This is a genomic window from Acinetobacter parvus DSM 16617 = CIP 108168, assembly GCF_000368025.1.
Taxonomy (GTDB): Bacteria; Pseudomonadota; Gammaproteobacteria; order Pseudomonadales; family Moraxellaceae; genus Acinetobacter; species Acinetobacter parvus.
Genome location: NZ_KB849212.1, coordinates 1,023,053 through 1,064,362, shown reverse-complemented (window position 1 = coordinate 1,064,362; position 41,310 = coordinate 1,023,053). Strand labels below are relative to the sequence as shown.

Genomic DNA, 41,310 nt, shown 5'->3' with positions numbered 1-41,310 from the left:
AGAGGTGGTCCCACTTGTTTGAACAACTAAAAGCGTATTTATAAGTGATATTCCGCTCTAGTTAAGCCACCTTGTTTTGTTGGGGTAGCTGATCATAGTAAAACTCATTTGGTGTCATTTTGTCTAGACTCGAATGAGGTCGTTTCAAATTATAAAACTCAAAATATGCACTTAATTGCTTTTTCGCATCTGTGACACTGCTATAAGCTTTGAGATACACCTCTTCATATTTAACGCTCCGCCATAATCGTTCAACCATCACATTATCTACCCATCGACCTTTACCATCCATACTGATTTGAATGCCATTTGATTTCAATACATCAATAAATGCATCACTGGTGAACTGACTGCCTTGGTCTGTATTCAATATTTCAGGTGATCCATATTTTTCAATCGCTTCATTTAAAACCGAAATACAAAAATCCACCTCCATACTAATCGATACCCTATGCGCAAGTACCTTGCGGCTATGCCAATCAATCACAGCACATAAATAAACAAAGCCTTTTGCCATAGGGATATACGTTATATCCGTAGACCACACTTGATTACTGCGCTGAATAGCCAACCCTTTGAGCAGATATGGATATTTACGGTGAGCTTGATTAGCCTGGCTTAAATTTGGTTTGCAATATAACGCCTGAATACCCATTTTCTTCATTAAAGTACGTGTATGACGTCGTCCTATATGATGCCCTTGACGATTCAACAAATCACGCATCATACGACTGCCTGCAAAAGGATATTGCATATGTAATTCATCAATACATCGCATCAGCTTCAGATCTGATGAGCTAACAGGTTTTGGGCGATAATAATAACAACCACGGGAGACTTTCAGCAGCTTAGCTTGCTTAGATACTGAAATCTGAAGTGAGTCGTCGATTAACTTTTGTGGTTGAAGCGGCCCAGTTTCTTCAACACACCTTCTAAAAAATCAATTTCTAATGCCTGCTCACCGATTTTTGCATGTAACTTTTTAAGATCAATGGGGGGTTCTGATGGAGCTTTTGATTGATCGAAAGCTTGCGAGGAAGCTGAGATCAATTGATTTTTCCAGTCAATAATTTGGTTTTGATGAACATCAAATTCAGCACTCAATTCAGCAAGTGTTTTTTCTGCTTTAATCGCAGCAAGTGCTACCTTAGCTTTAAAATCATTTGAATGATTTCTTCTTGGTCTACGTGCCATAAAATACTCCATATATTGATGTTTATAACATCATTTGAGGAGCAGAATATCACTTATAGGAGTTGTTCAAATTTACGGATCCATCTCTAAATTGAGCTTTAATGTGATTTTATTCACATAAATATTGAAAATATAATGCTGCTTTTGATTGTAAATAAATGTAAATATATTTCTTGTTAAACTGTATTAAAACATATTTTATGAAATTTAAATTTATTATAAGTGTATGATAAAGAAAGTTTTTAAACTTTCTTTATCAATTATTATTTAATTAATGTGCAAGTAATTGACTGTAAGAATAATACATGAATAGTAAAATGACCAATGCAATGACTGGGGAAAGTAGATAGGACCAGGCTGGAACATCTGGCTGTTCAACCTCAATTTCTTCAGTGTGATGGATGCTAGGTTGTGCCTGATGAACCATTTGATTGAACTCCTGCATGGTGGTTTCCAGTGAAATATCTTGCTGCTCAACAGGTTTGGAGCCTTTCAGTTCGGTGAGCTGGTTAGTTGACCAAACCCAGTCTTCTGCCTGTCCAGACAAGTGCTCGATTTGTCCAAGCAAAAGCTCTGTGAGTCCTGTTTGTCCAAAGCTTCCTGTCTGGTCAAGTTGATTGAGTTCAGTAAACTGTAGACTCAATACCTCTGAGATACTGGGCTCTAGCTCGGCTGGGCTAAGTGCAGATTTATTATGTTTGGAGGTAGTGAGGTGTCGGGCAATTTCCTGAATATAAAGCGGGTCGGCAGCCTTGATTTCATGATAAAGTTTTTTTGGGTCTTGTCTCCAAATGCTAATCAGTTGTCCTAGTGTCAGCACATTGACTTCATGAATATAAAATTGCTTTTCTTTGGGAGAATACTGGCTAAAAAGCTGTGGTTTTTGAAGCTTAATTTGTTCGGAAAAGTATTGAACTAAGTCGAATGCCATCGTCTATTTCCTCGTTTAATCTAAAATTCTAAGAGAAGGTTTCTTTTTACTTGGTTCTGCTTCTTTTTTTGTTTCACTCGCCTGGGCAACATGTGTATCTTCAATGTCCGCATATTCAGCTGGGTCGAAAAATAAACCCTGTCCATTTTCTTTGGCGTAAATTCCCAGCATCGCCCGAACAGGCACATAAATTTCTTTTGCTACTCCACCAAAACGTGCCGAGAACGTAATGGCTTCGTTACTCATGTGCAGAGCATGGATTGCATGTGGGGCAAGGTTCAGAACAATTTGTCCATCTTTTACGAACTGTACTGGAACATCGGTATGAGGTTGTGTGGCATCAACCAATAAGTAGGGGGTCAACTGGTTGTCACAAATCCATTCATAAATGGCGCGGGCAAGATAGGGACGTGTTGGGGTAATGGTTATTTGCTCAGACATAATTAAAAAACTTATTAAATCGTAGAAATGAAGTCATTGTAGCTGTTTTTTTCTTGGGCTGTCATTGATTTAATAAAAGATGATCGGCTAAAGATGCGCTGGCAATACAGGAAAATTGGACGGCAGTGTTGTGGAGGAAGTTCTATCCCCATGCTTTTTAAACGCAGGAAAATGGGTGCAAGCATACAATCCAGAATAGAGAAATTTTCAGACATGAAAAATGGAAAATGTTGAAATAATGGGGTCAGCGAGATCAGGGTATCTCTCAATTCTTTCTGTGCCTTTTGTTTTTGTGTGGGATTGAGTGTGTCTGCGTGACGGAGCATGTGGTCAGCCAGTTGAAACCAGTCCTGTTCAAAACGCCAGATATATTGGCGCTGCTCAGCCCGCGCCATTGGTGCATCGGCATAGAGCTTGTTCTGGCGATAACGGTCATCAAGATATTCTGCAATCACGTTTGCCGAGAAGAGTTTTAGATTTTGCTCAATGAGCATTGGCAACTGGTTGTATGGATTCAGGTCGGCTAAGTCTTCATCTTCATGGTCGGTAATGATGAGCTGATACTTGATCTGTTTTTCAGCAAGTAAAAAACGAATCCAGTGTGAACGGAAATCATCTGCATGACTATAAAGCGTAATACCTTGAACAGGCGTATTTTCAACCGATGACATATCACAAAGCTAGAGATATAAACGGATTAGCATACTAAAAAAATGCTGGAAAAGCATCTTTGTGACACTAAAGTGCCCAGAAATAAAAAACCTCGGAAAAATCCGAGGTTTTTTGTCCAACTCAATAAATGATTAACGTTTAGAGAATTGAGGACGTTTACGTGCTTTACGTAAACCAAGTTTCTTACGTTCAACTTCACGAGCATCACGAGTAACGAAACCAGCTTGACGAAGAGCAGGTTTTAAAGTTTCGTCAGCAGCGATCAACGCACGGGTAATACCGTGACGGATTGCGCCAGCTTGACCACCGATACCACCACCCTTAACAGTGATGTAAAGGTCATATTTTTCAGTTGCTTCCAAAAGCTCTAAAGGCTGACGCACAACCATACGAGCAGTTTCACGACCGAAATATTGCTCTAAAGTACGATTGTTGATTACGAGTTTGCCTGTACCAGCAGATAAGAAAACACGTGCAGTTGCGGTCTTACGGCGACCTGTACCATAATTAGTAGCCATGTGCTGTATCCCTTAGATGTCCAAAACTTGTGGCTGTTGAGCAGTATGAGGATGCTCGCTACCAGCGTACACTTTCATCTTCTTGATCATCGCGTAACCAAGAGGACCTTTTGGCAACATACCTTTTACAGCACGTTGGAAGATTTCTTCTGGTTTGTGTGCAACTAATTTTTCAAAATTAGTTTCACGAATACCCCCAGGGAAACCAGTGTGGCGATAGTATTTCTTATCAAGTGATTTGTTACCAGTCACCTGAACTTGTTCAGCATTGATTACGACGATGTAATCGCCAGTGTCAACGTGAGGGGTATAAGAAGTTTTGTGTTTACCGCGTAAACGACGGGCGATTTCAGTCGCAAGACGACCTAAAGTTTTGCCAGAAGCATCAACAACGTACCAGTCGTGTTGAACTTCAGCTGGCTTAGCGCTGAGAGTTTTCATTAACCACTACCTATTATAGTTGGTTTGGGCAAGGAATCACCCAAACAAAAGGAGACCGAATTCTATATGAATTTGAAAAAGTGTACAAGAACAATTCGATGAGGATGCCATATTTTGCTGTAAAGTGACTGATTTTGTAACTATGGCGTCATGAATTTCAGACTACATTATTTCCCTTGTGACAGTATGGGATTTACCCTATCATTTTTATATCAATTAATTGAAATAAATAGAAGTATCTAGCTCTCTTGGGAACCTTTTATGAAACTGTCGTTTGCCACAAAAATTGCTGTAGTCAGCCTGCTAATTGGCGTTTGCTCTACACAAGCAAACGCACGGCGACTATATAAGTGGGTGGACCAGAGCAGTGTGACCAATTATTCTGAATTTAAACCTAAAGAAGGGACAGAACGCAAGCTGGAAGTTTTGGAAAGCCGTGGTAATGATCATGTTGATCCAGCGATGGCGGTAACCGCAGAAATGAAACCGATTGAGATTCCTGTGGATATGGTCAATCCAGCCAGTTCACCTGTGGCAACCAATCCCAATTCGCAAACGATTTATAAACAGGGAGTCATTACTGAGCCTTATACGCGCCCAGCAAGTGCTGTGGTGCCAACCCAGCCAATCATTGAGAAAAAAGAACCTGTCACCACACAACATCAGTTAATTAACCCTGAAAAACAGGGAAGGACTGCAATTGCAGAAAGAGCAGCGAGTACAGTTGTGGCAACTGTAGAAAAAGCGAAAAAGGAAGAGCCAGTTGTGGCGGCTGTACAACCAGAGAAAAAAGTACAAATCAAGGTCAATCCGTGGACACGTACGGTGGATGCTGTTCCATCAAATTTGGTGCCTGAAAACCTACCTAGAACATTAAGTGGTAATCCTGAGAAGTAATCGCCATACTGAGTGTGATAAAGCTTGGAAACTCGGATGATTATGCTTCCTTTATATGTCACATCAGGTGAACCTGCGGGGATTGGTCCTGATATTTGCTTAAGTTTGGCTGGGCGAGTGGATAAGCGTCCAGTTGTTGTGCTGGCAGATATGCAGATGCTGCAACAGCGTGCAAAACAACTGGGCAATCCTGTTGAATTGGTTGCATATCAGGGACAGGAGCAGTCAAGCCTGTCAGGGCAGCTTTTTGTGGAGCATATCCCTTTAGTTGAACCTGTTGAACTAGGACAATTAAATCCCGCCAATGCGGCTTATGTGATTGAGCAGTTACGACGTTCAGCGGAGTATGCGATGTCTGGACGTAGCGTGGGTGTTGCAACGGCAGCTGTGCAAAAATCCGTGATCAATGATGCAGGCATTACCTTTAGTGGGCACACAGAATATTATCAGGGGTTTGCGGGTGTTGAGCGTGTGGTGATGATGTTGGCCACCAAAACATTAAGGGTTGCGCTGGCGACAACACATTTACCCCTGCGTGATGTACCTGATGCGATTACCAAACAACGTTTACATCAAGTGATTGACATCCTGATTCATGATTTAAAAACAAAATTTAAAATAGCTACGCCCCGTATTTTGGTCTGTGGCCTAAATCCACATGCAGGTGAGGATGGTTATCTGGGGCGAGAAGAAATTGATGTTATCAATCCCGTGCTGGAAATCTATCGGGCGCAAGGCATTGATATGACTTTAAGCTTGCCTGCGGATACCCTGTTTACCCCTGAAAACCTGAAAGATGCCGATGCGGTTTTGGCGATGTATCACGATCAGGGCTTACCTGTGTTAAAATCACAGGGCTTTGGTGAGGCGGTAAACATTACATTAGGCCTGCCATTTATTCGAACTTCGGTCGATCATGGTACGGCACTTTCTCTTGCAGGCACTGGACAGGCAAAATCGTCAAGTTTGCATGTTGCGGTTGATTTAGCACTTGATTTAGCCCGTCAGTGATTGAGGGATAAATTATTCATGTTGGAATTATTATGTATCAAATTAATGCCCTAAACCCTAAAGATGAAGGGCATCAGGCTCGAAAACGTTTTGGTCAGAACTTTTTGCATGACCAGCGTGTGATTGCCAAAATTGTACGCTCAGTGAATCCACGTGCGGGCGATAATATTGTCGAAATCGGCCCGGGTTTGGCTGCACTGACATCGCCCCTGATTGGTGAGTGCGATGCGCTTACAGTGGTTGAACTGGACCGTGATCTGGCAGCAGGTTTGCCTGCTCGCGTGCCACATCCTGAACGTTTGATCATTGTTGAGGCAGATGCCTTAAAATATGATTTCACCCAGTTGTTTCAGGCAGGCCGTCCACTACGTGTCGTAGGAAATCTGCCCTATAACATTTCAACGCCACTGTTGTTCCATCTGTTAGAGTTTGGTGACAAAGTCAAAGACATGCATTTCATGTTGCAGAAAGAAGTAGTTGATCGTATTACCGCCGTGCCAAATACCAAAGAATACGGGCGTTTATCGGTGATGATTCAGTATTTCTGTAAACCAACTTTCTTGTTTGAAGTACCACCAGGTTCATTTAATCCACCACCGAAAGTGACTTCTGCGGTATTTCGTTTGGAACCTTATGAAACTAAGCCCATTATCGCCAAAAATGAAAAAGCTTTGGCGCGTTTGGTTGGCCATGTGTTTACCCAGCGCCGTAAAACCTTGCGTAACAGCTTAAAAGGCATGTTGGTTGAAGAGGGTTTTGAGAAAGCAGGTGTGGACCCGATGGCACGTCCAGAAACCTTGAGTCTGGCTGATTTTGTGGCCTTGTCTGATCAAATGGTGCCTTAAAATGTCCAAGCGCTATAATTATGTCATCGGTGATGTGCAGGGCTGTTTTGAAGCCCTGAAAGCGTTATTAAAAGAAATTCGCTTTGATCCAGATCAGGACTTTTTATGGTTTGCAGGTGATTTGGTTGCGCGTGGTGAAAACTCGGTGGGTGCCTTGCGCTTTGTTAAAAAGCTGGCTGACCGAGGCGCTGCTGCAACCGTTTTAGGCAACCATGATTTAACCCTGATCGCCTGCGCGCGTGGCTTGAAAAAAATCAAGGACAAAGACCGTACACAAGAGATTATTGACGCAATTGATGGTGATGAATTGATTGATTGGCTGCGTAAACAGCCTCTAAGTTTATGTCCGAATGATCATACCTTGATTACCCATGCGGGTGTGCCTTGTATTTGGTCGGCAGAACAAACTGTGCAGTTGGCAAGCGAAGTGCAACAGGTGGTTGGGCATGACGATCTTACGGTATTGGATGCTTTCCTTGCAGAAATGTATGGTGAGCAACCTGATCTTTGGTCAGATGATTTGACTGGGCAGGCTCGCTTGCGTTGTATTACCAATTATTTAACCCGTATGCGCTTAACCAATGCAGAGGGTAGGCTGGAGTTTGAGTTTAAGGATGCACTGGATGCACCGATGCCAACAGGCTTTCAGCCGTGGTTTGAGTTTGAGAGTCAGGCGGCCAAAACCCACCAATTAATTTTTGGACATTGGGCGGCGTTGCAGGGTAAAACCATTAGCTCTCAAATTCAAAATGTTGATGGTGGCTGTGTCTGGGGGCAGCAACTGGTTGCCTTGCGTTTAGAGGATCAACAGTTGTTTAAGGTGGATAATCCGTTGGCTTAGTAAAACTCTGAATTATTTTTTATTGCTCCGCTTGATGTTTAAGTGCAGCATTTTCGTTTTTTAAAGCTGTCAATAAACTGTCATACACTGATCATTAAAGTGTCAAAAAATATTTATAAGCTAAACGCATGAAAATAACGACACAAATGGATGGCGATATGCAGAGTACATACGCGACATCTCTATTAAAGCAAGATCAGTTTCCTGAAAATTTTAAATTCTATTTTAAAAGGAAGCAGCAAAAAGATCAGTCTTATGAACGATCCGAACTGCGGGATTTGGTTCGTCCACGTCTTAGAATCGCAATTGTAACTGAAACATGGCCACCAGAAATCAATGGTGTGGCTTTATCCATGATGCAGTTATGTCAGGGCTTGCAACGTCTTGGGCATAAAATCCTGTTGGTTCGTCCAGTTCAGAAAGAAACCTGTGCGGAATTTCATCCTGAACAGGAGTGTCTGGTGCTGTCCCAACCGATTCCAAAATATCCAAGCCTGCAATTTGGCTGGCCGCAATATCTAAAGGTCACCAAAGCTTTTGAAAAGTTTTCACCTGATGTGGTGCATATTGTGACTGAAGGGCCTTTAGGACTCACTGCATTACAGGCAGCCAAAGCAAAGAAGATTGCGGTGTCTAGTGGCTTTCATTCGCCTTTTCAGGATTTTAGCCGCTTCTTTGACCTAGCCTTTCTGGTTAAGCCCATCCAGCGTTACTTAACCTGGTTTCATAACAGTACCGATGTGACCTGTGTACCGAGCCAGTATACCGAACAGGCACTGCGTGGTTTTGGCGTGACTTGTCCATTGGTTGTGGTTGGCCGTGGTGTCGATACGGTACGGTTCTCCCCCAAACATCGTTCCCAGCGACTGCGCCAACAATGGTGTGTCGATGCTGATACCCGTGTGATGCTGTATGTCGGGCGCTTATCACCCGAAAAAGAAGTTGATGTGCTGATTAAAAGCTTCCATGCCTTGCAGGTCCAGCAGGGTGTCAATATCAAGTTTGTGATTGTGGGTGATGGGCCTGACCGTATCCGACTCAGCAAGATGACCACATCCAAAGACGTAATCTTTATGGGAAGTCTTGGTGGGCATGAGTTGGCAACAGCCTACGCAAGCGCAGATGTTTTTACCTTTGCCAGTCAGGCGGATACCTTTGGTAACGTGGTGCTGGAGGCAATCGCCAGTGGTTTGCCCGTGATTGCCTATGACTACGTCTGTGCACACCAGCACGTCAAACACAATATCACAGGATGGTTGAGTCCTTTGGGTCATACAACCGACTTGATCCAGTCCATTTGCCGTTTACCCGCGCTTCCTCAATTGCGGCAAATGGGTTTGCTGGCCAGTGAAAGCGTACAGCACAGCAGTTGGCAGTTTCCTGTACAGCAACTTGAACAAGCACTTTATCAGGTGCTGAAGGAGTCTCCCATGACCTCTACCTAAACTATTCTCAACAAGAGGAGAAAAAGTATGAAATTTCAAAATGCAAAAATAAAAATGCTCGATCTCGATTTAAAAGGCTGCGTATATCTCAATCATCTCTCCCAGACGCAAGCAGTTGCCCTGTTTTTTAAAACCATCAGTCGTTTGGGAGATGGACCTTTTTGGTATGTGATGCTGCTGTCCGTATGGATCATGCAGGGGTTGGCATACGGTCTACAAATTCTGTACCTGATTGTGGCAGGTTCAGCAGGCACCTTAATTTATAAATTCCTCAAACACAAAACCACACGTCCAAGACCTTACCAGGTCCATCAAGTCATTGTTTTAGGTGAACGGCCACTGGACCATTTTAGCTTTCCATCAGGCCATACCCTGCATGCGGTGATGGTTACGATGACCTTGGGCTATATTCAACCCATCTTATTATTGTTGATGTTGCCATTTACGATTCTGGTTGCATTGTCACGAATGATTCTTGGGCTACATTATCCAAGTGATGTGATTGTGGGGGCGATCATTGGGGCATCGGTTGCAAGTACAATCATCGTGCTGGCACCGAGCTTTAATATTCTTTTATAAATATAACAGTAAATTTTGGGTGAATTTACCGAAACAGCACTATCCCTTAAATCTGCTGATTTGTTAAAGTAGGCTAAATCACATTCATTACACTCAGGTTGTCACATGGGCTTACGTTGGACAGATACGATTGATATTGCGATTGAACTCACCGAAGCGCATCCAGATGTTGATCCACAATGGATTCGTTTTACCGATTTACACGCATGGGTCTGTGCCTTGCCTGACTTTAGTGATGACCCAAACAAGTCAACAGAGGGCTTGCTGGAAGCCATCCAAATGGCATGGCTGGATGAGGTTCGATAAAAATTCATCAGAAATTAGCGAACTTTTACAGATTCAAGCTGATTATTGGTGCTGACATCGGTATAATGCGGCAAATTTTTTTAATGTTTAGACCTAGATTAGGGAGCCAATCATGGCAATTGAACGTACTTTATCAATCGTAAAACCAGATGCAGTTGCAAAAAACCACATCGGTGACATTTTTGCCCGTTTTGAAAAAAATGGCTTAAAAATTGTTGCAACTAAAATGAAACACCTTTCTCAAGCGGATGCTGAAGGTTTCTACGCTGAGCACAAAGAACGTGGTTTCTTTGCTGACCTCGTTGCATTCATGACTTCTGGTCCAGTGGTTGTTTCAGTTCTTGAAGGCGAAAACGCAGTTCTTGCTCACCGTGAAATCTTGGGTGCTACAAATCCTAAAGAAGCGGCTGCTGGCACAATCCGTGCTGACTTTGCTGTAAGCATCGACGAAAACGCGGCTCACGGTTCTGATTCAGTTGCTTCTGCTGAGCGTGAAATCGCTTACTTCTTTGCTGACAACGAGATCTGCCCACGCACTCGTTAATCCAAAGCATTCAGGCCAGATAAGTGGTATACTGCTTATCTGGTTTTTTATTTTCTTATAGATCGGTTTGTGTAAATAATGCACAGCCTTTTCTAGCGTTGACATCTTTTAGGTAAATTCACATGAGTTCTGTAGCCGTAGTTTCATCAGAAAATCTGTATGAAAAACAACAGTCCTGCGCTACGCCTGTGGTTCAAGCTACTGCTGCAAAAGTGAACCTATTGGGCATGTCTCGTCCTGAACTGGAAAAATTCTTTGAAGACCTGGGCGAAAAGAAGTTTCGTGCTGGTCAGGTAATGAAATGGATTCACCAGTATTTCGTGACTGATTTTGCTGAGATGAGCAATATCTCAGGCAAGCTGCGTGAAAAACTGGAAAAGATTTGTGAGATCAAGGCACCTGAAGTGGTGCACCGCAACTATTCCAAAGACGGTACACGTAAGTGGGTGTTCCGTGTTGGCGATGGCGAGGGTTCCCTGGTTGAAACCGTGCTGATTCCTGCTGAAGATAAAACAGGTGCACGCAAGACCCTGTGTATTTCTTCGCAAGTTGGTTGTGCGCTGGATTGCTCATTCTGCTCTACAGGCAAGCAAGGTTTCCAGCGTGATTTAACCCCTGCGGAAATTATCGGTCAGCTCTGGATGGCAAACTATTCCTATATGGAAGATGTGCCTGTTGCTGAGCGTGAACGTACTGTAACCAATGTTGTGATGATGGGCATGGGTGAGCCATTGCTCAACTATGATGCTGTCCTGAGCTCCATGCAGTTGATGCTGGATGACTTTGCCTATGGCATGTCCAAGCGCCGAGTGACGCTGTCAACATCAGGTGTGGTTCCGAAAATTGACCAGTTGGCGCAGGATATAGATGTGGCACTGGCGATTTCACTGCATGCACCAAATGACGAGTTGCGTAATGAACTGGTGCCAATTAATAAAAAATACCCATTACAACAACTGATTGCTGCATGTCAGCGTTATCTGGCAAAAGATGGCAACGAAAGTGCTCGCCGTCATGTCACCATTGAGTATGTGATGCTGGATGGGGTTAATGACCAGCCTGAACATGCACAGCAGTTATTAAAACTATTGAAAAACCTGCCAAGTAAAATCAATCTGATTCCATTTAACCCGTTTCCACATGCGCCTTATGGGCGTTCAAGCCGAAACCGTATTATTGCATTCCAAAAAACTTTGTCTGATGCAGGTTTTGTGTGTACGATTCGTCAGACACGTGGCGATGATATTGATGCTGCCTGTGGTCAATTGGTGGGACAGGTGGCTGACCGTACCCGTCGTGCCGAACAGTGGAAAAAGAAAGTGGCGCAGCAACAAGAAATTTTGCGCACACAAGGATAATACTTGAGGGTAAAGCGTTGAATACAACTCGACCAAAAACGATTATAGCAAGTGCTATTGTATTTACTGTCTTGGGCCTGGGTGCCTGCCAATCAAACACACTGAAAAAAGACCCTGAAAAAGGGGTGCAGGTGCGTACACAGCTCGCCGCAGAATATATTCGTACAGGTGACTTGGATTCAGCCAAACGCTCCCTTGATCAGGCGTTGAAAGTCGATTCCCGTGATGCAAAAGCCAACATGATGATGGGCATATTGCTGCAACAAGAGGGCAGTAAACCCAATATGGAGAAAGCGGACGCCTATTTCAAGCGTGCGATTTCCTCTGAGCCGAATAATGCACAGGCCCGTAATAATTACGGTACATATTTGTACCAGCTGCAACGTTATAATGATGCCATTGAGCAATTTACCCGTGCGGGTGCAACCCTGGGCTATGAGCAGCGTTATCAGTCGCTGGAAAATCTGGGGCGGATCTATTTAAAACTGGGCGATGTTGCGAATGCTGAAAAATCATTCAAACAGGCGCTACAGGCGAATCGAAATGCCACCATCTCCATGTTAGAGTTGGCGGAAATTTTCTATTTGCAGCAGAATAATAGAGATGCATCACAGCTTTATGAACAATATGTTCGTAATGTGGGGCAGAAGAATCAGGGTGCCCGTGCACTCTGGATTGGTATACGCATTGCTCGAGCCAATGCGGATCAGTTGGGAATGCAGGTGCTGGTCAACCAGATGCGCGCCTTGTTTCCTGATAGTCCAGAATATCAACGTTATTTGCAATTACAGTACAGTACTGAGGCCGTATGGAAATAAATCCAAATTCACATCAGCCAACTGGCTCAAACTCACTTTCGTCATCGTTGGGAAATATTCAACGACCTGGTGAGTATTTGCGTCAAATTCGTATTGCACAAAAGAAAGAACTTGAAGAGATTGCAAACGTATTGAACATGCCTGTCAAAACTCTGACTGCATTGGAGCAGGATGACTACAAGTCATTGCCTGAGGCGACGTTTATCAAAGGATATTACCGTGCCTACGCAAAATTCCTGAATGCGGACGCCAGCGCCATCATCCAGCGTTTTGATGAAATCTATGTCAATGACACGGGTCTCAAGGCAAATCATGCCCTGAGTAACTCACCAATCAAGACCATGGGTAAGCTTGCTGGTTCGAAAAGTGTGCGCAACCGTAAATGGTTGAATCGTATTGCTATTTTAGCTACTGTTTTAGTCTTAGGTTGGTTGGCAGTGATGGCTGTACAAAATTGGACATCTAGCCAGAAAGATGAGGCGGATGTGCCTAAAATCACCAACTCGGATGTTGAGATTCTTCCAATGGGGAATAGTGTTGCAACAACGGGTGACCAGCTTGTATTGAATTTTAGCCGACCAACCTCTGTGCATATTGTTGATGCAACAGGTAAAGTGCTGGCTACAGGTCGTCAAGCATCTACATTAACTTTGAGTGGTGAATCACCATTCCAAATTCGTTTAGATGATGCAACCGCTGTATCCTTGACCTTAAATCAGGAACAGATTTCCTTGTCTCCATATACTGTCAATGGAAAAGCAGATTTCCGTTTGTCTCGTTAACGCCAAAGAGTAGAGCTATACGATGATTGTGAACCCCATTAAACGCCGCCCTACACGTAAAATTCGTGTTGGCTCGGTGTATGTCGGTGGTGATGCGCCGATTAGTGTGCAAAGTATGACCAATACAGAAACATGTGATGTGGATGCGACTGTGGCGCAAATCCAGCGCTGTGCAGATGCAGGTGCAGATATTATGCGCGTTTCAGTTCCTTCAATGGAAGCGGCAGAAGCATTCGGTGCAATTCGTAAACGTGTTTCAGTACCTTTAGTTGCAGATATTCATTTTGATCATCGTATTGCTTTAGCGGTTGCGGACTATGGCGCAGACTGTCTACGGATCAATCCAGGAAATATTGGTTCAGATCAGAAAGTACGTGAAGTCGTGGCTGCGGCCAAGCATCATGGTATTTCGATTCGTATTGGGGTAAATGCGGGTTCTCTGGAAAAAGACTTACAAGTGAAATATGGTGAGCCGACAGGGCAGGCCTTACTTGAGTCAGCGATGCGTCATATTGATATTTTAGATCGCTTGGATTTCCATGAGTTCAAGGTCAGCGTTAAGGCATCGAATGTATTTTTAACGATGGATGCTTATCGTTTGCTGTCCCAGCAGATTGATAATCCACTGCATCTTGGTGTGACTGAAGCAGGGATTTACCGTACGGGTACGGTAAAATCTGCGATTGCTTTAGGTGGCTTATTGATGGAAGGCATTGGCGATACTATGCGTATTTCGCTCGCGGCTGAACCTGAGGATGAAATTAAAATCGGTTTTGATATTTTAAAATCGTTGGGCTTACGCTCAAATGGTATTAACTTTATCGCCTGCCCAAGCTGCTCACGTCAGGAATTTAATGTGATTCAAGTGATGCAGGCTTTGGAAGAGCGTCTGGAAGACATTCGTACCCCAATGGATGTTTCTGTGATTGGCTGTAAGGTCAATGGACCTGGGGAAGCCAAAGAGGCGGATATTGGTGTTGTGGGTGCTGCACCTCGTTCGCTGGTGTATCGTAATGGTGAAAAAAGTCATTTAATTGACACCAATCAGTTGGTTGATGAAATTGAAACAATGGTTCGTCAACGTGTTCAAGAGCTTGAAGAAGCTAAGTCCAAAGAAATTATCCGCACAAGTTTTTGAGTAGGTCATGAGTTCAATTGTTGCTATCAAGGGTTTTAATGACATTCTTCCAACGCAAACCGCGGCATGGAGAAGTCTGGAACAACAACTCGCATCTTTGATGGATGCCTATGGTTATCAACAAATCAGGTTGCCGATTGTAGAGCAGACAGGTTTATTTAAACGTGCCATTGGTGATGCAACTGATATTGTTGAAAAGGAAATGTATACCTTTTTTGATAAAGGTACTCCACCTGAATCGCTGACTTTGCGTCCAGAAGGTACGGCTGGGTGTGTGCGTGCGATGTTGGAACATAATTTATTGCGTGGCGCAACACCGCGTGTTTGGTATGTGGGCCCAATGTTCCGCTATGAAAAGCCACAAAAAGGTCGCTATCGCCAGTTCCATCAATTTGGTGTTGAAACTTTTGGTGTGGCAACGCCAGATATTGATGCAGAAATCATTTTAATGACGGCTCGCCTATGGAAACGTATGGGTGTAGCAGCAAATGTTCGTCTAGAACTCAATACTTTAGGTGAGACGGATGAGCGTGCGGAATATCGTGCTGCTTTGGTTGAGTTTTTAAATCAGCACAAAGATGCATTAGATGAGGATTCACAACGCCGTTTAAGTACCAATCCATTACGTATTTTAGACTCTAAAATTGAATCAACACAAAAGATTTTAGAAAATGCACCAAAGTTGCATGATTTCCTAAAAGAAGATTCCATCCAGCATTTTCAGCAATTGCAGCAGTATTTAACGGATGCTGGGGTTGAGTTTGTGATTAACCAGAAGTTAGTACGTGGCTTGGACTACTACAACAAAACTGTATTTGAATGGACAACCACCATGCTGGGTTCACAGGGGACGGTTTGTGCAGGTGGTCGTTACGATGGTTTGGTTGGACAACTGAAAGGTAAAGCAGATCAATCTGTACCTGCGGTTGGCTTTGCAATGGGGATGGAGCGTTTACTGTTGTTGCTTGAGCAGGTTGAACAAGCTCAGGAAGTACGTGATTGTGAAGTTTTCTTATTGGCTGAGCCTGCATTTCAAGCTAAAGCTTTAGTATTAGCAGAGCAAATCCGTGATCAGTTAGAAGCAGCAAACAGCTCAATTCGCTTAAAAACAGGTTCACAAGGCAGTATGAAAAGCCAGATGAAAAAGGCTGATCAATCGGGTGCAATCTATGCAGTGATTTTGGGTGAGCGCGAGTGGGAATCACAACAGCTTTTAATCAAAGAGCTAGCAACGGGTGAGCAGGCGCAGGTCGCTTTAACTGAGCTGACATCTTTTTTTATCGAAAAATTTAAACAATAAATTGCACAATATTTAGGAAAAGGACAATCACATGAGTGTAAGTGATGAAGAACAACTCGACCAGTTAAAGTCGTTTGCCAAAAAATATGGTTCTGCCATGATTAGCGGGATTCTGATTGCCTTGATTGCCTTTTTCGGATGGGAATATTGGCAAAAGAAAAATCTGGCTGAAGCCCAGAATCGAACCGCCAAGGTGCAAAAATTGATGGACGAAGCTAAGGCTGCATCAGGTCAACCAAATGCTTTCGCTACAGTATCTGAAGCAGCAGATAAAATTGTGAAAGATGATGCTAACTCGGTTCAGGCGATTCAAACCCAATTTATCTTGGCGAAGCTTGCTTATGATAAACAAGACTATGCTGCAGCTGAAAAAGCATTAAAGAAAGTTGAAAACTCAAAAGTTAAAGATGCGGGTTTGCTGCAAATTGTAAAAATACGTTTAGCGGATTCACAATTAGCACAAAAGAAATATGATGAGGCGCTGAAAACCTTATCCAAGGTGACTGAACCAGCGTTTAAAGCAACTGCAGAAGAGTTACGTGGTGATATTTTTGTTGCAAAGAAAGATACTGCATCGGCGCGAAAAGCATATCAAAGTGCCTGGGATAACCTGCTTGAGCGTAAACAGGAGCGTCAGCTTTTACAAATTAAACTCGAAAGCGTTGGCGTTTTAGTAGATGATCCTGAAATTGAGCGCCCGATCTTAGATACCAAAGTGGATGAGTCTTAATGCAGAATAAACTAAAACTACCTTTGGCAATTGCAGTTGCTTCAGCTTTATTAATTGGATGTTCAAGTAATAAGGTCAAAGAGGCCAAACCAAATCCATTGCCGAAAATTCAGCAACAACAAGGCCTTAACCTTGTATTTTCACAAAGTGTTTCATCTACAAATGCGGCTGAGGCTTTACGCCTACAGTTGGATACCGACAATGGCATGATTTTTGCGATTGATCCTGATGGTCAGGTTTCTGCTTATAAAGGTAAGCAGCGTCTTTGGAAAAATAAGGTTACTAAGCAAGAACTTACTGCTGGTGTAGAAGCGGGTGAGGGAATTGTTGTGGTGGGTAACCGTAAGGGGCAGTTATTTGCCTTGGATCAGGCCACAGGTGAACAAAAGTGGACAACACAGTTGTCTGGTGCAATTCTTTCTCCATCATTGATCCAGTCTGGCCGTGTGATTACCATTGCCAATGATGGAACCATCTTTGCGCATGACGCTGTATCTGGGCAACAGGTTTGGGCATATAAATTGCCAAACGTCCAGTTTAGCCTACGTGGTCAGCCTGCACCTGTACGTCTGGATGACCGTACCATAGTGGTTGCCTCGGCAAATGCCTATGTATATGGTCTGGATGTGATTAGTGGTGTGCCACGTTTCCAGCGCCGTGTGGCGATCAGTGAGGGGCGTTCAGACATCCAGCGCCTGATTGACATTGTAGGCGATCCTGTAGTTGCGGGTCAGTATCTGGTCACCACCAGCTTCCAGGGACAGGTCACTGTCACTGATCTGGCTACACAACGTGTAGTGTGGAGTGAAGATGCCAGTAGTACCAACCGCCCAGAAGTATCGGGTGATAAGGTATTTGTTTCTACGGTGGATGGCAAGTTGAATGCCTATAGCCTGAGTACAGGTGAATTGGCGTGGCAAAATGAAGAGTTGCTCAATCGTCAGTTGAGCAATCCTGTTATGCTGGGACAAAACCTTGTGGTGGGTGATCTGGATGGTGTCATTCATCTGATTGATCCAGCTTCTGGAAAGCTCATTGGACGTGCCAAAACCAGTGGTGAGGTACAGTCGCTACGCGTGATTGATAACCAGCTTTATGTTGCTACGCGGAAAGGTGCATTAAGCATTTGGCAGAATCGTTAATTTTAGCTCTGCTTGTGCTAAAATAATCAATTAGCGATTGCTAGACAGAACATTATCGGGGTATTTGGTTATCAAAGCCCCGAATTTTTATTGTGATTACTTGATCACCAAAATCTTCCATACTGTTTCTGATACGATGTCATCAACGATGGCTCGTCTGAATTAAGGTTAGTTTATGAAACCCGTTATTGCGCTCATTGGTCGTCCAAATGTCGGAAAATCAACGCTATTTAACCAGATCACCAAAAGTCGTGATGCTTTGGTTGCTGACTTCGCTGGTTTAACCCGTGACCGCAAATACGGTGATGCGGTTTACCAGAATAAATCATTCATTGTGGTCGATACTGGTGGTATCGGTGAGAATGAAGGTGGCATCGACACCTATATGGCGGAACAGTCAAAAACAGCCATTCATGAAGCCGATATGATTATTTTTGTTGTGGATGCTCGTGCAGGCCTACTGGCTTCAGATGAGCAAATTGCGCGTGAACTGCGTACTTTGGGCAAGAAAGTCTATCTCGTTGCCAACAAGGTCGATGGCGTGCATGCTGAAGCAGCTCTGGTTGAGTTCTATAAGCTTGGTATGGGTGAACCGATACAGGTTGCAGCCAGTCATGGCCGTGGTGTGCAGCAAATGCTGGAAGAAGTTCTGGCGGAAGTCCCAGAAGATGAAAATCCAGAAGAACACAATAAAAACACAGGTCTGCGTTTAGCCATTATTGGTCGTCCCAATGTAGGCAAATCAACGCTGGTTAACCGTTTACTCGGTGAAGAGCGTGTGGTGGCTTTTGACCAGCCAGGAACAACCCGTGACTCGATTTATATCCCATTTGAGCGTGATGGCCGCCAATATACCCTGATTGATACCGCAGGTGTGCGCCGTAAAGGCAAGGTGGATGAAATGATTGAGAAATTCTCAATCGTTAAGACCCTTCAGGCCATGAAAGATGCCAATGTTGTGGTCGTGGTGGTTGATGCCCGTGAAGGCATTGTAGAGCAAGACCTGCACTTAATTGGCTATGCACTTGAAGCAGGGCGTGCTATGGTCATTGCCATCAACAAATGGGACAACATGACTGAATATGACCGCAAGCAATGCAAGCTTGATGTTGAGCGCCGTTTTGACTTTATTCCCTGGGCAAAAATTCACTTGATTTCTGCATTGCATGGAACTGGAGTGGGAGAACTCTATCCATCCATTCACCGTGCTTATGAATCCTCAAACCTAAAGGTTTCACCAGCGAAACTGACCCAGATATTAAATGATGCGACTGAAGCGCATCAGCCGCCATCGATTGGTGGCCGCCGTATTAAAATGCGTTACGCGCATATGGGCGGACAGAATCCACCAACCATTGTGATTCACGGCAACAAAGTGGATAAAACTCCTGCGGATTACCGTCGTTATTTAGAGAATGTGTTCCGTAAAGTGTATAAACTTGAGGGCACACCCGTAAAAATTGACTTTAAGACCTCAGAAAACCCATTTGAAGGGCGTAAGTCTCAGGTGGATGAGCGTGTTGCTGCACGTAAACGCCGTTATATCCAGAAATTTAAAAAGGCGGAAAAGAAATTCAAGCGTTAAGTTTTTCTTGATGTCAAAAGCCCAAAGTCTGCTTTGGGCTTTTTTTATCTGCAATGAGGGCAGTTATGGCACGCATCATCCAGATTTATGTTCAGGCCTTGGCTCAACTACTTGAAAAGAAGAAAACAGATTTTGCTGATTTAAGCCGCTTTAATCATTATAAAAAACAGCAGATTCAAGCTCAGCGTAATCACTTTCTCGCTCATCAGCTGGATTGCTCAATAGCAGATTTGGCTTTTGCTCAGCATGAACATGGCAAACCTTTTTTAACGTCTCATTCGCTACATTTTAACCATTCACATAGTCAGCAATATTATGCTTTGGCCATGAGTGAACGTGTTAAAGACATTGGGGTCGATGTTGAGGAATTGGATCGTCATGTTCGCTTTGATGCTTTGGCTCAGCATGCATTTCATCCCGAAGAATATCAAACATGGCAAGAAAGTCAGGATAAAGAATATTGGTTTAGGGTCTGGACGACCAAGGAAGCAATTTTAAAGGCATCGGGTTTGGGGATTCGTTTGGACCTGAATAGTTTAAATACCCAGATTCATCCAACCAGTCATGGAGGAATGTGTTCCCATCCACTACTGGGGACTTTTGCCTATCAGAATTTTATCTTAAATCAGAAGATTGTGTTGACAGTGGCATGGCGGGCAGAGCAATCCTGTCGTGGTTTTCAGTTTCCACAGATTGAGGTGGTTCAGCTATAAAAAATGCCAGCGATCATGCTGGCATTTTATTTGAATCAAGAGAAGTAGAAAGTTTAAGGAATCTCTTCTTCTTCAAACTCAGGTTTAACCTGGACAATAAAGTCCTGACGATTCAGGCCACGCCATAAAGCGAAAGCTGTACCGATATAAATGGATGAGTAAGTACCCACAAATACACCGATAAACATCGCCACAGAGAACCAGTGCAGACCATCACCACCCAGGAACATCATGGCAAGCACTACGAGTAACAGGGTCATCGAGGTGTGGATCGTACGGCGTAAGGTTTCAGTAAGGGCAATATCCACGATTTCACGTGGGGTTGCACCACGAATCTTACGGAAGTTCTCACGGATACGATCCGATACAACGATATTATCATTGAGCGAGAAACCAATAACTGCAAGTACTGCTGCTAGAACTGTTAAATCGAATGGCCATTGGAACAGCGCAAATGCACCAAAAATGATCACAATATCATGGAATAGCGATAGCACAGCGCCAATTGCCAGTTTGATCTCGAAGCGAATGGTTACATAGATCAGCATCAGCAGGAGCGCAAGTGCAACCGCACCCGCAGAACGTACATAAAGTTCATTACCCACTGCACCGCCGACAGAATCCACCTTATGCACTTCTGCGGCATTGTTTGGCAATTGAACCGCTTTGGTGATGGTGTTGTTCAGGTCTTCAACATTAAGGTCTTCCTGAACAGGCATACGCACGATCAGGTCAGTGTTACTGCCCAGAGTTTGTACCACGGCATCCTTGAATCCAGCACGATCCAGTGCCTGAACTACCTGAGCAGGCTGAACCGCCTGTTTATAGTTCAATTCAGCCGATATACCACCAGTGAAGTCCAGACCGAGGTTCAGACCTTTGGTGACAATAAAGAAGATGCTGGCAATAGTCAGCAAAATCGAGAAGATTGCGGCAGGTTTGGCAATCTTCATGAATGGAATGATTTTTAGATTATCTGGACGACCGTATTGTTTTGAGTCTTGTTGAGTCAGATCAGTCATGTGAATCTCCTTAAATACTCAACTTTTTCAAATTACGGCGTTTGCCATAAATGAGCTGTACGATGGCACGAGTCACGGTAATCGCAGTAAACATTGAGCAGATGATACCGATCATCAAGGTCACAGCGAAGCCCTTGATTGGACCTGTACCAATTGCAAACAGAATAAATGCCACGATAAAAGTGGTTAGGTTCGAGTCAAAAATGGTGTTGTAGGCTCGATCATAACCCGCGACAATGGCTTGCTTGGGCGATGCACCCCACAGCATCTCTTCCCGTATCCGTTCACAGATCAGGACGTTGGCATCGACCGCCATACCAATGGTGATCACGATACCTGCAATACCTGGCAGGGTGAGGGAAGCGCCAATCCATGACATTACAGTAAGAATCATGGCAAGGTTGAACACCAATGCAAAGTTGGCAATCAAACCGAATAAACGGAAGAACACGATCATCCAGATCGCAACCAACAGGAAGCCGATTTGGGTAGATAACACGCCCTTATCAATATTTTCCTGACCCAGGCTAGGACCGACTACACGCTCTTCCACGAAGTACATTGGTGCAGCCAAGGCACCTGCACGAAGCATCAACGCCAGTTCAGCCGCTTCCTGTGGAGAGTCAAGCCCTGTGATACGGAACTGTGAACCCAACACGGCCTGAATGGTTGCGGCATTGATCACCACAGACTCGGTATATGGAGTACGAACTTCAGTTTGGGTCCCTGTTTGAGGATCAGTGACATAGCTGATTTTTTGCTTATTTTCAATAAACAGCACTGCCATTCGTTTACCCACAGCACCACGGGTGGCATCTGCCATGAGCTTGCCACCAGCGGAGTCCAGAGTAATGTTGACTTCTGCACCACCTGAATCCTGACTAAAGCCAGAGGTTGCGTTCTGGACGCGTTCACCGGTCAAAATACGGTTACGATTTAACAGAAGCTGTCGGCCACTATCCAGTGATTCATAGGCAAATACTTCCGTGCCTGGAGGAAGCGGCTGACCATTATATTTTCCTGTATATGGGTCAATATATTGATCATTACTATCAGCAACCAAGCGGAACTCAAGGTTTGCGGTACGTCCAAGAACACGTTTTGCCTCGGCAGTATCCTGTACGCCTGGCAATTCAACCACAATACGGTTGTTACCCTGTGTCTGTACCAGTGCTTCAGCCACACCCAACTCGTTAATACGGTTGCGTAGGGTGGTCAGGTTCTGATTCACTGCATAAGACTGGATTTCCTGACGGCGTGCATCAGTGTAATTCAGTTTTAAGGTGGCGCCTGTAGCCGTTGCAACCGCCTGCTGGGTAAACTCATTACTATTACGGCGCAGGAAATCTGCCGCGGCATCACGATCTGCGTTGTTAGCAAATTGGATGGTAATGGTGTTATTGCTTAAATTAAGGTTGTTAAACTTGATTTTGTTGTCACGAAATTGACGACGCAGATCAGTTGCAGATGTTTCCATACGCTGACTAATTGCTTTATCCATGTCGACTTCAAGCAGGAAATGTACACCACCACGCAAGTCCAAACCAAGTTTCATCGGTTTGGCCCCAATCTTTTGCAACCATTCTGGTGTGGTTGGTGCAAGGTTGAGGGCAACCACGTAGTCATCACCCAAATCACGGCGCAGCACTTCCTTGGCCTTTAACTGGGCCTCTGAGGAGTCTAAACGTAATAATGCCGCGTTGTTGGTGAAGCTGTTGTCGTGACTGCTAATGTTGGCAGCTTTTAAAATCTGCTCAGCTTTTTGCACTATGCTCTGATCAATCTGGGTACCTGCCTTTGCCCCAGAAATCTGGACAGCAGGTTCATCTGGATACAGACTAGGAAGTGCATATAACGTACTGATCACAAGTACCACAAGGATCAGTAAATATTTCCATGCAGGGTAACGCATTCGCTTTCTTCTTAAATGAAAAAGTCGTGCTGAGGCACGACGATCTTATGATTAAAGGTTGTTTAAAGTGCCTTCAGGCAATACTGAAATGACACTGGCACGCTGGATTTTGACCTCTACGCCACGAGAAAGCTCAACAACGGCAAAGTCACCATCAAGTTTGGTGATTCTCCCCATCAAACCACCAGCAAACACGATTTCACTGCCAACACCTAGGCTTTCAATCAAAGAACGATGTTCTTTGGCACGTTTCGCCTGTGGTCTCCAGATCAGGAAATAGAAGATCGCGATAAATACCGCAATCATCAATAAGTTTGCCATCAGGCTAGGACCTTGCTGAGCCGCTGGTGCAGCGTGAGCAGTAGAAATTAAAAAGCTCATTTCGATTTCCTAAAGTTAAAAAGCCAAAAAATTAACAATAAATTCCAATTCGTTTTGCAATGTACCCTGTCTTGCGGTCAGGCGCAAATCTTGATGCACTTACTTCACATTAGTCTTCAGGGCAGGGTGGAACTTCCAGTCCACGACGCGCATAAAAGTCCTGAACATAGTCATCAAATGTGCCGTTATCCAGTGCATCACGCATGCCCTGTGTCAGGCGCTGGTAGTAACGCAGGTTATGGATGGTGCCAAGCATGGAGGCCAGCATCTCACCACATTTCTCTAAATGATATAAATAGGCACGGGTGAAATTTTTACAAGTGTAGCAGTCACAATGTGGATCTAAAGGTCCTTTATCATGACGATATTTACTGTTACGGATTCTGACCAGACCATCAGTGACAAAATAATGGCCATTACGGGCATTACGAGTTGGCATCACGCAGTCGAACATATCGACACCACGGCGAACGGCTTCAACGATGTCTTCTGGTTTACCAACACCCATCAAATAACGTGGTTTATCCTGTGGCATTTTGTTGGGTAAATAATCCAGTACCTTGATCATTTCCTCTTTCGGTTCACCCACCGACAGGCCGCCAATTGCATAGCCATCAAAGCCAACCTCTAACAGGCCGTTGAGTGACTCATCACGCAGGTCTTCGTACATGCCACCCTGAATAATGCCGAATAAGGCATTTTTATTGTTGAGTTCATCATGATGGTGGGTTTTACAACGTTTTGCCCAACGCAAAGACAGTTGCAGAGATTTTTGCGCTTCTTCATGGGTTGCAGGGTAGGGTGTACACTCATCAAAGATCATCACGATGTCTGAATTGAGTACACTTTGAATCTCCATTGAAATTTCAGGAGACAGGAACACTTTCGAACCGTCGATAGGCGAGCGGAAAGTCACGCCCTCTTCCTTGATTTTACGCATTGCACCGAGGCTAAACACCTGAAAGCCACCTGAGTCGGTCAAAATTGGTTTATCCCATTGGATAAACTGATGTAGACCGCCATGCTCCTTAATCACTTCCAAGCCAGGACGTAAATATAAATGGAAAGTATTTCCCAAAATAATCTGTGCCTGAATTTCTTCAATGTCACGAGGTAACATACCTTTCACTGTACCGTAAGTACCCACGGGCATAAACACAGGTGTTTCAACCACACCATGCTCTAACGTTAATCGACCACGACGGGCGCGCCCCGACTGACCTAATTTTTCAAATTTCATGACACATCCTGAGCAAGATCGAAGCACTGCTTTGAGCGCAGCGCAAGGCGAAAAAACAGTTCGCTGATCAAAAGCGGCTATTTTCCTTGATTATGGCGTGTAGTTCTACTACTAAATGTAGCGAGGGATAAAATAAAAAAGTTTTCTGTATGAAGTGGCTGAATATTGGTTGGTGATGTGTGGAAAAGTCCCCCCTTTGAAAAAGCATAGGTATCTACAATCTGTAACCCCCTCCTAGCCTCCCCCTTGAAAAGGTGGAGAAACACCATTTAAATCAATTCTTTATAGGATTATTGAGAAGTCTCCCCCTGATAAGGGGGAGATCTAGAGGGGGTAAAATTAGAACTTGATGATCCTGCTTTGAAAAAGGGGGACTGAGGGGAATTCTAAAAATTCGGCTTATAGTCGAAATTATCTGTCGCAAGATTATCCTTAAACGGGCGAATGGTTTTCTTGGATAAGGTTAGGGTATTGATCAGGTTGTTGGGGAACACCTCGATCTGGTTATTAAATAATTCTACGTTACGGTTAAAGATGGTAATGGCAGCACCGACATTTTCATTTTGTTCCTGAATGTCATCCATCATCTTGCTATACAGCGCATCGGCTTTGAGTTCAGGGTAGTTCTCAACCACGACATTGAGGCTACGGATCAGTTCTTTACTCATTTTTTCAATGTGCTGTAACTGGGAAATATCCGTGTCATTCACATTTAAATTGAGAATCTGTTGACGTAGTTCAGTGACTTTTTCTAGTGTCGATTTTTCAAACTGGGTGTATTGGGCCAGCGTTACCTCTAAGGCTTCTAGCGTTTTGACTTTTTGACGTTCAAAATTTGCAACTTCAGACCAAGCGCGTTTGGTGGCATTGAAATAACGGACAATATTGTTGCGGATGGAAACGCCCCATACAATCAGTACCACAAAAATCCCCAAAAAGATCAGTAAACCTGTCATCGCTATTCCTCTTATTGTTATCGCCAGATTACTAGCTAATTAAATTCAGCATCAGTTGTTGAAACTTTTGATATTGCGGCATGGTCATGGTACGTAAATGTCCGCGTAATGCTGAAATATCATGAATTTCACTACGTTTACTGGCGGTTTGGAAAAGGTTTTGTTCGCCGAGGTAACACAAAATTTGCTCTTCATGATGATAAATTAAATCACCTGAAAAATGTTCAAAAAAATCATGCAATTTTAAGGTCATACTGGGGCCAACTTCCTTGGCGAGCTGATGCTGGTCAAGACCGAAAATTTTAAGTTTCTGGTTGATTAAAATATCGCTGCTTTGCCATGAGTTGGTATAGGGCGCAAAAAAACGTGAACGCTGATTGCTCACCGCGACACCCAACGCAGGTATCTGAAAGATAAAAGCCCCCCACAAATCCTTATGAATTTCTTTTACGATTTTTTTCTCATTGTTTTCCTGAAAAATTGGCATTTCACTGATGTAGTGGTATTGAAAAAGCAGAACCTGATGTTCTGTTATGCCATCATGCCATGTAGTTGAAGCATATTGCGTAATTTCGTTAGATTCAGTGCCACGATTAAATAATGGGAAAAATTGCTTCAATCTACTGATCACCAATAACGGCTGTGCTTGATTGGGCAGGTAGGCAGGCAACTGTTGAAACTGTAAACCATAACGCAATACAGTCATGCGCTGTTCCAGATAATTGATGACCTGTGTCAATGGTTCTTTGGGTTCATAGAGTAAATAGGCTAAAAAGCCTGTTAAAAAAGCCCCCAGAAAACTCCAGATAAACTGAATGTGGGGATGAAGAAAATAGCCAAAAATGAGTGTACTAATACTGGTAATTGCCAATAGATAAGGCAGTACATTAAAAAAGCGTAAACCATGATCCTCACGCCAAGGATGCAACGCATCCAGCAATTCCTGATCGTTATGTGATTTTTGCCCGATCTCCCAAAGTCGGGCAATATTGCGAAAAACCTGGGCATTTTTTTTGCGTCTTATATGTAGGGCTTCTTGGACGGTGTCGATCGGCATGGAGAGGATCAATTCATTGTAATAAGGCTAAGATCGTTTAATTATGCTTTAACTTTCATAAACCAAGAAGTGGCATGTGAATCTGATTGTTGTTTATCCCAAAGTAAATTTCCTATCATTCAATTTATTTTTATGAAGCAATAGGCTAAACCTTGATTTAGCCTATCTTTATATTCTTTAAATTTCTAGTTTATCAACCAGCATCGCATCGCCATAACTAAAGAAACGATAGCGCTGTTCAACAGCATGTTGATAGGCCGCTAAAATATTTTCTCGATTTGATAAGGCTGAAACCAGCATCAACAAGGTGGATTCTGGTAAATGGAAATTGGTGATCAGTCGATCCACGATACAGAATTGATAACCTGGATAGATAAAGATTTGTGTATCACCTGTCCATGCTGCAATCTGACCTTGATTGGCTTGCGCTGCACTTTCAAGGGCACGGGTTGCGGTTGTACCCACAGCAATGACTTTATTGCCACGCGCCTTGGTTTCCAAAATCAGGTCAATGGTTGCCTGTGGTACGTCACACCATTCACTGTGCATAATATGATTGGTGATGTCGGTGGTGCGTACAGGCATAAATGTCCCAGCACCGACATGCAGGGTCACAAAGGTTTTTTGCACACCTTTGGCTGCCAATTTTTCCAATAGGTCTTGGTCGAAATGCAGGCTTGCTGTTGGGGCTGCTACACTGGCAATTTTTTCAGGGTCGTGAAATACCGTTTGATAACGTTCGGTATCAATTTCTTCAGCTTCACGGTTAAAATAGGGGGGAATTGGCAATTGGCCATATTGATCAAGCACAGATAAAATTGGTTGTGCAAACTCAACGATAAACAGGTTTTCATGGCGACCCTGTACCGTCACAGGAATGGCATCTTCACCAATATATAGCTCTGCACCAGCCTTGGGTGAGTTGCTTGACTTAATGTGGCAATGAGCGGTGTGGGTATCTAGCATCCGTTCAACCAGAACTTCAATGGCACCGCCTGTGGCACGCTTTCCTTTTAAACGTGCTTTCATGACCTTGGTGTCATTTAGCACCAATAAATCACCATCTTCCAGTAAATTCAGGATATCGGTAAAGACATGGTCATGGTAATGACCCTGTGGGTCGATATGCAGTAGGCGTGAGGCGCTGCGGCTTTCTAATGGATAACGTGCAATCAGTTCATCAGGAAGATCAAAAGAGAAGTCAGAGAGTTGCATAATTTCTTTTCCATATCGAATCAGAACAGCATCTTTCCAAGGTTTATCCCTAAAATAAAAAACCCCAAACTTTTAATGCCAGTTTGGGGTTTTTGAAATCTTGGTCCCGAGGGTCGGACTCGAACCGACACGTCATCTCTGACAGCGGATTTTGAGTCCGCCGCGTCTACCAATTTCACCACCTCGGGAAGAGTGCGATGCTTTGTGCTGCGTATAATACCCTGTTTAAAGCAGTTGTCAATCATGCATAATGATCAGTTGTTGAATTTTAGAGCAATTTATAGATTTTTTATCCATTGGAGCGTAAAACCTCGGGGTTTAGCCCGAGGATATAAGCGACTGGCGTAAGCCATTAATGCGGTGTTTGCTGTTGTTGAATATACTGCTTAATAATCCCAATAGGCGCACCTGCGCATGATGCAGCGAAGTAACTAGGCGACCACAAGGCATTACCCCATAATTTGCTTTTAATTTCAGGGTGTTTGGTTCGTAAAATTCGACTAGATGCACCTTTCAAGCTATTTACCAAACTAGAAATAGCGACTTTAGGCGGATAATTGACGAGCAAATGTACATGGTCATGTTCACCGTCAAACTCTACCAACTCAGCTTCAAAGTCCAAGCATACACGCTCAAATACTTCACGCATCGTTTCAAGCATTGCTTTAGTAAAAACATCACGCCGATATTTAGCCACAAAGACTAAATGAACGTGCATATTAAAAACACAATGTCGACCTGTCCTAATCTCTTGACTATAGCTCATAGACCAAATATATTTTAGCAATGAAAACACTCAAATTACGCATAAAAGACAAACATTGCAAGGTGCTAAATCAGATGGCATCTGAGGTGAATTTTGTCTGGAATTACGTGAATGATTTGTGTTTTAAACATCTACAACGAAAACAACAATTCTTTTCAGCATACGATATTGCTAAATACACAAAAGGCACATCGAAAGAATGCAATTTGCATAGTCAAACCATTCAAGCCATAACAGAAGAACTCATTACACGCAGAAAGCAATTCAAAAAAGCAAAATTAAAATGGCGAGTCAGCAATAAAAAATCAGCTAGGCGTTCATTGGGCTGGATACCGTTCAAGAAAGTAGCAATCAAATATGCTGATGGATATGTTCAATACGGCAAGCATCAATTCAAACTATGGGACAGCTACGGACTAAGCAAATACAATGTTAAAACAGGCTCGTTTGTAGAGGATAGTCGTGGGCGTTGGTATGTCTGTCTTGTAGTTGATTCAATTAAAACAGAGAAAACCAGCGCTAAAACCTCAATTGGCATAGACTTGGGTTTAAAGGATTTAGCCACTTGTTCAGATGGTATAAAGCTCAAAGCTCCTAAAATCTATCGCCAATACGAACAAAAACTTGGCATAGCCCAACGAGCTAGAAATAAGAAACGCGTCAAAGCGATTCACGCCAAGATTAAAAATATACGTCAAAACATGCTGCATCAATTCAGCCATAAACTGGTGAATGAACATGCAGCAATCTTCATTGGCAATGTGAATGCCAAAGCACTCGCACAAACTAAATTAGCTAAATCAGTGCTAGATGCAAGTTGGACAACACTAAGAACCATGCTCAAGTATAAATGCGAGAACGCAGGGGTATGGTATGAAGAAGTCAATGAAGCGTATACCACCCAAACGTGTTCGTGCTGTGGCTCACGCTCCAGTAGTCCGAAAGGTAGGGCAGGTCTTGGAATAAGAGAATGGCAGTGTATGGAGTGCGGTACGCTCCATGATCGGGATGTAAATTCCGCACTGAATATTCTTGCGCTCGGACATGAGCGTCTAGCAGTAGGAATCCCCGTCCTTTAGGTCGGGGAGGATGTCAAGTGTTTTCATGAAAATGTTCAGAAACAGCGAAGTTGCTTGTTTTATAAGCAGAAATAAATTTTTGTTGAAAGGTCACGTTTTGTTGCGAATTGATCTAATCAAGAATTGTCTTTTATGTTAAAGTTTGTTAATAGTGGGGATGATTTTCTCATTCTTTTTTAAATAAAACCTACATACATGTCATAACGATAATATTCGAGAGGCGAGCATGGCGATTCAACTATTAGAATTACATCAGGCTGATAAGTTAAGTGCTTGTAAAATTTCTCTTTCTTTAGGTGTAACTTCAGAACAAAACTTGCTTGAGCAATTTTTGCAGTTTAACCGAAACCTGATGCAGGCCAATACCGCATTGCTTGTTTTTCATCAGGAACCTTATCTTTGGCATCGTTGCCCTGAAAAATTAAAAGTGATTGATTCTTCAAAAATTACCAAGAGCTTAAATACCTTATTTGTGAATGATGACCTGATTGACTGTAAACATCCACAATATCCAACATTGCTGGCTTTTCTGGCTTCACTTAAGCGAAAAGCGCAAACCGCAATCGCCCTGCAACTCAGACATCCCAATCAGACTGCCTTGGGTTATGTGATTTTATTCGATGAAGCGGCTCAGGAATTTACTGACTTACAAAAACAATTGTTGCAGGCGCATTGTGTCAGTTTCATGCAGCAACTGGAATTGAAGTTTAACCATGACGAATTAAAAGAATTATACCAACAGGAAGCGGCGCTTAATTTTAGTAAAACCAAGTTCTTCTCCATTATTTCCCATGACCTCCGTGCGCCATTTCATGGTTTGCTGGGTTTTTCCGAGATTCTGGCAAAAGAGCGTGACACACTGGATGAGGCAAGTGTCCAGAATATTGCAGACTATCTTTATGATACTGCCCAGTCGACCTATAACCTGCTGGAAAGTCTGTTAAATTGGTCAATGGCCGAGGGTGGACGCTTTAGCGCTTATCCTATTGAGTTTAAGTTAAGACAAGTGACCACCATTGTCACGGATGTTTTAAGGACGCTTGCGGTCAGGAAAAATATAAACCTGATCAATGATGTGCCAGAACATATCAAGGCTTATGCTGATATGAATATGGTCACTTCCCTGATTCAGAATTTGGTGTCCAATGCCTTGAAATTTACCGATATAGATGGTTTAGGCGTGGTGTCGATTCGGGCGGAAGAGCAGGGTCGCCATGTTGCCATTTATATTCAGGATACAGGTTTGGGTATGACCGATGAGCAAATGGCAGAGTTGTTCCATCCTCGCCTAACTGTCAGTTTAAAAGGTACGGCAGGTGAAAAGGGTGCAGGCTTAGGCTTGACCTTGTGCAAGCGTTTTGTCGATTTAAATCATGGCGAAATTAGCGTCAGCTCGAAAGAGGGTGAGGGAACCACCTTTAAGGTGCTGTTGCCAGTCGCAGGTGAGCACATGGATGTATGTGTTGAACAACCTAAAACCAAAGTAAAATTAGCCTAAAGAGAATTTAAAGATAAGTTCGTAACTGATATAAATGATCTGAGATGACATGACATTAGTCGAGCTTTTTTATATGAATGTGGAACAGCGACAAAAAACCTTGGTTGCAAGCCAATATGCTGAGCAAGTTTTAAATTTATACCAGACACAATTAGAACAAGACTACTTGGAAGATCAATTTCTTGATTCGCTTTCAACTGAAAGTATCCACCAGAAAGTCCAGCATGCTGTCATAGATTTAACTGATGAGCAGGCCTGGATGAAAGCCTTGCGTATTCTACGTGCCAGACTGATGTTTCGCTGGATTTGGCAGGATGCCAATCAACTCACCAATGTCGTTACCCTGACCCGTGAACTTTCTGATTTTGCTGATGCCTGTATCTGTGCAGCCAAGGCATTTGCACTTGTTCCCCTGATTGCCAAACATGGCGAACCGATAGGCTATTCAGGTCAGGTTCAGGACTTGATTGTGATTGGTATGGGGAAGTTGGGTGCGCAGGAGCTGAATCTTTCCAGTGACATTGACCTGATATTTGCCTTTGATGAACAGGGTGAAACCAATGGGCGTAAATGTATAGATGTACAGCAGTTCTGCATTCTCTGGGGACAAAAGCTGATTTACTTGCTGGATCACATTAGTGCGGATGGTTTTGTATTCCGTGTTGATATGCGTTTACGTCCTTGGGGGGATGGTTCTGCCTTGGCGATTAGCCATACGGGACTGGAAAAATATTTAAGCCAGCATGGACGTGAATGGGAGCGTTATGCCTGGATCAAGGCACGGGTGATTACAGGTGGCAAGGCAGGCGCTGAACTGATGGAAATGGCGCGTCCATTTGTTTTCCGCCGTTATGTGGATTATTCCGCCTTTGCCGCAATGCGTGAAATGAAAGCCATGATCGAACGTGAGGTGATGCGCCGTAATATTGAGGATGATATTAAACTTGGTGCTGGCGGCATTCGTGAAATTGAATTTATCGTCCAAGTATTTCAGCTGATTTATGGTGGCTCAAAACGTGAGTTGCAGGACCGTCAATGTCTGGTCAATTTACATCATCTCGGTGAGGCTGAATTACTGGATCAGCAGGCGGTGATTGACCTTGAAGATGCCTACCTGTTTTTAAGACGGGTTGAGCATGCTATTCAGGCATTGAATGATCAGCAAACCCAGTCCCTGCCAAATGAACCTGAATTAAGGCAGCGCATGATTGAGACTTTGGGCTTTGCAGATTGGCAAGCCTTTCTCGATGTGTTGAACCAGAAGCGTGACAAGGTGAAAGTTCAGTTCAAGCAACTGATTCAGGAACAGGAGTTTTCTGCACCGATTGATGATTTTTCACAACTGGAACAGCGTCTCAACACGGTGCTGGATGAAGATGCCAAGAATTTGATTCAAAATTTCTGGCATGGGCAAGCACTACGCAAAATCCCAGCCAGTGCGCTGGAACGTTTAAAGAAATTCTGGCCGCATTTGATCGAGGCAATCTTACAGTCACCGCAACCACAAGTCGCTTTGTTACGTTTGATGCCATTGGTGGAGTCAGTGCTGCGCCGTACCGTGTATTTGGTGATGTTGATGGAGAGCCGTGGTGCCTTGCAGCGACTGGTCAAAATGGCAACCGTCAGTCCCTGGATTTGTGAGGAACTGGCGCAATATCCAGTGTTGCTGGATGAATTTTTGTCGATGGATTTTGGCTTGCCACAACGCAAAGATCTGGAAGATTCATTGCGTCAGCAATTACTGCGTATCGAGATTGATCAGGTCGAAGACCAGATGCGGGTATTGCGGCTATTCAAAAAGAGCAATGTATTGACTGTTGCCGCCAGTGATGTGCTGGCTGAAAGTCCACTGATGAAAGTTTCCGATGCCTTAACTGATATTGCCGAAGTCAGCGTTCAGGCAACTTTAAATTTAGCCTATCAGGCGGTTGTGGAACGGCATGGCTATCCTGTCGGAATCAATGGTCAGCGCTGTCGTCTCGATGCCAAAGGTTTTGCGGTGATTGGTTATGGCAAGCTGGGTGGGATTGAGCTGGGTTATGGTTCTGACCTTGATCTGGTGTTTATCCATGCCCTTGAGGAACAAAGTGAAACTGATGGCAAGAAAAGAATTAGTGGTGCCGAGTTCGCCATTCGGGTGGCACAAAAGTTTATGTCCCTGATGACCACGCAAACGCTGGATGGACGGGTGTATGAAATTGATACACGTCTCAGACCCTCGGGTGAGGCAGGGATGTTGGTCACTAGTCTGAAAGCCTATGAACATTATCAGCAAAAAAGCGCATGGCTATGGGAACATCAGGCACTGGTTCGGGCACGTTCAATCGCGGGTGATACCGATTTATGCCAGCAGTTTGAACAGATTCGTTGCCAGATTCTGACCCAAGTCCGTGATGAAGATGAAGTTCGTCAGGAAGTGCTGAAAATGCGTCAAAAAATGAAAGATCACCTGGGTTCATCTACAGAGCAAAAAAAACATGGGATTTTTCATTTAAAACAGGACTCAGGTGGTATCGTTGACATCGAATTTATGGCACAGTATGCAGTGCTTGCATGGAGTGGGACGAATCCAGATCTCGCCCATTTTTCCGACAATGTAAGAATTCTTGAAGATGCTGCTCAAGCAGGCTGCTTATCCAGTGAAGATGCCACAGCACTCATACAAGCTTATCTCCGTGAACGAGCCGAGAGCCACCGTTTAGCCCTTGCAAATCAATCTATGCAAGTCAGTGCTGCGGACTGGCACGATACCCGTGAGATCGTTTACAAGTTATGGCAAAGATTAATTGATCCGAGTGCAATTATTGCATTAGATTTTGAATAAATTTTTTGTAACTTTATTCAAACCCTTTTGTTTTCCCCTTATCAAGGGGGAATTAAAGGGGGTTACAAAAAATGATTGTGTAAAAATTTGGAGTATGTGCCATGAATTTGGCTGATCGTGATGGTTTTATTTGGCAAGATGGAAAATTGGTTGATTGGCGTGATGCAAAAATCCACGTCTTAACACACACACTGCACTACAGTATGGGTGTTTTTGAAGGTGTCCGTGCTTATGAAACCCCAAATGGTACTGCAATCTTCCGTTTACAAGACCATACCAAGCGCTTGTTAAATTCAGCAAAAATTTATCAAATGAATGTTCCATTTGATCAAGCGACATTGGAACAGGCACAAATTGACGTTGTACGTGAAAACAAATTGGCATCCTGCTACTTGCGTCCATTGATCTGGATTGGTTCTGAGAAGCTGGGAATTGCCGCGACTGACAATACCATCCATGCTGCGGTTGCCGCGTGGGGCTGGGGTGCATACCTTGGTGAAGAGGCAATGGCACGTGGTATTCGTGTTAAAACCTCATCATTTACCCACCACCATCCAAACGTGACCATGTGTAAGGCAAAAGCCTGTGGTAACTATACGGTATCAATCCTAGCACATCAGGAAGTGGCGCGTTCAGGTTATGACGAAGCCATGTTGCTTGATCCACAGGGCTTTGTATGTCAGGGTGCAGGTGAGAACGTATTCCTGATCAAGGATGGCGTGTTACATACGCCTGATTTGGCTGGTGGGGCACTTGAGGGCATTACCCGCCAAACCGTGATTACCATTGCCAAAGACTTGGGCTATGAAGTGGTTGAACGCCGCATCACCCGTGATGAGTTCTATATCGCTGATGAAGCATTCTTTACAGGTACAGCAGCGGAAGTGACACCAATTCGTGAATATGATGACCGTGAAATCGGTTGTGGTTCACGTGGTCCGATCACCACTGTGATTCAGAAGACTTTCTTTGATGCGGTTCAAGGTCGTAATGACAAATATGCAGATTGGCTGACTTATGTGAAGTAAGTCCAAATGTTTGAAAGAGCGAGGCTTAGGCTTCGCTTTTTTATTACCAAATTGTCAATAGACTGCAATCAAAGCATCATCAATCTTTCATTTAACTGAACTAAGTTGTCTCTAAAGCGAAGCAAAATAGAGCAATAATGAAAATTACGGTGGTTGGAGCAGGCTATGTGGGCCTATCAAATGCATTATTATTTTCAAGACAACACGATGTCACTGTGCTTGATATTGACCAGGCTAGAGTGAAAAATATTAACCAGCGAATTTCACCGATCAGTGATTCCTGTATTCAAAACTATCTATCCGAATCTAACCTTGATGCAACTTGTGATAAAGCGCTGGCTTATCAACATGCCAAGCTGATCATTATCGCAACACCAACCAACTATAATTCTGAAACCAATTATTTTGACACCTCAAGTATAGAAAACGTGATTGCTGATATTCAGGCAATTAACCCCAAAGCCTTGATTGTTTTAAAATCGACCATTCCAGTTGGCTATACGGCTGAGCTATCCAAACGTTTAGGTCTTAAAAACCTGATCTTTTCTCCTGAGTTTCTGAGGGAGGGGCAGGCGCTACAGGATAATTTATATCCATCAAGAATTGTTGTGGGGGAAAAGTCAAAGCGGGCTGAAAAGATAGCCAAGCTCTATCTTAAGGCAAGCATTAAAAAAGATGCAGTGATTCTATGTGTGGATTCGACAGAAGCCGAGGCGATTAAACTATTTTCCAATACTTACTTAGCCATGCGTGTGGCTTTCTTCAATGAACTGGATACCTATTGCTTAAAAAACAGATTAAGTACTTTGGACATTGTTACGGGCGTGGGTTTAGATCAACGTATTGGTGATCACTATAACAATCCATCTTTCGGCTATGGTGGTTATTGTCTGCCAAAAGATACCAAGCAGTTGCTTGCCAATTATCATGAAACACCACAAGAGTTGATTTCAGCCATTATCCGATCCAACCAAACTCGCAAGCAGGCAATTATTGATGATATTTTAAGTCGAGACGTATCCTGTGTTGGGATTTATCGACTTACCATGAAAGCCGATTCCGATAATTTTAGGGAGTCTGCGATACATGATGTGTTGCAAGGACTGGCTGATCAGGGAGTTAAAATTGTTATTTATGAACCGACTCTGGATGTAAGTGAATATCTAGGTCATCCTGTTGAATTTAGCCTACAAAAGTTTAAATCACTGTCTGATCTCATCATTGTCAATCGGATGGTGCCTATGTTCAGTGATGTGATGGAAAAGATCTATACCAGAGACTTGTTTGGGGTGAATTGACGTGTATATGTCGTGCATAGGAATTTTATTGATTGCTCTTGTCCACGTAACATAAATGACTTTTTTACGTTATAATTCCTCGCAACTATACCATTCAGTTGAATTATAACTATGGCTCATATTTTAAAATTAGATGCTTTAAAAGAAGCGGGGGTTTCTACTTCACCTTATCCATATTTTGTTGTGGAAAATGCGTTACAAGATAGTGAAGTTCAATCTGTGATACAGGACTTTCCAAAGATTGAGCAGGGTGGGAGCTATAACATTAATGATGTTGAACTCAAACCGCATTTTGATCGGTTTTTGAAGTCACTAGATTGTAAAGAGTTTCGTCAAATTTTGACTGAAAAGTTTGATGTGGATGTCATGGAACATCCAATGATGATTACTTTACGTGGTTATTCTCGTCAAAAAGATGGTCGTATTCACTCCGATTCTAAAACTAAACTAGTGACCATTTTAATTTATCTAAATGAATCTTGGGATGCACCAACAGGACGTTTACGAATCCTGAATGACGAAAAAAATATAGAAAATTATGTAGAAGAAATTAATGCAGGTCCAGGTACGCTGGTTGCATTTAAGGTGACTGATAATGGTTGGCATGGTTATGTTCCGTATGAGGGACAACGCCAATCGATTCAAATTAATTTTTTGACTAGTGATAAGGCGAATGCAAAACATCGTTTTGTTCATGGGTTGAGTGCTAAAATTAAAAAATTATTTGGGTAATATAAGATGTCAAATATTCAGCAAAACTCACCAGAACCTCAACAGGATAATATTATCATATGTATGAAGTGGGGAACCAAATACGGTGCTGAATACGTCAATCGCCTGTATAACATGGTACAGCGCCATCTGACCTTACCGTTCAAAATGGTTTGTCTGACCGATATTAGCGAAGGTATTGACCTGAATGTACAATGTTTTCCGATTCCATCGCTGGATTTACCCGCAGGCGCACCTGAACGTGGTTGGAATAAACTGTCTACTTTTGAACCAGATTTATATGGACTAAAAGGCGATGCTTTATTTTTAGATTTAGATGTGGTGATTGTCGATAATATTGACTGCTTTTTCCAAGAACAAGGTGAATTTTTCATCATTCATGATTGGAAACGTCCGTGGCGTATTACCGGTAATAGCTCGGTGTATCGTTTTAAACTCGGTGCTTTTCCTGAAATATTGCCGTATTTTCGCAAACATTTTGATGAAATTCGGCAGAAATTCCGCAATGAACAAGAATATCTTTCTTGGTTTGTACATGAGCATAGTACACTTAGTTATTGGAATGATGCCTGGTGTAAGAGCTATAAATATCATTGTCTGCAAAAAATTCCATTGGCGTATTTTAAGCCGCCTGTAAAACCTAAAGATGCCAAAATTATTATTTTCCATGGCGAAATTAATCCACCTGATGCAGTTTCTGGTGGTGGTGGTAAGTGGTATCGCTATGTATTGCCTTCTGATTGGATCAAAGAGTCTTGGCAGTAAGTAAGACGACATCATTACAAGAGTTTGATTTATGAAAGATACAATACAACCTATTGATATCGTAATTGCTTGGGTGGATGGAAATGATCCTAAGTTAAAAAACAAGCGTCAACAATTTATAAATCAAACTGCACCGTCAAATGCTTTAGATGCAACGCGTTTTGCGAGTAATGATGAAATTTATTTCTGTATTGCCTCCATACTCAAATTTGTACCGTATTGCGGGAAAATTTATGTAGTCACTGATCAACAAACACCACAATGGCTGGATCAGTTTGAGCAGCAGAATCTCTGTGAGAAAGGCAAGATTAGAGTGGTCGACCACACGGAGTTGTTTAGAGGATACGAATTTGCATTGCCGACGTTTAATTCTTTAAGTATTGAAACGATGCTTTGGAATATACCGAGTATTTCAGATTATTTTATTTATTTAAATGATGATTTCTTCTTTAATCAACCCTCTGATCTACAAGACTTTTTAATTGATAGTCAAATGGTGATGTATGGGCATTGGGAAAGTAATCTAGTAAAAAAAATCAAATATATTGTTAGAAAGTTTGTGCAAAATAAATTTGGAAAACTGGCACAACCCTCATATACAATGGCGCAAATGTTAAGTGCAGATTGTGTTGGCATGTCTCAATATTTTGAGATTCACCATCGTCCGCATATCTTGAGTCGGATACTTCTATGCAATTATTTTGAAAAAAATATGCAACAATTACAGAAGCAAATTAGCTTTAAATTTAGGAATATCGATCAGATATTACCTGTAGGTTTATCTAATCACCTAGCGATTAAAAATGACCAAGCAATTCTCAACGATGATGTTGAAATCGCTTATTTAAAAGATCATCGTGATTTAGAGTCGTTTACTCAGGCTCTATCAAATCCTGATATTAAATTTGGTTGTATCCAAAGTTTGGACCAACTGCAACAGAATGATGAACAGCATATACGCCATGCACTTATTCATAAATTTAAAGATGTTTTGCCTAGTCAGATCCAAGCGACGATAGCAGGATAAGCAAAGGAAGATCGGATGAAAGTTGTTACTTATCTCATAAATCTAGAGGGTAGTGATCAGCGTTTAGCAAATGCGACAGCTCAGTTGCAACAAGCGGGTTGGGCATTTTCTCGTTTCCCTGCTTATGATGGGCGTGGTAAAGCATTATCCGAATTTGAAAATTATGATGATGCAGCAGCCCAAAAAATATTAGGTCGTAGTTTAATTAGTTCTGAGTTGGGGTGCTATCTCAGCCATTATGGTTGTGCTAAAAAATTTTTAGAAACGGATGCGGATTATCTTGTTGTCCTTGAAGATGATATTCAAGTATTACCAAACTTTAAACAAAAGCTTAATTCATTAATCAGCTATCTTGATCAGCATAAAGAACTCGAATGGTATGTGGTGAATCTTGCTGCAAAAAAGAAGAAATTGGCAAAAGACATCGTTCAGATTGATGGTTATACAATCTGGCATGCTTATTACTTTCCCATCCGTGGTGTAGGATTAGTATGGTCAAGAGCAGGTGCTGAGGCATTTGTTGAGCTTGGTAAAACCATGCAAGTGCCAGTCGATATCTTTTTTCAAAGCTGGTTAAGTAAAAATGGCAAAGGATTGGGGGTGTGGCAGCCTTTTGTTCAGCCTGCTGGGATTGATAGTGATATTTTAGGCACTGTGGCAACACAGGGTATTAAGCGCAAAGCACTGGAAAATAGAAGTGCTTCACATGGTTTTAAGAAGCAGAAAAGAATGTGGCGTGACCGTTTTTATGCGATTAGGAATTTACTCTCTTAAACGCTGTAATTATGCGAGTAAAAAGTCCTTTAATGTATTCATTTTATAGCTGAGTATTTAAATGAAAATCTTTAAGAAATTGTTTTATCTAGTGAAATTTCATTTGATGTATTCGTATAAAATTAGGCATAAAAACAAAAAAATTGATAACTATGCTGGGTTACTCACATTTAATCAAACAGAGGAAACTATAGTTTTACCAAAAAAGTTATGGATGTATTGGGAAAACGATATTCCTGAGTTTGTTGAGAAATGCATTGATCGGATGCGTGAGAAGAATCCTGAATATGAGGTTTTTGTACTTAATCCAGAGAATGTTAATCAATATAGTCATATTGATTTTAGCCAACTTAAAGATGCAACGGCCCAGCAAAAAGCTGATTTACTTAGATTTGATCTAATGTACAATCATGGAGGGATTTGGCTGGATGCAAGTATCATCCTATATGACCGTCTCGACTGGATTTCGGAGCTTATGGTTGAAAAAAAGACCGCGAATTTTGCTTATTACCGTCGTAAAAATACTACTAATTTGAATTTCCCTGTGTTAGAAAATTGGTTATTAGCAAGCGTGGGTCATAATATTTTCTTTAAACAATGGTATGAAGAATTATATTTAGCAATTCAACAAACACCTAAAAAGTATATTCAGAATATTAAGGCAACTGAATCAAATACAAAGGACATTTTTCAACAGATCAGTAATTTAGAATATTTGGTGGCATATGTTGCTTGCCAAAAGATTATGAGAAAAAATTTTCCGAGTATTAGCTTGATTGATTGTGATGAAAATGCATTCTATTACCAAGTCAAAAACAGATGGGTTAAAGAAAAAATATTAATTAACATGGCGATTAATTATCCAGCCGATGAACATCCTAAATTGATAAAACTGGCAGGGAAAGAGCGTAACTATTTATGCCAGTTCTATAATAAAGGGATGTATTTTGAAGGGTCTTTAATTGATATTTAATTTAGTTTTATAAGGGCTACTCCCAAATAAATTGTTTTAAGGTCTCGTATTTTGCTTGTTGCTCGAAGTATTCGGCAGAAGCAAGTGAGCCTATGATCGAGATATGTCTACCATCCAGAGAATATGGGATTGTATCTGTAGCCATTTGATCTGATCTAAATAGTTCTTGTTGGGTGAGTAATATTGTATTTGGGTGCTTGCTTACGATCTCGTTAATGATTTTTGTTGCTCGTTTTTGTTCAGTGGCTTTCGGGTTATTCATATAACTTTGTAAGTTCAGATCTCGATGCAACCACATGGCTCTTTTAAAAAGTAGGCTGATGTTTTTATTAAAAGCATAAGGTTCAGACATTACGATGACCTTTTTATGATGTTTTTCAGCGACCTTAAGTAATTCAGAAAAACCATTTTGCTGGTTTTGCTGTACGATGTCAGACAGAGGTGGTCCCACTTGTTTGAACAACTAAAAGCGTATTTATAAGTGATATTCCGCTCTAGTTAAGCCACCTTGTTTTGTTGGGGTAGCTGATCA

At 42.6% G+C, this 41,310-nt stretch carries 42 protein-coding genes and 1 tRNA gene; 27 read left to right on the top strand and 16 right to left on the bottom strand.

The genetic code is table 11. The features are described from left to right. Positions 1–61: 61 nt before the first annotated feature. From F988_RS14795 to rplM, 6 genes are all read right to left on the bottom strand, one after another. Positions 62–1,206, bottom strand: a protein-coding gene (locus tag F988_RS14795) for an IS3-like element ISAba14 family transposase (RefSeq protein WP_100834114.1) whose coding sequence is annotated in 2 segments (ribosomal slippage) — positions 62–942 and positions 942–1,206 — 1,146 coding nt in all. Because the reading frame shifts where the segments join, the coding sequence is not laid out codon by codon here. 259 nt (positions 1,207–1,465) lie between these two features. Continuing rightward, positions 1,466–2,125: a hypothetical protein gene (locus F988_RS11665; protein ID WP_004683195.1), complete on the bottom strand. Its 660-nt coding sequence runs from the start codon at positions 2,123–2,125 to the stop codon at positions 1,466–1,468. A gap of 15 nt (positions 2,126–2,140) precedes the next feature. Continuing rightward, positions 2,141–2,566 (bottom strand): ClpXP protease specificity-enhancing factor, encoded by a 426-nt coding sequence (locus tag F988_RS11660; protein WP_004675483.1) that lies wholly within the window; start codon positions 2,564–2,566, stop codon positions 2,141–2,143. A 14-nt stretch (positions 2,567–2,580) separates the two neighbouring features. Further along, positions 2,581–3,237, bottom strand: a complete 657-nt coding sequence (locus tag F988_RS11655; RefSeq protein ID WP_004675484.1) for a glutathione S-transferase N-terminal domain-containing protein — start codon at positions 3,235–3,237, stop codon at positions 2,581–2,583. A 132-nt stretch (positions 3,238–3,369) separates the two neighbouring features. Further along, positions 3,370–3,756: a 30S ribosomal protein S9 gene (rpsI, locus tag F988_RS11650; protein WP_004675485.1), complete on the bottom strand. Its 387-nt coding sequence runs from the start codon at positions 3,754–3,756 to the stop codon at positions 3,370–3,372. A gap of 12 nt (positions 3,757–3,768) precedes the next feature. Beyond that, positions 3,769–4,197, bottom strand: a complete 429-nt coding sequence (gene rplM, locus F988_RS11645) for a 50S ribosomal protein L13 (RefSeq protein ID WP_004675486.1) — start codon at positions 4,195–4,197, stop codon at positions 3,769–3,771. A gap of 261 nt (positions 4,198–4,458) precedes the next feature. Here rplM and F988_RS11640 point away from each other — a divergent pair, with 261 nt between their 5' ends. The 17 genes from F988_RS11640 (at position 4,459) to F988_RS11560 (ending at position 20,231) form a co-directional block, all read left to right on the top strand. Then, positions 4,459–5,094, top strand: coding sequence for a hypothetical protein (locus F988_RS11640; protein ID WP_004683192.1), 636 nt, complete (start codon positions 4,459–4,461; stop codon positions 5,092–5,094). 36 nt (positions 5,095–5,130) lie between these two features. Then, positions 5,131–6,105, top strand: coding sequence for a 4-hydroxythreonine-4-phosphate dehydrogenase PdxA (pdxA, locus tag F988_RS11635; protein WP_004683191.1), 975 nt, complete (start codon positions 5,131–5,133; stop codon positions 6,103–6,105). Between the two features lie 32 nt (positions 6,106–6,137). Beyond that, positions 6,138–6,950 (top strand): 16S rRNA (adenine(1518)-N(6)/adenine(1519)-N(6))-dimethyltransferase RsmA, encoded by an 813-nt coding sequence (rsmA, locus tag F988_RS11630; RefSeq protein WP_004683190.1) that lies wholly within the window; start codon positions 6,138–6,140, stop codon positions 6,948–6,950. Between the two features lies 1 nt (position 6,951). Beyond that, positions 6,952–7,791 (top strand): symmetrical bis(5'-nucleosyl)-tetraphosphatase, encoded by an 840-nt coding sequence (locus tag F988_RS11625; protein WP_004683188.1) that lies wholly within the window; start codon positions 6,952–6,954, stop codon positions 7,789–7,791. 158 nt (positions 7,792–7,949) lie between these two features. After that, entirely contained in the window at positions 7,950–9,236 is a 1,287-nt protein-coding gene (locus tag F988_RS11620; protein WP_004683187.1) for a glycosyltransferase family 4 protein, read from the top strand. Between the two features lie 27 nt (positions 9,237–9,263). Continuing rightward, positions 9,264–9,815: a phosphatase PAP2 family protein gene (locus F988_RS11615; protein WP_004675495.1), complete on the top strand. Its 552-nt coding sequence runs from the start codon at positions 9,264–9,266 to the stop codon at positions 9,813–9,815. A 105-nt stretch (positions 9,816–9,920) separates the two neighbouring features. Beyond that, complete coding sequence (gene iscX / locus F988_RS11610) at positions 9,921–10,121, top strand: Fe-S cluster assembly protein IscX (RefSeq protein ID WP_004652532.1); 201 nt, start codon at positions 9,921–9,923, stop codon at positions 10,119–10,121. A gap of 112 nt (positions 10,122–10,233) precedes the next feature. Continuing rightward, positions 10,234–10,665, top strand: coding sequence for a nucleoside-diphosphate kinase (ndk, locus tag F988_RS11605; RefSeq protein ID WP_004683185.1), 432 nt, complete (start codon positions 10,234–10,236; stop codon positions 10,663–10,665). 122 nt (positions 10,666–10,787) lie between these two features. Next, on the top strand, positions 10,788–12,023 hold the full coding sequence (gene rlmN / locus F988_RS11600) for a dual-specificity RNA methyltransferase RlmN (RefSeq protein WP_004683183.1): 1,236 nt from the start codon (positions 10,788–10,790) through the stop codon (positions 12,021–12,023). 17 nt (positions 12,024–12,040) lie between these two features. Further along, positions 12,041–12,841, top strand: coding sequence for a type IV pilus biogenesis/stability protein PilW (pilW, locus tag F988_RS11595; RefSeq protein WP_004675500.1), 801 nt, complete (start codon positions 12,041–12,043; stop codon positions 12,839–12,841). Then, on the top strand, positions 12,832–13,623 hold the full coding sequence (locus tag F988_RS11590; protein ID WP_004675501.1) for a helix-turn-helix domain-containing protein: 792 nt from the start codon (positions 12,832–12,834) through the stop codon (positions 13,621–13,623). Before pilW ends, F988_RS11590 begins: the two co-directional genes overlap by 10 nt. 22 nt (positions 13,624–13,645) lie before the next feature. After that, on the top strand, positions 13,646–14,761 hold the full coding sequence (gene ispG / locus F988_RS11585; RefSeq protein WP_004683181.1) for a flavodoxin-dependent (E)-4-hydroxy-3-methylbut-2-enyl-diphosphate synthase: 1,116 nt from the start codon (positions 13,646–13,648) through the stop codon (positions 14,759–14,761). A gap of 7 nt (positions 14,762–14,768) precedes the next feature. Beyond that, the gene (gene hisS / locus F988_RS11580) at positions 14,769–16,061 is read left to right on the top strand and encodes a histidine--tRNA ligase (protein ID WP_004683179.1); all 1,293 of its coding nucleotides are present in this window, start codon (positions 14,769–14,771) and stop codon (positions 16,059–16,061) included. A gap of 31 nt (positions 16,062–16,092) precedes the next feature. Then, positions 16,093–16,791 (top strand): YfgM family protein, encoded by a 699-nt coding sequence (locus tag F988_RS11575; protein WP_004683177.1) that lies wholly within the window; start codon positions 16,093–16,095, stop codon positions 16,789–16,791. Next, a complete protein-coding gene (gene bamB, locus F988_RS11570) occupies positions 16,791–17,933 on the top strand; it encodes an outer membrane protein assembly factor BamB (RefSeq protein ID WP_004683176.1) in 1,143 nt (380 codons plus the stop codon). Before F988_RS11575 ends, bamB begins: the two co-directional genes overlap by 1 nt. Positions 17,934–18,108: 175 nt before the next feature. Beyond that, positions 18,109–19,518: a ribosome biogenesis GTPase Der gene (gene der / locus F988_RS11565; RefSeq protein WP_004683174.1), complete on the top strand. Its 1,410-nt coding sequence runs from the start codon at positions 18,109–18,111 to the stop codon at positions 19,516–19,518. Positions 19,519–19,583: 65 nt separating this feature from the next. After that, positions 19,584–20,231 carry a 4'-phosphopantetheinyl transferase family protein gene (locus F988_RS11560; protein ID WP_004683172.1) on the top strand — a complete coding sequence of 216 codons (648 nt, stop codon included), beginning with the start codon at positions 19,584–19,586 and terminating at the stop codon, positions 20,229–20,231. Positions 20,232–20,284: 53 nt separating this feature from the next. Here the strand turns inward: F988_RS11560 and secF are convergent, their stop codons facing one another. The 9 genes from secF to tnpA form a co-directional block, all read right to left on the bottom strand. Then, positions 20,285–21,253, bottom strand: a complete 969-nt coding sequence (gene secF / locus F988_RS11555; protein ID WP_004683171.1) for a protein translocase subunit SecF — start codon at positions 21,251–21,253, stop codon at positions 20,285–20,287. 10 nt (positions 21,254–21,263) lie between these two features. Next, on the bottom strand, positions 21,264–23,165 hold the full coding sequence (gene secD / locus F988_RS11550; protein WP_004683170.1) for a protein translocase subunit SecD: 1,902 nt from the start codon (positions 23,163–23,165) through the stop codon (positions 21,264–21,266). Positions 23,166–23,216: 51 nt separating this feature from the next. Further along, positions 23,217–23,546, bottom strand: coding sequence for a preprotein translocase subunit YajC (gene yajC / locus F988_RS11545; RefSeq protein ID WP_004675516.1), 330 nt, complete (start codon positions 23,544–23,546; stop codon positions 23,217–23,219). Positions 23,547–23,655: 109 nt separating this feature from the next. After that, complete coding sequence (tgt, locus tag F988_RS11540) at positions 23,656–24,786, bottom strand: tRNA guanosine(34) transglycosylase Tgt (RefSeq protein WP_004683168.1); 1,131 nt, start codon at positions 24,784–24,786, stop codon at positions 23,656–23,658. 386 nt (positions 24,787–25,172) lie between these two features. Continuing rightward, positions 25,173–25,742, bottom strand: a complete 570-nt coding sequence (locus tag F988_RS11535; protein WP_004683166.1) for a LemA family protein — start codon at positions 25,740–25,742, stop codon at positions 25,173–25,175. Between the two features lie 31 nt (positions 25,743–25,773). After that, on the bottom strand, positions 25,774–26,799 hold the full coding sequence (locus tag F988_RS11530) for a hypothetical protein (RefSeq protein WP_004683165.1): 1,026 nt from the start codon (positions 26,797–26,799) through the stop codon (positions 25,774–25,776). Between the two features lie 177 nt (positions 26,800–26,976). Beyond that, on the bottom strand, positions 26,977–28,014 hold the full coding sequence (gene queA, locus F988_RS11525; RefSeq protein ID WP_004683164.1) for a tRNA preQ1(34) S-adenosylmethionine ribosyltransferase-isomerase QueA: 1,038 nt from the start codon (positions 28,012–28,014) through the stop codon (positions 26,977–26,979). 101 nt (positions 28,015–28,115) lie between these two features. Further along, positions 28,116–28,202, bottom strand: a tRNA-Leu gene (locus F988_RS11520). Positions 28,203–28,366: 164 nt separating this feature from the next. Next, entirely contained in the window at positions 28,367–28,780 is a 414-nt protein-coding gene (tnpA, locus tag F988_RS11515; RefSeq protein WP_004680797.1) for an IS200/IS605 family transposase, read from the bottom strand. Between the two features lie 20 nt (positions 28,781–28,800). On the opposite strand from tnpA, the gene F988_RS11510 reads away from it, so the two are divergent. The 10 genes from F988_RS11510 (at position 28,801) to F988_RS11465 (ending at position 40,778) form a co-directional block, all read left to right on the top strand. Next, positions 28,801–29,859 carry an RNA-guided endonuclease InsQ/TnpB family protein gene (locus tag F988_RS11510; protein ID WP_035330054.1) on the top strand — a complete coding sequence of 353 codons (1,059 nt, stop codon included), beginning with the start codon at positions 28,801–28,803 and terminating at the stop codon, positions 29,857–29,859. A gap of 226 nt (positions 29,860–30,085) precedes the next feature. Further along, a complete protein-coding gene (locus F988_RS11505; protein WP_004683160.1) occupies positions 30,086–31,357 on the top strand; it encodes a sensor histidine kinase in 1,272 nt (423 codons plus the stop codon). A 73-nt stretch (positions 31,358–31,430) separates the two neighbouring features. Continuing rightward, positions 31,431–34,181, top strand: coding sequence for a bifunctional [glutamate--ammonia ligase]-adenylyl-L-tyrosine phosphorylase/[glutamate--ammonia-ligase] adenylyltransferase (glnE, locus tag F988_RS11500; RefSeq protein ID WP_035330096.1), 2,751 nt, complete (start codon positions 31,431–31,433; stop codon positions 34,179–34,181). A 101-nt stretch (positions 34,182–34,282) separates the two neighbouring features. Further along, positions 34,283–35,209, top strand: a complete 927-nt coding sequence (locus tag F988_RS11495) for a branched-chain amino acid transaminase (protein ID WP_004683158.1) — start codon at positions 34,283–34,285, stop codon at positions 35,207–35,209. Between the two features lie 137 nt (positions 35,210–35,346). Further along, positions 35,347–36,507 (top strand): nucleotide sugar dehydrogenase, encoded by a 1,161-nt coding sequence (locus tag F988_RS11490; protein WP_004683156.1) that lies wholly within the window; start codon positions 35,347–35,349, stop codon positions 36,505–36,507. 111 nt (positions 36,508–36,618) lie between these two features. After that, positions 36,619–37,239: a 2OG-Fe(II) oxygenase gene (locus F988_RS11485; protein ID WP_004675532.1), complete on the top strand. Its 621-nt coding sequence runs from the start codon at positions 36,619–36,621 to the stop codon at positions 37,237–37,239. Positions 37,240–37,245: 6 nt separating this feature from the next. Then, positions 37,246–38,004 carry a hypothetical protein gene (locus tag F988_RS11480; RefSeq protein WP_004675534.1) on the top strand — a complete coding sequence of 253 codons (759 nt, stop codon included), beginning with the start codon at positions 37,246–37,248 and terminating at the stop codon, positions 38,002–38,004. 31 nt (positions 38,005–38,035) lie between these two features. After that, positions 38,036–39,031: a Stealth CR1 domain-containing protein gene (locus F988_RS11475; protein ID WP_004675536.1), complete on the top strand. Its 996-nt coding sequence runs from the start codon at positions 38,036–38,038 to the stop codon at positions 39,029–39,031. A 15-nt stretch (positions 39,032–39,046) separates the two neighbouring features. Next, entirely contained in the window at positions 39,047–39,805 is a 759-nt protein-coding gene (locus F988_RS11470) for a glycosyltransferase family 25 protein (protein ID WP_004675538.1), read from the top strand. 61 nt (positions 39,806–39,866) lie between these two features. After that, positions 39,867–40,778, top strand: coding sequence for a capsular polysaccharide synthesis protein (locus tag F988_RS11465; RefSeq protein ID WP_004675540.1), 912 nt, complete (start codon positions 39,867–39,869; stop codon positions 40,776–40,778). Positions 40,779–40,794: 16 nt separating this feature from the next. Here the strand turns inward: F988_RS11465 and F988_RS11460 are convergent, their stop codons facing one another. Beyond that, positions 40,795–41,229, bottom strand: a complete 435-nt coding sequence (locus tag F988_RS11460; protein WP_004675542.1) for an SGNH hydrolase domain-containing protein — start codon at positions 41,227–41,229, stop codon at positions 40,795–40,797. Positions 41,230–41,310 lie beyond the last annotated feature (81 nt).

Excerpts from the sequence above, each read along its gene's own strand:
- F988_RS11665 (WP_004683195.1), bottom strand. The coding sequence starts at position 2,125 with ATGGCATTCGACTTAGTTCAATACTTTTCCGAACAAATTAAGCTTCAA.
- F988_RS11660 (WP_004675483.1), bottom strand. The coding sequence starts at position 2,566 with ATGTCTGAGCAAATAACCATTACCCCAACACGTCCCTATCTTGCCCGC.
- F988_RS11655 (WP_004675484.1), bottom strand. The coding sequence starts at position 3,237 with ATGTCATCGGTTGAAAATACGCCTGTTCAAGGTATTACGCTTTATAGT.
- rpsI (WP_004675485.1), bottom strand. The coding sequence starts at position 3,756 with ATGGCTACTAATTATGGTACAGGTCGCCGTAAGACCGCAACTGCACGT.
- rplM (WP_004675486.1), bottom strand. The coding sequence starts at position 4,197 with ATGAAAACTCTCAGCGCTAAGCCAGCTGAAGTTCAACACGACTGGTAC.
- F988_RS11640 (WP_004683192.1), top strand. The coding sequence starts at position 4,459 with ATGAAACTGTCGTTTGCCACAAAAATTGCTGTAGTCAGCCTGCTAATT.
- pdxA (WP_004683191.1), top strand. The coding sequence starts at position 5,131 with ATGATTATGCTTCCTTTATATGTCACATCAGGTGAACCTGCGGGGATT.
- rsmA (WP_004683190.1), top strand. The coding sequence starts at position 6,138 with ATGTATCAAATTAATGCCCTAAACCCTAAAGATGAAGGGCATCAGGCT.
- F988_RS11625 (WP_004683188.1), top strand. The coding sequence starts at position 6,952 with ATGTCCAAGCGCTATAATTATGTCATCGGTGATGTGCAGGGCTGTTTT.
- F988_RS11620 (WP_004683187.1), top strand. The coding sequence starts at position 7,950 with ATGCAGAGTACATACGCGACATCTCTATTAAAGCAAGATCAGTTTCCT.
- F988_RS11615 (WP_004675495.1), top strand. The coding sequence starts at position 9,264 with ATGAAATTTCAAAATGCAAAAATAAAAATGCTCGATCTCGATTTAAAA.
- iscX (WP_004652532.1), top strand. The coding sequence starts at position 9,921 with ATGGGCTTACGTTGGACAGATACGATTGATATTGCGATTGAACTCACC.
- ndk (WP_004683185.1), top strand. The coding sequence starts at position 10,234 with ATGGCAATTGAACGTACTTTATCAATCGTAAAACCAGATGCAGTTGCA.
- rlmN (WP_004683183.1), top strand. The coding sequence starts at position 10,788 with ATGAGTTCTGTAGCCGTAGTTTCATCAGAAAATCTGTATGAAAAACAA.
- F988_RS11590 (WP_004675501.1), top strand. The coding sequence starts at position 12,832 with ATGGAAATAAATCCAAATTCACATCAGCCAACTGGCTCAAACTCACTT.
- ispG (WP_004683181.1), top strand. The coding sequence starts at position 13,646 with ATGATTGTGAACCCCATTAAACGCCGCCCTACACGTAAAATTCGTGTT.
- hisS (WP_004683179.1), top strand. The coding sequence starts at position 14,769 with ATGAGTTCAATTGTTGCTATCAAGGGTTTTAATGACATTCTTCCAACG.
- F988_RS11575 (WP_004683177.1), top strand. The coding sequence starts at position 16,093 with ATGAGTGTAAGTGATGAAGAACAACTCGACCAGTTAAAGTCGTTTGCC.
- bamB (WP_004683176.1), top strand. The coding sequence starts at position 16,791 with ATGCAGAATAAACTAAAACTACCTTTGGCAATTGCAGTTGCTTCAGCT.
- der (WP_004683174.1), top strand. The coding sequence starts at position 18,109 with ATGAAACCCGTTATTGCGCTCATTGGTCGTCCAAATGTCGGAAAATCA.
- F988_RS11560 (WP_004683172.1), top strand. The coding sequence starts at position 19,584 with ATGGCACGCATCATCCAGATTTATGTTCAGGCCTTGGCTCAACTACTT.
- secF (WP_004683171.1), bottom strand. The coding sequence starts at position 21,253 with ATGACTGATCTGACTCAACAAGACTCAAAACAATACGGTCGTCCAGAT.
- secD (WP_004683170.1), bottom strand. The coding sequence starts at position 23,165 with ATGCGTTACCCTGCATGGAAATATTTACTGATCCTTGTGGTACTTGTG.
- yajC (WP_004675516.1), bottom strand. The coding sequence starts at position 23,546 with ATGAGCTTTTTAATTTCTACTGCTCACGCTGCACCAGCGGCTCAGCAA.
- tgt (WP_004683168.1), bottom strand. The coding sequence starts at position 24,786 with ATGAAATTTGAAAAATTAGGTCAGTCGGGGCGCGCCCGTCGTGGTCGA.
- F988_RS11535 (WP_004683166.1), bottom strand. The coding sequence starts at position 25,742 with ATGACAGGTTTACTGATCTTTTTGGGGATTTTTGTGGTACTGATTGTA.
- F988_RS11530 (WP_004683165.1), bottom strand. The coding sequence starts at position 26,799 with ATGCCGATCGACACCGTCCAAGAAGCCCTACATATAAGACGCAAAAAA.
- queA (WP_004683164.1), bottom strand. The coding sequence starts at position 28,014 with ATGCAACTCTCTGACTTCTCTTTTGATCTTCCTGATGAACTGATTGCA.
- tnpA (WP_004680797.1), bottom strand. The coding sequence starts at position 28,780 with ATGAGCTATAGTCAAGAGATTAGGACAGGTCGACATTGTGTTTTTAAT.
- F988_RS11510 (WP_035330054.1), top strand. The coding sequence starts at position 28,801 with ATGAAAACACTCAAATTACGCATAAAAGACAAACATTGCAAGGTGCTA.
- F988_RS11505 (WP_004683160.1), top strand. The coding sequence starts at position 30,086 with ATGGCGATTCAACTATTAGAATTACATCAGGCTGATAAGTTAAGTGCT.
- glnE (WP_035330096.1), top strand. The coding sequence starts at position 31,431 with ATGAATGTGGAACAGCGACAAAAAACCTTGGTTGCAAGCCAATATGCT.
- F988_RS11495 (WP_004683158.1), top strand. The coding sequence starts at position 34,283 with ATGAATTTGGCTGATCGTGATGGTTTTATTTGGCAAGATGGAAAATTG.
- F988_RS11490 (WP_004683156.1), top strand. The coding sequence starts at position 35,347 with ATGAAAATTACGGTGGTTGGAGCAGGCTATGTGGGCCTATCAAATGCA.
- F988_RS11485 (WP_004675532.1), top strand. The coding sequence starts at position 36,619 with ATGGCTCATATTTTAAAATTAGATGCTTTAAAAGAAGCGGGGGTTTCT.
- F988_RS11480 (WP_004675534.1), top strand. The coding sequence starts at position 37,246 with ATGTCAAATATTCAGCAAAACTCACCAGAACCTCAACAGGATAATATT.
- F988_RS11475 (WP_004675536.1), top strand. The coding sequence starts at position 38,036 with ATGAAAGATACAATACAACCTATTGATATCGTAATTGCTTGGGTGGAT.
- F988_RS11470 (WP_004675538.1), top strand. The coding sequence starts at position 39,047 with ATGAAAGTTGTTACTTATCTCATAAATCTAGAGGGTAGTGATCAGCGT.
- F988_RS11465 (WP_004675540.1), top strand. The coding sequence starts at position 39,867 with ATGAAAATCTTTAAGAAATTGTTTTATCTAGTGAAATTTCATTTGATG.